At 68.0% G+C, this 57,671-nt stretch carries 44 protein-coding genes and 2 tRNA genes (2 of these 46 running past the window's edge); 29 read left to right on the top strand and 17 right to left on the bottom strand.

All coding sequences use genetic code 11. From position 1 onward, the window contains the following. A protein-coding gene (locus AC1C2S_RS06535; protein ID WP_495351717.1) for a glycoside hydrolase family 172 protein crosses the window boundary here: on the bottom strand, positions 1-58 show its start. 1,085 nt of this gene lie to the left of the window's left edge; the window shows 58 of its 1,143 coding nt (coding positions 1-58); it begins with the start codon at positions 56-58; the stop codon falls past the left edge of the window. A gap of 116 nt (positions 59-174) precedes the next feature. Between AC1C2S_RS06535 and AC1C2S_RS06530 the strand changes: the two genes are divergently transcribed. The 5 genes from AC1C2S_RS06530 to AC1C2S_RS06510 all read left to right on the top strand — a co-directional run bounded on the left by AC1C2S_RS06530 (position 175) and on the right by AC1C2S_RS06510 (position 8,590). Then, positions 175-1,164 (top strand): LacI family DNA-binding transcriptional regulator, encoded by a 990-nt coding sequence (locus AC1C2S_RS06530; protein WP_495351716.1) that lies wholly within the window; start codon positions 175-177, stop codon positions 1,162-1,164. Between the two features lie 528 nt (positions 1,165-1,692). Beyond that, positions 1,693-3,342, top strand: a complete 1,650-nt coding sequence (locus AC1C2S_RS06525; RefSeq protein ID WP_495351715.1) for an FGGY-family carbohydrate kinase — start codon at positions 1,693-1,695, stop codon at positions 3,340-3,342. After that, entirely contained in the window at positions 3,339-5,879 is a 2,541-nt protein-coding gene (locus AC1C2S_RS06520; protein ID WP_495351714.1) for a GH116 family glycosyl hydrolase, read from the top strand. Before AC1C2S_RS06525 ends, AC1C2S_RS06520 begins: the two co-directional genes overlap by 4 nt. Then, on the top strand, positions 5,876-7,510 hold the full coding sequence (locus AC1C2S_RS06515; protein ID WP_495351713.1) for a fucose isomerase: 1,635 nt from the start codon (positions 5,876-5,878) through the stop codon (positions 7,508-7,510). Before AC1C2S_RS06520 ends, AC1C2S_RS06515 begins: the two co-directional genes overlap by 4 nt. A 231-nt stretch (positions 7,511-7,741) precedes the next feature. Beyond that, complete coding sequence (locus tag AC1C2S_RS06510) at positions 7,742-8,590, top strand: alpha/beta hydrolase (protein WP_495351712.1); 849 nt, start codon at positions 7,742-7,744, stop codon at positions 8,588-8,590. Between the two features lie 221 nt (positions 8,591-8,811). Here AC1C2S_RS06510 and AC1C2S_RS06505 read toward each other — a convergent pair whose 3' ends face one another. Further along, positions 8,812-9,456, bottom strand: a complete 645-nt coding sequence (locus tag AC1C2S_RS06505; protein WP_495351711.1) for a histidine phosphatase family protein — start codon at positions 9,454-9,456, stop codon at positions 8,812-8,814. Positions 9,457-9,721: 265 nt separating this feature from the next. Here AC1C2S_RS06505 and lplAB point away from each other — a divergent pair, with 265 nt between their 5' ends. After that, positions 9,722-10,771 (top strand): lipoate-protein ligase LplAB, encoded by a 1,050-nt coding sequence (gene lplAB / locus AC1C2S_RS06500; protein ID WP_495351710.1) that lies wholly within the window; start codon positions 9,722-9,724, stop codon positions 10,769-10,771. A gap of 165 nt (positions 10,772-10,936) precedes the next feature. After that, entirely contained in the window at positions 10,937-11,266 is a 330-nt protein-coding gene (locus AC1C2S_RS06495; RefSeq protein ID WP_495351709.1) for a hypothetical protein, read from the top strand. 130 nt (positions 11,267-11,396) lie between these two features. Here the strand turns inward: AC1C2S_RS06495 and AC1C2S_RS06490 are convergent, their stop codons facing one another. Then, positions 11,397-12,584 carry an MFS transporter gene (locus AC1C2S_RS06490; protein WP_495351708.1) on the bottom strand — a complete coding sequence of 396 codons (1,188 nt, stop codon included), beginning with the start codon at positions 12,582-12,584 and terminating at the stop codon, positions 11,397-11,399. A gap of 55 nt (positions 12,585-12,639) precedes the next feature. Between AC1C2S_RS06490 and AC1C2S_RS06485 the strand changes: the two genes are divergently transcribed. Then, positions 12,640-13,044 (top strand): MerR family DNA-binding transcriptional regulator, encoded by a 405-nt coding sequence (locus AC1C2S_RS06485; protein WP_495351707.1) that lies wholly within the window; start codon positions 12,640-12,642, stop codon positions 13,042-13,044. Between the two features lie 54 nt (positions 13,045-13,098). Further along, a complete protein-coding gene (locus AC1C2S_RS06480; RefSeq protein ID WP_495351706.1) occupies positions 13,099-14,028 on the top strand; it encodes a DNA-methyltransferase in 930 nt (309 codons plus the stop codon). Between the two features lie 423 nt (positions 14,029-14,451). Here AC1C2S_RS06480 and AC1C2S_RS06475 read toward each other — a convergent pair whose 3' ends face one another. The 5 genes from AC1C2S_RS06475 to AC1C2S_RS06455 form a co-directional block, all read right to left on the bottom strand. Further along, a complete protein-coding gene (locus AC1C2S_RS06475) occupies positions 14,452-15,471 on the bottom strand; it encodes a LacI family DNA-binding transcriptional regulator (protein ID WP_495351705.1) in 1,020 nt (339 codons plus the stop codon). A 25-nt stretch (positions 15,472-15,496) separates the two neighbouring features. Next, complete coding sequence (locus AC1C2S_RS06470; protein WP_495351704.1) at positions 15,497-16,969, bottom strand: glycoside hydrolase family 1 protein; 1,473 nt, start codon at positions 16,967-16,969, stop codon at positions 15,497-15,499. Further along, positions 16,966-17,862, bottom strand: coding sequence for a carbohydrate ABC transporter permease (locus tag AC1C2S_RS06465; RefSeq protein WP_495353205.1), 897 nt, complete (start codon positions 17,860-17,862; stop codon positions 16,966-16,968). Before AC1C2S_RS06465 ends, AC1C2S_RS06470 begins: the two co-directional genes overlap by 4 nt. Before the next feature lie 35 nt (positions 17,863-17,897). Further along, entirely contained in the window at positions 17,898-18,941 is a 1,044-nt protein-coding gene (locus AC1C2S_RS06460; RefSeq protein ID WP_495351703.1) for a carbohydrate ABC transporter permease, read from the bottom strand. Between the two features lie 78 nt (positions 18,942-19,019). Continuing rightward, on the bottom strand, positions 19,020-20,321 hold the full coding sequence (locus AC1C2S_RS06455) for an ABC transporter substrate-binding protein (protein ID WP_495351702.1): 1,302 nt from the start codon (positions 20,319-20,321) through the stop codon (positions 19,020-19,022). Positions 20,322-20,632: 311 nt separating this feature from the next. Between AC1C2S_RS06455 and AC1C2S_RS06450 the strand changes: the two genes are divergently transcribed. The 3 genes from AC1C2S_RS06450 to AC1C2S_RS06440 all read left to right on the top strand — a co-directional run bounded on the left by AC1C2S_RS06450 (position 20,633) and on the right by AC1C2S_RS06440 (position 24,318). Beyond that, on the top strand, positions 20,633-21,445 hold the full coding sequence (locus AC1C2S_RS06450; protein WP_495351701.1) for a M15 family metallopeptidase: 813 nt from the start codon (positions 20,633-20,635) through the stop codon (positions 21,443-21,445). Next, positions 21,438-22,841, top strand: coding sequence for an MFS transporter (locus AC1C2S_RS06445; RefSeq protein WP_495351700.1), 1,404 nt, complete (start codon positions 21,438-21,440; stop codon positions 22,839-22,841). Before AC1C2S_RS06450 ends, AC1C2S_RS06445 begins: the two co-directional genes overlap by 8 nt. Positions 22,842-23,268: 427 nt before the next feature. Further along, positions 23,269-24,318 carry an amidase domain-containing protein gene (locus AC1C2S_RS06440; RefSeq protein WP_495351699.1) on the top strand — a complete coding sequence of 350 codons (1,050 nt, stop codon included), beginning with the start codon at positions 23,269-23,271 and terminating at the stop codon, positions 24,316-24,318. Positions 24,319-24,476: 158 nt separating this feature from the next. On the opposite strand, the gene pgm is transcribed toward AC1C2S_RS06440, so the two are convergent. Then, complete coding sequence (gene pgm, locus AC1C2S_RS06435) at positions 24,477-26,117, bottom strand: phosphoglucomutase (alpha-D-glucose-1,6-bisphosphate-dependent) (RefSeq protein WP_495351698.1); 1,641 nt, start codon at positions 26,115-26,117, stop codon at positions 24,477-24,479. A 102-nt stretch (positions 26,118-26,219) separates the two neighbouring features. Continuing rightward, positions 26,220-27,500 carry a DUF445 domain-containing protein gene (locus AC1C2S_RS06430; RefSeq protein WP_495351697.1) on the bottom strand — a complete coding sequence of 427 codons (1,281 nt, stop codon included), beginning with the start codon at positions 27,498-27,500 and terminating at the stop codon, positions 26,220-26,222. Between the two features lie 202 nt (positions 27,501-27,702). Here AC1C2S_RS06430 and pheA point away from each other — a divergent pair, with 202 nt between their 5' ends. From pheA to AC1C2S_RS06415, 3 genes are read left to right on the top strand one after another with little or no spacing between them, the layout of a single operon-like run. Next, positions 27,703-28,653, top strand: coding sequence for a prephenate dehydratase (gene pheA / locus AC1C2S_RS06425; RefSeq protein ID WP_495351696.1), 951 nt, complete (start codon positions 27,703-27,705; stop codon positions 28,651-28,653). 28 nt (positions 28,654-28,681) lie between these two features. Further along, positions 28,682-29,248 (top strand): hypothetical protein, encoded by a 567-nt coding sequence (locus AC1C2S_RS06420; protein WP_495351695.1) that lies wholly within the window; start codon positions 28,682-28,684, stop codon positions 29,246-29,248. Between the two features lie 26 nt (positions 29,249-29,274). Next, entirely contained in the window at positions 29,275-29,520 is a 246-nt protein-coding gene (locus AC1C2S_RS06415) for a hypothetical protein (RefSeq protein WP_495351694.1), read from the top strand. A gap of 9 nt (positions 29,521-29,529) precedes the next feature. Here the strand turns inward: AC1C2S_RS06415 and AC1C2S_RS06410 are convergent, their stop codons facing one another. Beyond that, positions 29,530-30,537, bottom strand: coding sequence for a diacylglycerol/lipid kinase family protein (locus AC1C2S_RS06410; protein WP_495351693.1), 1,008 nt, complete (start codon positions 30,535-30,537; stop codon positions 29,530-29,532). A 92-nt stretch (positions 30,538-30,629) separates the two neighbouring features. Here AC1C2S_RS06410 and serS point away from each other — a divergent pair, with 92 nt between their 5' ends. The 9 genes from serS to AC1C2S_RS06365 all read left to right on the top strand — a co-directional run bounded on the left by serS (position 30,630) and on the right by AC1C2S_RS06365 (position 41,124). Further along, positions 30,630-31,895, top strand: coding sequence for a serine--tRNA ligase (gene serS / locus AC1C2S_RS06405; RefSeq protein ID WP_495351692.1), 1,266 nt, complete (start codon positions 30,630-30,632; stop codon positions 31,893-31,895). Then, the gene (locus AC1C2S_RS06400) at positions 31,892-32,800 is read left to right on the top strand and encodes an HAD family hydrolase (RefSeq protein WP_495351691.1); all 909 of its coding nucleotides are present in this window, start codon (positions 31,892-31,894) and stop codon (positions 32,798-32,800) included. Before serS ends, AC1C2S_RS06400 begins: the two co-directional genes overlap by 4 nt. Before the next feature lie 63 nt (positions 32,801-32,863). Continuing rightward, positions 32,864-34,129: an LCP family protein gene (locus AC1C2S_RS06395; RefSeq protein WP_495351690.1), complete on the top strand. Its 1,266-nt coding sequence runs from the start codon at positions 32,864-32,866 to the stop codon at positions 34,127-34,129. A gap of 126 nt (positions 34,130-34,255) precedes the next feature. Continuing rightward, positions 34,256-34,340, top strand: a tRNA-Ser gene (locus tag AC1C2S_RS06390). Between the two features lie 134 nt (positions 34,341-34,474). After that, a complete protein-coding gene (locus tag AC1C2S_RS06385) occupies positions 34,475-35,668 on the top strand; it encodes an LCP family protein (protein WP_495351689.1) in 1,194 nt (397 codons plus the stop codon). A 194-nt stretch (positions 35,669-35,862) separates the two neighbouring features. After that, positions 35,863-37,125 carry a hypothetical protein gene (locus tag AC1C2S_RS06380; RefSeq protein ID WP_495351688.1) on the top strand — a complete coding sequence of 421 codons (1,263 nt, stop codon included), beginning with the start codon at positions 35,863-35,865 and terminating at the stop codon, positions 37,123-37,125. 141 nt (positions 37,126-37,266) lie between these two features. Continuing rightward, a complete protein-coding gene (locus AC1C2S_RS06375) occupies positions 37,267-37,554 on the top strand; it encodes a hypothetical protein (RefSeq protein ID WP_495351687.1) in 288 nt (95 codons plus the stop codon). 70 nt (positions 37,555-37,624) lie between these two features. Beyond that, positions 37,625-39,562, top strand: coding sequence for a dynamin family protein (locus AC1C2S_RS06370; RefSeq protein ID WP_495351686.1), 1,938 nt, complete (start codon positions 37,625-37,627; stop codon positions 39,560-39,562). Beyond that, entirely contained in the window at positions 39,559-41,124 is a 1,566-nt protein-coding gene (locus tag AC1C2S_RS06365) for a dynamin family protein (protein WP_495351685.1), read from the top strand. Before AC1C2S_RS06370 ends, AC1C2S_RS06365 begins: the two co-directional genes overlap by 4 nt. On the opposite strand, the gene AC1C2S_RS06360 is transcribed toward AC1C2S_RS06365, so the two are convergent. The 4 genes from AC1C2S_RS06360 to AC1C2S_RS06345 form a co-directional block, all read right to left on the bottom strand. Further along, positions 41,011-41,577 (bottom strand): hypothetical protein, encoded by a 567-nt coding sequence (locus tag AC1C2S_RS06360; protein ID WP_495351684.1) that lies wholly within the window; start codon positions 41,575-41,577, stop codon positions 41,011-41,013. The genes AC1C2S_RS06365 and AC1C2S_RS06360 overlap by 114 nt on opposite strands. Before the next feature lie 61 nt (positions 41,578-41,638). Beyond that, complete coding sequence (locus tag AC1C2S_RS06355; RefSeq protein ID WP_495351683.1) at positions 41,639-42,442, bottom strand: IniB N-terminal domain-containing protein; 804 nt, start codon at positions 42,440-42,442, stop codon at positions 41,639-41,641. Between the two features lie 120 nt (positions 42,443-42,562). Next, the gene (locus AC1C2S_RS06350; RefSeq protein ID WP_495351682.1) at positions 42,563-45,157 is read right to left on the bottom strand and encodes a LuxR C-terminal-related transcriptional regulator; all 2,595 of its coding nucleotides are present in this window, start codon (positions 45,155-45,157) and stop codon (positions 42,563-42,565) included. 41 nt (positions 45,158-45,198) lie between these two features. Next, entirely contained in the window at positions 45,199-47,109 is a 1,911-nt protein-coding gene (locus AC1C2S_RS06345; RefSeq protein ID WP_495351681.1) for an Hsp70 family protein, read from the bottom strand. Between the two features lie 260 nt (positions 47,110-47,369). Between AC1C2S_RS06345 and AC1C2S_RS06340 the strand changes: the two genes are divergently transcribed. The 4 genes from AC1C2S_RS06340 (at position 47,370) to AC1C2S_RS06325 (ending at position 55,054) form a co-directional block, all read left to right on the top strand. Next, positions 47,370-47,458: transfer RNA gene (locus AC1C2S_RS06340), tRNA-Ser, on the top strand. Between the two features lie 160 nt (positions 47,459-47,618). Further along, positions 47,619-48,521 carry an arginase family protein gene (locus AC1C2S_RS06335; RefSeq protein WP_495351680.1) on the top strand — a complete coding sequence of 301 codons (903 nt, stop codon included), beginning with the start codon at positions 47,619-47,621 and terminating at the stop codon, positions 48,519-48,521. Positions 48,522-48,840: 319 nt separating this feature from the next. Then, a complete protein-coding gene (locus tag AC1C2S_RS06330; RefSeq protein ID WP_495351679.1) occupies positions 48,841-53,142 on the top strand; it encodes a glycoside hydrolase domain-containing protein in 4,302 nt (1,433 codons plus the stop codon). A 139-nt stretch (positions 53,143-53,281) separates the two neighbouring features. Beyond that, positions 53,282-55,054 carry a class I mannose-6-phosphate isomerase gene (locus tag AC1C2S_RS06325; protein ID WP_495351678.1) on the top strand — a complete coding sequence of 591 codons (1,773 nt, stop codon included), beginning with the start codon at positions 53,282-53,284 and terminating at the stop codon, positions 55,052-55,054. A gap of 15 nt (positions 55,055-55,069) precedes the next feature. Here the strand turns inward: AC1C2S_RS06325 and AC1C2S_RS06320 are convergent, their stop codons facing one another. Beyond that, entirely contained in the window at positions 55,070-55,990 is a 921-nt protein-coding gene (locus tag AC1C2S_RS06320; RefSeq protein ID WP_495351677.1) for an ROK family protein, read from the bottom strand. Positions 55,991-56,230: 240 nt separating this feature from the next. On the opposite strand from AC1C2S_RS06320, the gene AC1C2S_RS06315 reads away from it, so the two are divergent. Beyond that, positions 56,231-57,262, top strand: coding sequence for a LacI family DNA-binding transcriptional regulator (locus AC1C2S_RS06315; RefSeq protein ID WP_495351676.1), 1,032 nt, complete (start codon positions 56,231-56,233; stop codon positions 57,260-57,262). Between the two features lie 15 nt (positions 57,263-57,277). Here AC1C2S_RS06315 and AC1C2S_RS06310 read toward each other — a convergent pair whose 3' ends face one another. Beyond that, on the bottom strand, positions 57,278-57,671 hold the 3' portion of the coding sequence (locus tag AC1C2S_RS06310) for a carbohydrate ABC transporter permease (RefSeq protein ID WP_495351675.1). Its footprint extends 419 nt past the window's final position; the window shows 394 of its 813 coding nt (coding positions 420-813); its start codon lies off the right edge, out of view; the stop codon is at positions 57,278-57,280.

Genomic DNA, 57,671 nt, shown 5'->3' with positions numbered 1-57,671 from the left:
GAGGTCGCATCGCCGCGATCGACGACAGGTCGGGACTCGGTGGTTGCAGGGAGTTCACGGTCGGCCACTTCCTCGTGTCGGCGCAGCGCAGAGATGCGCGCGCTTGGAATCGATTTCAACACTGTAAGGTGGCCTCATCGGCATGTCAACGCGGCCGGCACAGGGACAGGGCGCATGGCGACGATCTACGAGGTGGCGAAGCTCGCCGGCGTGTCACCGGCGACCGTGTCACGGGTGTTCAACGGCGTGGCCGTCTCCGACGAGAAGGTCACTGCTGTCCGCGAGGCGGCGAAGCAGCTCAAGTTCACGCCGAACCGTACGGCGAGAACCCTGCGCAAGCAGGAGTCCGAGGTCATCGCCCTCGTCATCCCCGACATCGAGAACCCCTACTTCACCGAGCTCGCCCGCGGCGTCGAAGACGTCGCGCAGAGTGCCGGCTACTCCGTCGTGCTGTGCAACACCGACGCCCAGCTCGAGAAAGAGGCGACCTACCTCCAGATCGCGATCTCCGAGCACATGGCCGGAGTGATCCTCGCCGCGGCATCCGACCAGACCAATCTCGACGACATCCGTGCCGCCGGCCGGCCGGTCGTCGCCGTCGACCGCGGCACGGGCTACGACATCGACGGCGTGGTCATGGCCAACCGCACGGCCGGTCAGGCCGCGACCGAGCACCTCGTGCAGGCGGGGTATCGGCGCATCGCGTGCATCACCGGACCGCAGCACATCGAGACCGCCTACGAACGAGCCCAGGGCTGGCGGGGCGTCGTGGCGCGCCACTTCCCCGACGCCGACTCCGACGCACTGCTGCGGTACTCGACGTTCCGCGTCGACGGCGGGCGCGAGGTGATGGAAGAGCTGCTCGCGCTGCCCGAGCCGCCCGACGCGATCGTCGCGGCGAACAACCTCCTCGGCGTGGGGGCGATCCAAGTGCTCACCGAGCACGGGCTCACCCCGCCGAAGCTCGGGGTCGCGGTGGTCGGGTCGTTGCCCTTCACGACGCTGTCGCCGAGCGCCGTCACTGTCGTCAAGCTGCCGGCGCGTCACATGGGCGTGACCGCGGCGAAGATGCTGCTCGAGCGCATCTCGGGCGACGACCAGCAGGCCCGCACCGTCGTGCTGCGCGGCGAGCTGCGGCCGGCCCGCGACCGCCCCGTCTCGTAGTCGCTTCGTCCGCGCTGCCGCCGGCGCCTTGTCCGCGCCGCCGCTGCCGCCTTGTCCGCGCCCCTGCCGCTGCCGTGGTGCCCTTCGATGCGCCGCTTTCCTCGCGCCCCCATCTCGCGTCGCCGCCGCGCCTCTGCTCCGGTCCGACGCAGTCTCGCCCGTTCGCTAATTCAGGTTCACGCACGGCGTGTCGCGGTGGATGGGTCTCAGGGAGGCCGCGACACACCTCCGCTCCTGAATTGCTGACGGGGGAGAGGGCGAGACGGGGGAGATGGGGAGACGGGGGAGATGGCGAGGCGGGCGAGATGGCGAGATGGCGAGGCGGGCGAGGCGGGGGGAGACGGGGAGAGACGGGGAGACGGGGGAGGCGGGGGAGATGCGTGAGGTGAATCGCTGCATGGGGGCGAGGAATGGGAGCCCGCCGGGCACCACGGCTCGGTTGATCATGAAATCGATTTCGCATAGAGTGACCGACGAGGCGGTCGACCGACGAGGCGCACGCCGATGGCGATTCGAGGAGGAGTGCCAATGCCAATGCGATGCACGCTCGGTGTCGACATCGGCACCTCGAGCAGCAAGGGCGTCCTCGTCGCCGACGACGGCGCGACGCTCGCGACCGCCACCGTCGCCCACGAGGTGCAGCGCCCCCGCCCGGGCCACGTCGAGATGCACGGCCGCCTCTGGTGGAGCGAGTTCGTCGAGCTCTCGCAGCGACTGCTGGCCGAGGCATCCGATCGCGGGATCGAACTCGAGCTGACGGGCGTCGGCGTCAGCGGCATGGGCCCATGCATCCTTCTCGCCGACGAGCACGACGAGCCGGTGCGCCCGGCGATCCTGTACGGCGTCGACACCCGGGCGGCGTCGCAGATCGAGCGGATGTCGCAAGAACTCGGCATCGACGAGGTCACCCGGGTCGGTGGCTCGACGCTCACCTCGCAGGCCGGCGGCCCGAAGATCCGCTGGATCGCGGAGGAGGAGCCCGAGGCATTCGCACGGGCCCGCCGGCTGTTCATGCCGGCATCCTGGCTCGCGCGCAAGCTCACCGGGGCCTACGTGCTCGACCACCAGTCGGCCAGCCAGGTCTCCCCGCTGTACGACATCGAGGCCGAGGCGTGGCACGAGCCGTGGTGGAGCCGCTTCGCCGAGGGCATCGAGGCGCCGCCGCTGGTGTGGGCCGGCGAGCTCGTCGGCAGGGTGACCCGGGCAGCTGCCGCCGCCACTGGCATCCCCGAGGGCACTCCCGTCATCGCGGGCACCATCGACGCGTGGACCGAAGCCGTGAGCGTCGGGGCCCACGGGGCCGGCGACCTCATGCTCATGTACGGCACGACGATGTTCCTCATCGCGACCGGCGAGGAGACTCTGCGCACCCCGTCGATGTGGACGACGGTCGGCGCCTTCGCGGGCACCCGCAACCTCGCCGGCGGCCTCGCGACCTCGGGCGCGCTCACGGCATGGCTGAAAGACCTCACCGATGCCGACTATCCGACCCTCCTGGCCGAGGCCGCCGATTCCGGCGTCGGCGCGCGGGGGCTCGTGATGCTCCCATACTTCGCGGGCGAGCGCACGCCGATCCTCGACCCCGACGCGCGGGGCGTGATCGCGGGCCTCACGCTCAGCCACACCCGCGGCGACCTCTACCGTGCCGCGCTCGAGGCGACCGCCCTCGGCGTGCGGCACAACGTCGAGACCATGCGCGCCGCCGGCGCCGACATCCGCCGCATCGTCGCTGTCGGCGGCGGCACGCAGGGTTCGCTCTGGCTGCAGATCGTGTCGGATGCCACGGGGCTCGTGCAGGAGGTGCCGCAGACCACGATCGGAGCGAGCTACGGTGCCGCGTTCCTCGCGGCGGTCGCCACCGCGAGTGAGGCCGCGGCCGCCCCGCGCATCGCCGAGTGGAATCCGGTGGCGACGACGATCCGGCCCGACCCGTCGGCCGCAGCGGGCTACGACGCGCTCTTCGAACGCTACCTGCGGCTGTACGCCTCGACGAAAGAACTCGTGCACGAACTCGCCGCGGTGCAGCGCGGCCTACCGCAGCGCGGCCTACCGCAGCGCGGCCTGCCGCAGCGCGAGCACGGCGAGGTCGCGCGCGGCGACGAGGGCAAGCACGACCACGCACACGACCACGCGCACGACTACGCACACGCACACGACCACGAGGAGATCACTCGATGACGCGCCGCGCACGGGGCATCCCGCACACCGCCGAACGCGCCGCTTTCCCCCTCGGCGGCATCGGCACTGGCAACGTCTCGCTCGGCGCCCGCGGCGAGCTGCGCGACTGGGAGCTCGAGAACCTGCCCGACAAGGGGCGGCTGAACCCCAACACCTTCTTCGCGATCCACGCGGTGCCCGAGGGCGGCCCCGCCGTCACCCGCGTGCTCGAGGCGCGCATCACGGGCCGGCACGACTGGGATGCGGGCTACGGTTTCGACCGACTCGCGGGCCTGCCTCGCCTGGCCGGCGCGACGATGCACGGCGAATACCCGATCGTCGACATCGACTTCACCGACGACGTGCTGCCGGTCGACGTCTCGCTCACCGCGTTCACCCCGCTCGTGCCGCTCGACGTCGACGCCTCGGGCATCCCGGCCGCCGTGCTGCGCTACCGCGTGACGAACCCGGGCGACGTGCCGGCCACGGTCACCGTCGCGGGCTCGCTCAGCCACACCGCCGGTCGTGGCGACGGCCCGTTCGGCATGCGCGCCGCGCAGACCGTGCGCTGGCGCGACGACGGCGACGTGCGCGGGCTCGACTTCGGCATCGGGCTGCCGAGCGACGACCCCGGCTTCGGCACGATGAGCCTCACGACGACGGATGCCTCGACCACCGCGAAGCCGCAATGGGTCACGGGGTTCTGGCCCGACGGCCCGCGCCTGTTCTGGAACGACCTCGTCGACGACGGCTTGCTCGAGCCGGAACCGCGGCTGACGCTCGAAGATCGGCCTCGCGGGCTCTTCGCCGACTCGGGCGACGGAACGCCGATGACCGAGGAGGCGCTGTTCGAGAAGCTCCCGCGCCTGCGCACGGGAACGCTCGGCATCGTGCACGAACTGGCCCCGGGCGAGGCGCGCGACTTCGAGTTCGTGCTCGCGTGGAGCTTCCCGAACCGCCGCCGCGGATGGTACGGCCACATCGTCTTCGGCGACGACCACCCCGGTGAGATCGTGGCGAACCACTATGCGACGCTGTGGCCCGACGCGTGGGCAGCGGCATCCCATCTGCACCGCGAGCTCGGCGGGCTCGAGGCATCCACCCGCTCATTCGTCGACGCGCTGTACGGCGGCACGCTCGATCCGGTGATCGCCGATGCGGTGGGCGCCAACATCGCGGCGCTCCGCTCGACGACGTGCTTCGTCGTCGAGCAGCCGAATCCCGAACTCGGCGCGGGCCCGATGTTCGCCGCATGGGAGGGCTCGTTCGACCACGGCGGTTCGTGCGAGGGCACGTGCACGCACGTGTGGTCGTACGCGCAGACCGCCGCGTGGCTGTTCCCGTCGCTCGAGCGCAGCGCGCGACGGGTCGAGTTCCTGCTCGAGACGGATGCCTCCGGCGCGCAGAAGTTCCGCTCCAACCGCGTCTTCGGCGGCCCCGCGTGGTTCATGGGCCCAGCGGTCGACGGGCAGCTCGGCACCTTCCTGCGCCTGCATCGGGAGTGGCGACTCTCGGGCGACGACGACTTCCTGCGCGAGCTCTGGCCCGCAGCCGTGCGCACGATCGAGTACGCGATCCGCGAGTGGGACCGCGACGGCGACGGCCTGCTCGACGGCGAACTGCACAACACCTACGACATCGAGTTCCACGGCGTCGAGCCGCTCGCGAACGGCATGTTCCTCGCAGCCCTGCATGCCGGTGTACGCATGGCCGCTCACCTCGGCGAGACCGGCCTGGCCGCCGACTGGCTCGATCGGGCCGAGCGCTGCGCGGCAGGCATGGAGGAAGTGCTCTGGAACGGCGAGTACTACCGCCAGGCCATCGACGACGTCGATGAGCACCGCTACCAGTACGGCGACGGCGTGCTCTCCGATCAGCTGCTCGGCCAGTTCCACGCTTGGGTGAACGGGCTCGGCGAGCTCCTCCCCAAGGGTCACCTGCGCAGCGCGCTCGGCGCGATCACCCGGCACAACCACCGCACCGACCTCACGGCGCACGAAAGCACGCAGCGCGTCTACGCCTTGAACGACGAGGGCGGGCTGCTGCTCGCATCCTGGCCGCAGGGCGGGCGACCGGAGATACCGTTCGTCTACTCCGACGAGGTGTGGACTGGCATCGAGCACCAGGTCGCGGCTTCCCTCGTCTACGCCGGCCTCGTCGACGAGGCGCTGCTCGTCGAGCACACGCTCCGGGCGCGATACGACGGCAGCGTGCGCAACCCGTGGAACGAGATCGAGTGCGGCAACCACTACGCCCGCTCGCTCGCGTCATGGGCGCTGCTGCTCGCGTTCAGCGGTGCGCAATGGGATGCCCCGGCGCGCACGCTCGCCTTCGACCCGCGTTCCGACGGCCGATACCTCTTCACGACCGGCGGCGCGTGGGGCCGCGTCGAGATCGACGGCGACGAGCTCACGCTGCGCATCGACGGCGGCACGCTCGACATCGAACGCCTCGAGCTGCGCGGGCGCGCGGCATCCGGCCCCCTGCACCTGACCACCGGTGAACACCACACCGCCCGCGCGGCGGCCGACGACCACACACCCCAGGAGACACGATGACGAGCTACACACTGCCCGCGACCGCCGAACGGCCGGTATCGGCACCGAACACCGCGTACCTCATCGCGAGCGGCGACCTTCGCGAGTCGGCGAACACCGCCGGCTGGGCGATCCAGTCCGCGATGGAGGCCGACGTCACGGCTGCGCTCGCCGAGCTCGGCTGGAGCGTGGTGCGGGCCAACGGGGTCGACCCGGTGACCGGGCACGGGTTCATCTCGAGCCAGCGCATGGGACTCGAGGTGTTCAAGGACATCCCGGTCGACGCGCCCCTCATCGTCGCCGAGGCGGTGTGGCAGTACTCGCACCACGTGCTCGCGGGGCTCCGCACGCATCGCGGGCCGATCCTCACCGTCGCGAACTTCGCGGGCGACTGGCCGGGACTCGTGGGGCTGCTCGGGCTGAACGCCGGCCTCACGAAGATGGACAAGCCCTACTCGACGATCTGGTCGGTCGACTTCACCGACGAGTGGTTCGCGGGCGGCCTGCGCGAGTGGGTCGAGACCGGCCGGGTCACACACGATGCCTCGCACGTGCGGCCGCTGCCCGAACTGCCGAACACCCCCGAGGTCGAACTCGGGCGGGCCCTCGGCGACCAGCTGCTCGCCGACAAGGCCATCATCGGCGTGTTCGACGAAGGCTGCATGGGCATGTACAACGCGATCTTCGACGACGAGCTGCTGAACCCGCTCGGCATCTACAAGGAGCGGCTCTCGCAGTCGGCGCTCTACGCCGAGATGCTGACGGTGCCGGATGCCGACGCCGATGCCGCCCGCGACTGGCTCGTCGAGCGCGGCATGACGTTCCGCTTCGGCACCGACGAGGCGACCGAGCTCACCGAAGCGCAGGTGCGCTCGCAGATGAAGATGTACATCGCTGCGCTGCGCATCGCCGACGACTTCGGCCTCGACGCCGTCGGCATCCAGTACCAGCAGGGCCTCAAAGACCTCGTGCCGGCATCGGACCTCGCAGAGGGGCTGCTCAACTCGACCGAGCGGCCGCCGGTGAGCTCGCGCGACGGCTCACGCGTGCTGCACGAGGGGCGCGCCTTCCCGCACTTCAACGAGGCCGACGAGGGCGTCGCCGTCGACGCGCTCATCACCGACCGCGTCTGGCGCGCGATGGGGCTCATTCCCGACAACACCCTGCACGACGTGCGGTGGGGCGAGGAGTACGACGGCGACTTCGTCTGGGTGTACGAGATCTCGGGCTCGGTGCCCGGCTCGCACCTCGGCGGCTGGCAGCACGCCGAGGGCTGGCGGCAGCACCCCGTCTTCTTCCCCGCCGGCGGCGCGACGGTCAATGGGGTCTCGAAGCCCGGCGAGATCGTGCTCTCGCGGGTGTTCATCGCCGACGGCATCCTGCAGGCCGACGTCTTCCGCGGAACCGTCGTCGCCCTGCCCGATGAGGAGACGCAGCGGCGCAAGAACGCGACCAACCCCGAGTGGCCGATCGCGCACGTCGTGCTGCACGATGTGAGCCGCGATCAGTTCATGGCGCGCCACAAGGCGAACCACGCCCAGCTCGTCTACGCACCCGACGCCGAGACGGCCGACAAGGCGCTCGTCGCGAAGGCCGCCATGCTCGATCGGCTGGGGGTCAAGGTCAACCTGATCGGTCGCGTCGACCTCTGAGGTCGGTCGGCCGGCCGGTCGGCCGCATCCGATGCCCTGCGGCGCCTGCCCCACGCCACCCACCGCAATTCCCCACCCCACCTGCAGCAATTCAGGTGCGGAGGTGTGTCGCGCGGTGTTCGGGGCCTGATTCCGGGGCGACACGCACTCCCGACCTGAATTGCTGCAGAGGGCGGATGCCGCGGCGGCCCCGTTCGCTCGTCACAGCTCGCGTGCTGCGACAATGTCGGCATGCCGATGTTCACCGATGCGCACGGAGTCCACATCCACTACGAATCGTGGCGGGTGCCCGACGCGCACGCGGTCGTGCAGCTCGCGCACGGGGTCGGCGAGCACATCGGCCGCTACGGCGAGCTCGTCGAGGCGCTGAACGCGGCAGGCTATTCGGTGTGGGCCGACGACCACCGGGGCCACGGGCAGACCGGGTTCGAACAGCACGGCGGCGACCTCACGCGCATGGGTCGCCTCGGCCCCGGCGGGCTCAGGGCGACGATCGACGCCGTGGAGCAGTTCAGCAGCGTCATCCGCGAAGCCGAAGGGCCTGAGCTGCCCCTCGTGTTCCTCGGCAACTCGTGGGGTTCGCTCATGGCGCAGATCATCGTCAATCGCAGCGCAGAGAAGTACGACGGCGTCGTGCTCATCGGCACGGCCTACCGCACGCTGTTCGACATGAACGGCGGCGACCTCAATGCGCGTTACCGCCATCTCGGGCCGACCCCGGTCGAATGGCTGAGCCGCGACCCCGATGTCGCTGCCGCGTTCATGGCCGACCCGTACACGACCGAGGTGCCGCTTCGAAAGCTGTTCGGTCTCCGCGATGGGGTGCGCCTGCTCGGACGACCCGCGCGCGGCCTGCCGCCGGAACTGCCGCTGCTCATCATGGTCGGATCAGACGACTCGGTCGGTGGCGAGCAGAGCGCCGTGAAGCTCGCGAAGGCGTACGTCACGCGGTCGGGCCTCGTCGATGTCGAGCTCATCGTCTACGAGGGCGCCAGGCACGATATCTTCAACGAGACGAACCGCGAAGAGGTTCGGGCCGACCTCATCCACTGGCTCGACGAGCGATTCGCCGTCGACTGATCGGATGCCGCATTCGCGCATTCGTTGATCGAGTAGCGACGCAGGAGCGTATCGAGATCTGGTGAAGGGTCTCGATGCGCGTCCTTCTTCGTCGGGCGCTACTCGACCAGCGGGGAGGGTGTCGTCGGGCGCTACTCGACCAGCGGGGAGGGTGTCGTCGGGCGCTACTCGACCAGCGGGAGGGCGTCGTCGGGCGCTACTTCTCCCAGCGGGACGCCGCGTCAGATCGCGGCACGCCCGGGCGGCACGTCGAATCCGAGCAGTCTGATGCGCGGATGGCTCGTCAGCTGCGACTCCGTCGCCCACGGGTAGACGATCGTCGTGATGCTGCAGTTGCCGAGCACGGGCAGGAGGTCGCGGTAACCGTCGGGGTCCATGCCCGCGAGCTCGCAGAACAGGAGTCGGATGAGCGTCGCATGCGCGACGATGAGCACCCGGCCCTCGGGAAACTCGGCGACCAGTTCGTCGAGCACCGGGAGCGCGCGCGCGATGCCATCGCGGCCGCGCTCGCCGCCGGGCAGCGGGTTGCTCGCCGGCGCGCGGCAGAAGGCCGCCCATTCCGCCGGGAACTGTTCGGCGAGCTCGTCGGGCGTGAGCCCCTCGGCGTCGCCGAAGTCGATCTCGACGAGACGCTCGTCGAGGCGCAACGCCAGGCCGGTCGTTTCGACGGATGGCGCGGCCGAACGCCGCGCGCGGCTGAGCGGGGATGCCACGATCGCGTCGAGGCTCGCGTCGACCGCCCACGCGCCGAGGGCGGCGGCCTGCCCGAGACCGTGCCGAGTGAGCGGAACATCCGAGTTGCCCGCGTATCGGTGGTCGGCGTGCCAAGTCGTCTCGCCATGCCGTGCCAGGTAGAACGTCGTCATGCGCGGCCCCGTCTCTGCGTCCTTTCGATCGTAGGCCGTCTGTCGATGGTCGTCCGTCTATGGTCGTCCGTCGATGGCCGCTGTTGTTGTCCGCAATTCAGGTGCGGAGGTGTGTCGCATGGTCGAAGACACGGCGTGTCGGGCCGACACGCCGTGCGCGCACCTGAATTGCACACAGCGGGCGGATGCCGCGAGGCGGGCGGATGCCGCGAGGCGGGCGTCGTCCGAGCGGCGACCGCGCCGAGGCATCCGTAGGCTGTACCGCATGCACGGTGAATACAAGGTGCCCGGTGGCAAGCTCGTGGTCGTCGATTTCGACGTGACCGACGGGGTGATCGTGAACCCGCGCGTCGCGGGCGACTTCTTCCTCGAACCCGACGAAGCGCTGGGCGACATCGACGCCGCGCTCGACGGCCTCTCCGCGGCATCCGATGCCAAGCAGATCGCCGCGGCGATCGCTGCCGGCCTTCGGCACGACGCCGTCATGCTCGGCTTCTCGGCCGACGCGATCGCGGTGGCCGTGCGACGGGCGATGACGGATGCCACGAGCTGGGGTGACTACGAATGGGAGATCGTGCACGACGTGGCCGTGCCGCCGCGCACGCATCTCGCGCTCGACGAGGTGCTCGCGACCCGGGTGGGCGAGGGTCGCCGCAAGCCCACCCTGCGCTTCTGGGAGTGGGACGAGTCGGCCGTCGTCATCGGCAGCTTCCAGTCGGTGAAGAACGAGGTCGACCCCGAGGGTGCCGAGAAGTACGGCTTCGACATCGTGCGCCGCATCTCGGGCGGCGGCGCGATGATGATGGAGCGCGGCAACGTCGTCACCTACTCCCTGTACGTGCCGGGAGAGCTCGTGCAGGGCATGAGCTTCGCCGATTCCTACGCCTACCTCGACGACTGGGTGCTGCAGGGGCTGCGCGGCCTCGGCATCGAGGCGACGTACCAGCCGCTCAACGACATCGCGAGCCCGCTCGGCAAGATCGGCGGCGCCGCTCAGAAGCGGCTCGGCTCGGGCGGCGTGCTGCATCACGTCACGATGTCGTACGACATCGACAACGAGAAGATGCTCGAGGTGCTGCGCATCGGGCGCGAGAAGATCAGCGACAAGGGCATCGCGAGCGCTGCGAAACGCGTCGATCCGCTGCGCTCGCAGACCGGCCTCAGTCGCGCGGCCATCATCGAGAGCCTGAAGCAGACGTTCGCGACGCTCTACGGCGCGACGCCCGGCACAGTGTCGGCCGACGAGCTCGCCGAGGCGGAGGCGCTCGTCGAGTCGAAGTTCTCGACGCGGGAGTGGCTCTACCGCGTGCCCTGAGCGAGCGGCGACGGATGCCTCGGGCCGATGCCGGGGCATCCGTGGCCCTGCCCGCCCTTCACCTTCACTCGGCGGACGGCTGAAGGAGGGGACGAGCGGGCGCACGAACGCGCGAGCGGGCGGAGGGCGCGCGGCTGGCCCAGTGTCGCCCGTTAGAATCTCGGGGTGGACTGGTGGATCTGGCTCGGCATCGCCGCGCTCGTCGTCGCCTTCGGGGCGGTCGCCGTGCGACGTGGCTGGATCGACCTCTCCGACAAGACCAAGCGCGGTGGCGGTGGCGGCGGCGTCATGATGATCGGCGACGAAGTGTTCGCGCCGCGCAAGCACGAGGCGCAGGCTGAGCTCGATCGGCAGAGCCGCCTGCCCGCACCTGCGCCGGCGCCGAGTGACGGCGACAAGGGCATCGCCTTCGCCGACGACGGTACGGATGCCTCGCGGCCGGCGCCCGCGCGAGCCGACCGCTTCCGCGGCACCATCAGGCTCGACGTCGAATAGCCCGCCGGTCGGCGCGCCGCCCCGTGCCGTTGGTCGAGTAGGCCCGCCAGAGCCGTATCGAGACCTCGCAGCCACGGGCAGTTACTGGCAGCCCGAGCTGCACCCCGCTCGAGCGCCCGCGCCCGCACGCTCACCGGCCCGCGAGCACGCGGGAGGAGACGACCGCACCGAGGGCGAGCACGCCGAGCCCGGCGGCCGCGAACGCCGCAATGACGAGGCCCGCGCCGTCCTCGAACACCCCGCCGAGCGTGGCGCCGAGGGCGATGCCACCGTTGAAGAACACGACCATGAGTGCGCTCGCCGTGGCGCGCAGCGCGGGGGAGGCGACCCCGAGCATCCGTGCCTGGAGCATGGCGGGCAGCCCGCCGATCGCGAGGCCCCACGCGAGCACGGCGATCACCACGACCGGCGTGCTCTGCGGCGCGAACCCGAGCGCGGCGAGGGCGGCGGCGAACAACGCCGTCATCGCGACGAGGGATACCACCGGCCACCGGTCGGCGGTGAACGCCGCGATGACGAGGCCGATGATCCCCGCGGCGCCGAAGCCCAGGAGCAGCGGGCTGATCGAGACGGCCGGCAGCCCCGCGACATCCGTCAGATAGGGCGAAATGTAGGTGAAGAGCGTGAAGCTCGCCGCCGCGGTGAGGGTGCACGCGATGGCCGCCGCGAGCACCGCGCGGATCGACCGGTCGAGTCGACGCCCGTCCGTCGCTGGTGCGCTGCCCGGTGACGAAGGGAGCCGGCGCTGGATGACGACGGCGACGACTGCGAGCGCCACGGCGAGGCCGACGAAGACGAACCGCCAGTCCGCCACCTGGCCGATGACGGTGCCGAGCGGGATCCCGACGACTGTCGCTCCCGATGCGCCCCCGCTGACGATCGCGACCGTGCGCCCCGACGCGCTCGCGTCGACGAGCGAGGTCGCGTAGACCATCACGACCGACCAGAACGCGCCGTGGGCTACCGCGGCGATGATGCGCGAGCCGAGTGCGAACTCGAAGCTCGGTGCGAGGGCGGTCGCGAGGTTGGCGATCGCCATCACGGCCAGCGCGACGACGATGAGGGTTCGCCGGTCGACCCGAGCGGTCAGGCGCACGACCGGGAGGCTCGCGACGATGATCGTGACCGCCCACAGCGAGACGAGCAGTCCGATCGCCGACGCCGAGACGCCGAAGTCCGCGCTCATCGCCGGCAGCAGCCCGGCGGGGATCATCTCGACGGTGACCGTGGCGAAGACGGCGAACGCGAGCGTGAGAAGCGCGAACCAGGGCGTTCGCTCGATCGTTTCGACCGAACGGAGGGTGGTTGTCTCTGCCATGTTTCGAGGCTAAACTTTGACATCAATGTGAAGGTCAAGCCTTTCGGAGGATCCCGTGAAGATCGGTGAACTCTCGCAGCGCACAGGCGTTCCGACGCGCATGCTGCGGTACTACGAGGAGCAGGGGCTCCTCTCATCCGAGCGGCGCTCCAACGGCTACCGCGACTATCCCGAGGGCGCCGTCGAACAAGTCGAACTGGTGCGCGGCCTCATCTCCTCTGGTCTGCCCACGAGGCTCATCGGCATCATGCTCGGCATGGATGGCGTCGAGGGCGAAGAACTCGCGCGCACGTGTTCGAAGAACCTCGCCGAGAGCCTGGCCGACGAACTCGCGACCCTCGACTCGAAGATCGCGTGCCTCACCCGAAGCCGCGAAACGGTGCGCAGTTTCCTGGCGCGCACCCGGCACGCAGAGGTGCTCGGCGACGCCCGCGTGGTGCTCGGTCAGCTCACGTCCTAGTCGCGCCCGAGCGCAGCGGAATTCCTCGACTCGCGCCGCTGGCAGAATGGGGCGATGCCGACCGACGAGCCGAACCGCATCATCCATGCGGACAACCTCGCGGTGCTCCCCACGCTGGCAGACGGGCGCTTCACCCTCGTCTACCTCGATCCGCCGTTCAACACGGGCCGCGCGCAGACACGCCAGTCGACGAGGCACGTGCGGCTTCCCGATGCGGCGAAGGGCGACGAACCCGCAGCGGATGCCTCGCGGCCCGGGCCCCCTTCGACAAGCTCAGGGCGGACCGCCATCACCGGGTTCGCGGGCAAGCGTTACGAGCGCATCCGCGGCGACCTGCTGCGCTACGACGATCGTTTCGACGACTATTGGGGTTTCCTCGAGCCGCGACTCGTCGAGGCGTGGCGGCTGCTCGCCGACGACGGCACCCTGTACTTGCACCTCGACTATCGCGAGGCGCATTACGCGAAGGTGCTGCTCGATGCGCTCTTCGGCCGCGAGTCGTTTCTCAACGAGCTGATCTGGGCCTACGACTACGGCGCCAAGGCGAAGCGCAAGTGGCCGACGAAGCACGACACGATCCTCGTCTACGTGAAGAACCCGTCGGCCTACTGGTTCGATTCGACGGCCGTCGACCGCGAGCCGTACATGGCGCCCGGGCTCGTGACGCCCGAGAAGGCCGAGCTCGGCAAGTTGCCGACCGACGTCTGGTGGCACACGATCGTCTCGCCGACGGGGCGCGAGAAGACGGGCTACCCGACGCAGAAGCCCGAGGGCATCCTTCGGCGCATCGTGCAGGCCTCGACCCGTGAGGGCGACTGGGTGCTCGACTTCTTCGCCGGCTCCGGCACGACCGGCGCCGTCGCCGCGACGCTCGGCCGCCGCTTCGTGCTCGTCGACGAGAACCCCGAGGCGATCGCCGTCATGAAGGGCCGATTCACGGATGTCGCGAGCGTCGTGTTCGAGCAGGGAGTGCCCGCGCGCTGAGATCGCGGCGTTCGGCGTTCGGCGTTCGGCGTTCGGCGGCGGTGGCGCTCGGCGAAACGCAGGTGCGCGAGACCCACCTCGAAGGCGAACAGGTGGCGGGGCGAACAGGTGGCGGGCGGTGGAGACCAGCCGGTTGCACGACACCCGCCACGACCTTTTCCTCGTCTACCGTAGTTCGCGAGGGTCGTTGACCGGCAAAAGCTCGTCACGGCACGGCACGGCACGGCACGGCTCGTCACGGCTCGTCACGGCTCGTCACGGCACGTCACGGCACGGCACGGCACGGCACGGCACGGCACGGCACGGGACGTCACGGGACGGCACGGCACGGCACGGGACGTCACGGGACGGCACGGGACGGCACGGCGCGGCACGTCACGGCACGGCACGCGGGCGACGCCGAGCGGATGCCGGTGGCTCGCGCTACCCCGACTGCCGCACCACGAGTTCGGTCGGCAGAATCGTCGCCGCCTCGACCTCTTCACCTTGCATGAGCCGCACGAGCTTGAGCGCCATCTCGGCGCCCATCTGCGATGAGGGTTGCCGCACGGTGGTCAGTGCCGGCATCGCCGTGGCGGCGTAGCGGTCGTCGTCGAATCCCACGACCGCGACGTCGGCCGGCACCGACCTTCCGGCTTCGGCGATCGCCGACAGCGCGCCCATCGCCATCTGATCGTTGGCGGCGAAGACCGCGTCGAGTTCGGGTTCCCGCTCGAGCAGGCTCCGCATCGCGGCGGCGCCGGAGGCGGCCGTGAAGTCGCCGTACGCGACGAGGTCGTCGGCGAGCCCCGCCGCGGCGACGACCGAAGTGAAGCCGTGCAGCCGGTCGACCCCGGGCGGCATGTCCTGCGGGCCGGCGATCGTCGCGATGCGGCGCCGCCCGGCGTCGACGAGGTGCTGCGCCGCTGAGGCCGCCCCACGTTCGTTGTCGACGTCGACCGTGTAGCCGCTCGACTCGGCCGGATCGAGCGGGCGCCCGCCGAACACGAGCGGGAGCGACTGCGAGAGGTGCGCGAAGGAGTGGTCGCCCGTGTGGTGCGAGACGACGAGGGCTCCGTCGACGTTACCGCCGAGCAGATACCTGCGGGTCTTGTCGGGGTCGAGCTCGGACTCGATGAGCATGTTCAGCGTGTATTCGGTGCCCGCCAGTGCGAGGGCGACGCCCTGCACGACCGACGCGAAGAACGGGTCGTCGAACACTCGGGCAGCCGATTCGGGCACGATGAGGGCGATGGCCTGCGTGCGCCGGCTCGCGAGCGAACGCGCAGCGCGGTTCGGCACGTAGTTCAGTGCGGCGATGGCCACCTGCACGGCCTCGGCGACATCGGGGCTCACCTTCGGCGATCCGTTGACGACTCGCGAGACCGTCGCGCGTGAGACTCCCGCGCGAGCTGCGACCATCTCGAGGGTCGGCGCCTGGCCGGGCGGAATGCTTCCCGTCATCGTGGCCCCCTTCCCGTGTGCCGGTTCACCCCACGATAGTCGTCGTCGCCGAAGCGGCCTTCGCCGTCGCGATCAGTGCGGCGAACGCCCGTGCGCTGTCTTTCGGCGTGCGCTCGAAGGTGTCGTAGTCGACTCGCACGATGCCGAACCGCTTCTCGTAGCCCCATGCCCATTCGAAGTTGTCGAGCAGCGACCACACGAAGTAGCCGCGCACGTCGGCGCCCTGCTCGATCGCCTCGCCGATCGCGTCGACGTGGTCGAGCACGTAGGCCGTGCGCTCGATGTCGTGCACGGCACCGTCGACCTCTACGACATCGTCGTAGGCCGCACCGTTCTCGGTCACGTAGAGCGGCGGCAGGTTCGGGTACTCCGCCCCCAGGCGCACGAGCAGCCGGGTGAGCCCCTCGGGGTTCACCTCCCAGTCCATCGCAGTGCGCGGCAGACCCCGCGACGGCGTCGAGACGTACTCGCTGCCGGGGAACGGCGAGCGTCCGGGCCGGTCGGTGGGGCGCAGCGACGGCGTGGCGTCGGCGGGCTGCGGATGCCCAGACACGTTGTCGTCGTGATAGTGGTTCACGCCGAGGAAGTCGATCGGCTGGGCGATCTGCTCAAGGTCACCGGGCAGCACCCGCGAGGCCAGCCCGTACTCGCGCACGTCGTCGAGCAGGTCGGCAGGATATGCCCCGAGCAGCATGGGCTCCAGATACATCCGGTTCCAGAGGGCGTCGATGCGCCGGGCGGCCTCGAGATCGACGGGGTCGGTCGGGTCGTTCGGCACCGCGTTCGTGAGGTTCAGCGTGATGCCGAGCCGGATGTCGCGCCCCGAACCGGATCCGGAAGACGCTGCCGCGAGGCTCCGGAGCCTCTCGACGGCCAAACCGTGCGCGAGGTGCTGGTGGTGCACCGCCGCGAGCCCCGCCTCCGGGTCGTTCAGGCCGGGGGCGTGCTCGCCGCCGACGTAGCCGATGAGCGAGGAGCAGAGCGGCTCGTTGAAGGTCGTCCAGTGCGTGACCCGGTCGCCGAGGGCCTCGTAGACGGCTTCGGCATACTCCGCGAACCGGTACGCGGTGTCGCGATTTGCCCAGCCGCCCCGTTCCTGCAGCGCTTGCGGCAGATCCCAGTGGTACAGGGTGAGCCAGGGCAGGATGCCGGCGCCGAGCAGTTCGTCGACGAGGCGCGAGTAGAAGTCGAGGCCCTCGCGGTTGACCGTGCGGCCGCCGGGTACGACTCGCGCCCACGAGACCGAGAACCGGTAGGAGTCGAGGCCGAGGGAGCGCATGAGTGCGACATCCTCGGGCATGCGGTGGTAGTGGTCCACTGCGCGGTCGGGGGTGTCGCCGCCGGCGATCGCCCCGGGAACGCGCGCGAACGCATCCCAGATCGAATCCTCTTTGCCGCCGTCGCGCGCGGCGCCCTCGATCTGCGCCGCGGCGGTCGCCGAGCCCCAGACGAAGCCCGCCGGCCAGTTTCGACGGAATGACGTGTGCTGCTCGTTCAACCCTTCACCGCTCCTTGCATGATTCCCGAGATGAGTTGCCTGCCCGCGATGATGAACAGCACGAGCAGGGGGATGGTCGCCAGCACCGCGCCCGTGAGCACGATCGAGTAGTCGACGTAGTATCCCGACTGCAGCTGGCTGAGTGCCGTCTGCAGGGTGGGGTTCGTCGGGCTCAGCACGATGAGCGGCCAGAGGTAGTCGGTCCACGCCATCATGAAGGTGAAGAGGCCGAGGATCGCCATCGCCGGCCGGGCGGCGGGCAGTGCGACGTTGATGAAGGTGCGGATCTGGTTGGCCCCATCGACGCGGGCCGCTTCGATGAGTTCGTCGGGGATCACATCGACGAGGTACTGGCGCATGAAGAACACGCCGAACGCGGTCACGAGCATCGGCACGATGACGGCGCCGATGGTGCCGGTCCAGCCGAGTTCGCGCATCACCATGAACAGCGGGATGATGCCGAGCTGGGTCGGGATGGCCATGGTGGCGATGACGAACACCATGAGCCCGTCGCGTCCCTTGAAGCGGAGCTTCGCGAAGGCGTATCCCGCGAGCGTCGAGAACGTCACCACCGAGATCGTGATGATCGCCGAGATGAGGATCGAGTTGCCGAGCGCGAGCCAGAACGGAATGGCGTCGAGCACCTTCGCCGCGTTGGTGAGGAAGTTGCCGCCGGGGATGAGGGGGAGGGTCTCGCCGCGCGTGGCGTTCGTGCTGCTGCCGACGACGACCGACCACCAGAGGGGGTAGGCGCCGCCGATGATGAACGCGGCGAGCAGCCCGTAGATGAGGAAGCCGGGGCGGCTGCCGATGCCCGCGGTGCCGACGGAGCGGCGGCGATTTCGCCCGGCGGATGCCGCGGGGCGGCGTTCCTCGCTCGCGAGATCGACCATGACAGCGGGGATGGGCTCGGGTGTGGCGGTGGTGCTCATGCCTCTCCTCCTCGGGAGGCGCGTTCGCGTGCACGGCGAACACGACGGGTGGGCTTGTCGCCCCCGGCGGCGATGCGGCGGGAGATCAGGAAGTTGATGAGGCCGACCCCGACGATGAGCAGGAACAGCAGCCACGCGACGGCGGCGGCCTCGCCGAAGTCGCGCCGGAAGAAGGCGAGCTCCCACATGAACAGCACCGTGGTTTGGAACTGGCGGTCGCTGCCGCCGATGCCGCCCGCGGTCGAGACGTCGAAGAGACGCGGCTCGGCGAAGATCTGCAGGCCGCCGATCGTGGCGGTGATGATGACGAAGATGAGGGTCGGGCGGATCGAGGGGATCGTGATGGAGAAGAAGCGGCGCACTGCACCGGCGCCGTCGATCGCGGCGGACTCGTAGAGGTCGCGCGGCACCGATTGCATCGCGGCCAACAGGATGAGGGCGTTGTAGCCGGTCCAGCGGAAGTTCACCATCGTGGCGATCGCGATGTGGCTGAGGAAGGTGTCGTGCTTCCACTGCTGGTCGGGGATGCCGAAGACGTTCAGCAGGTTGTTCACGAGTCCGTCGGCTTCGTTGAACGCGCTCGAGAAGATGATCGCCACGGCGACGGGGGTCACGATGTAGGGCAGCAGCACGCTCATGCGCCAGAACGTCGCTGCACGCAGGCCCTGGTCGAGCAGGTAGGCGACGATGAGCGCCACGGTCAGCTGCGGGATCGACGACAGCAGGAAGATGCTGATCGTGTTGCCGATGGAGTTCCAGAACATGCTGTCGCCGAGGATCTCGACGAAGTTGTCGAGGCCGACGAACGGCCCTTGGCCCTTCAGCAGATCCCATTCGTACATCGACACGACGAGGGTGTAGATGAGCGGGAAGAGGCCGACGAGCGCGAAGAGGATGAAGAAGGGCGAGACGTAGAAGTAGGGGCTCGCCTTGACGTCGAAGCGCGAGATGCGCTGACGGAAGGTCAGGGGTTCGGATGCCGCGTCGCGCCGTTGCGGCGTTGAGGTCCCGCTCGCGGGGGGCCGAATGGTGGTAGTCATGCGAAGTCCAGTCGTGGGAGATGACAGGGAAGGAGAGCCCTCGGGGGCGCCCGAGGGCTCTCCTTCCCTCAGTTGGGACTACTCGCCGACGAGCTCGTGGAGCAGCTCGATGGCCTGATCCCAGGCACCGGCGGCATCGACTTCACCGCGGTCGAGCGACGACAGCGGCGGGCCGAAGACGTTCTCCTGGATGACCGAGTCGTCGGGGCCCTTGAACTGGGCCACGACGCCTTCGGCGCGAGTTGCGAGGATCGCTCCGGTGGGGGCGCCGTTGAAGAACTCGTTCGGCGTCGCCTCTTCGGCGAGGGTCTCCTGTGCGCCGATCGTGCTCGGGAAGTTGCCGGCGGCGGCCGACTGCTTCACCTGCTGCTCGGGCTGGGTGAGCCAGTCGGCGAGCTTCGCGGCTGCCTCCTTGTGCTCGGAGGACTCGGGGATCGAGAGGAACGCGCCGCCCCAGTTGGCTGCGCCACCGGGGAAGACGTCAGCGAAGTCCCAGCCGGTTGAGGCGTCGCCGCCACCGGTCTCGACCTGGCCCTCGACGACACCGAGCATCCAGCCCGGGCAGACGAACGTCGCGAAAGTGCCGTCGACGAACGACTTGCCGCCGTTCCAGTCCCACGCGGTCTGTGCGGCCGAGAGGCCGTCGCCGACTGCGCCGGTGAGCAGGTCGAAGTTCGCCTTGAGATCGGCGTTGTCTTCGACGTTCAGTTCGCCGTCGGACGTGTAGTAACCCTCGGGCAGCTGGTTCACCATGGAGTTCCAGACGAACCCGGAGTGGTCGAACCACGCCTTGCCGGTAGCCTCCTGGTACTGCTTGCCCACAGCGAAGTAGTTCGCCCAGTCGCCGTTGAGCAACTCGGCGACGCTCTCGCGGTCGCTCGGCAGGCCGGCCGCCTCGAGCGCAGGGCCGTTGTAGCAGATGCCGGTCGGGCCGATGTCGGTGCCGTAGCCGATGACGCGGCCCTCGGGGTCGGTCGCCTGCTCGTACTTCCAGTCGACCCAGTCGCCCTTGCGGTCGTCGATGCCGTAGTCGGTGAGGTCGACGAACTGGTCGGAGACCTCCATGATGGCGCCGAGCCAGCCTTCCTCGATCGCCACGACGTCGGAGAGACCCGAGCCGGCGGCGAGCTTGGTGAAGGCGTCGGTTCGGGCGTTGCCGCCGGTGTCGATGTTCGTCGCCTCGATCGTGACGCCGGGGTTCGCCTCTTCGTACTCGGTGTAGAGGTCGTCGTATCCGAACGTGCCGAACGTGGTGACGGTCAGTGTGATGTCGCCGTCGCTCTCTTCGCCGCCGCCTGTGGAGCAGGCGGTGGCGAGGAGGGCGATGGTCGCAGCGCCGGCTACGGCCGCGGCGACCTTCGTGTGGCGTGAGAGCTTCACGGTCACTCCTTTGTGTGTGCGTGGACTGGAATGTGTCACAGCGTGAGAGCGCTCTCTTCGGGAACGTGAGAGCGCTCTCACGATTCGAAGTGCGACTCTATGCAGTGCAACCGTGTGCTGTCAAGAGAGCGCTCTCACGTGGCTCATTCGTTACCGAGCCGTGACCCGGGCCGGGACGCGATCCGTGACCCGGGCCGGGTCACGAGCCGTGACCCGAGCCGTCACGCGAACCCGTGGCCGGAGATGACCGGCGCGGGTGCTTCGAGCGGCCGTTCACGGGCCGTCCAGCGACCCCGGCGTAGACTCGTCCGGTGCCAGCAAGCGAACGCCGAACGTCGTCCGATCAGGTGACGCAGAACCGGCGCATGGTGATCGCGGTCTCGATCAGCCTCGCCCTCATCGCGGTCGCCGTGGTCGTCATCGGTGCCGTCTCAGGCGGCTCGACGGGCAGTGCGACGGCGGGCGGCGCACCCGGTTCGCAGACGCCCGAAGGGCCGCGCCCCGCACCAGGCGAGGCCCCGCCACCCGCGATCGTCGACACCTTCGATCGCACGGCGCACTCCCTCGACGACCCGAACAGCATCTGGGTCGTCGTCAACAAGCTGCGTCCGATGAACCCGCAGGACTTCGAGCCCGACGATCTCGTCGAGGTGCCCGTTCCGCACACCTGGGAGCCGATGCTTCGCCAGGAGGCATCCGATGCGGTCGTCGCGATGTTCCAGGCCGCGTCCGATGAGGCCGACCTCTCGCTCGCCTCGAACAGCGCCTTCCGCTCCTACTCTTCGCAGGAGTCGATCTACGACGGCGACGACCTGCTCACCGCCCGGCCCGGGTTCAGCGAGCACCAGACCGGGCTCGTCATGGACATCGGCGCCGAGAGCGGCGACTGCTCGCTCGCGGCGTGCTTCGGCGACACCGCAGAGGGCATCTGGCTGCGCGACAACGCATGGCGGTTCGGATTCATCATGCGATACCCCGCCGACAAGACGCCAGTGGCCGGATACGAGTTCGAGCCCTGGCACTTCCGCTACGTCGGGGTGCCGCTCGCCACCGAGATGCACGAGACCGGCTACACGACGCTCGAGGAGTTCTTCGGCCTCCCGGCTGCACCCGAATATGAGTGAGCGGCGTTCCCCGAGCGCATCGAAGAGGCCGCGGCGCGGCCTCTCCCTCACCGTACTGATCATCAACCAGCTGCTCGCGGGCGTGGGGGTGGCTTCGGGCATCGCGGTCGCCGCGCTCCTCGTCGAGCAGATGACGGGCGCCGTCGCGCTCGCGGGTCTCGCGCAGTCGGCGAGCGTGCTTGGGGCGGCGCTGGCCGCCATCCCGCTCGCCAAGCTCGCGGTGCGCTCAGGTCGCCATGTCGCGCTCGCGACGGGATACGCTCTCGCGCTGGTCGGTGCGGTGCTCGTCATCGCGGCCGCGGCGAGCGGCTGGGTGCCGCTCATCTTCCTCGGCCTTGCGGCGTTCGGCGCGGGAGCCGCCGCGGGCCTGCAGGCCCGCTTCGCCGCCACCGAGGTCGCGGCCGCCGGCTTCGAGGCGCGCTCGATGTCGCTCGTGCTGTGGGCCACGACGCTGGGGTCGGTCGCGGGCCCCCTCCTCTCCGCCACCGGCGCCGAGGTCGGTCTCGAGCTCGGCCTGCCTCCGCTCGTAGGCCCGTTCCTGTTCTCGGGCGCCGCGTTCGCCCTCTCGACGTTGCTCGTCGCGACGATGCTCCGCCTGCCCAAGCCCGGCACGATGGCAGCGGATGCCTCCGATGCCTCGGATGCCTCGGATGCCTCGGATGCGTCTCATGCGTCGGATGCGTCTCTGCTCCCCGAGCTCGCCGAAGGAGCTTCCCTCGTGCCGCCCGGCCTCCCTTCGACCGGCTCAGGAAGCTCGACAGGCTCAGGGAGCACCCGCGACCCAGCTCGTCCCGTCGGCGCGTGGCTCGCGTTCCGCACCGCGATCCGCAGCCCGCGTGGCCTCTTCGCGATCCTCGCGATCGTCTGCTCGCATACCGTGATGGTCGGCGTGATGGTGATGACGCCGGTGCACATGACGGCGCACGGCTTGTCGCTGTCGCTCGTCGGCGTCGTGATCAGCATCCACATCCTCGGCATGTACGGCGCGAGCCCGCTCGTCGGATGGCTCGTCGACCGCATCGGCGCCGCTCGCGTGATCGTCACCGGCGCCGGCATCCTCGCGGTCGCCGCACTCATCGGCATCCTGGCGCCGGCCGATGACATGCTGCTCATCCCGCTTGCCCTCGGGCTGCTCGGCCTCGGCTGGTCGTGCGGGCTCATCGGCGGCTCCACACTGCTGACCACATCAGTCGATCCGGCGATCCGGGTGCCGTTGCAGGGCGCGACGGATGCCGCGATGAACTTCGCGGCCGCGGCATCCGCAGCCCTGTCGGGTCTTGTGCTCGGAGCGGCGGGGTTCGCGGGCGTGAACGTCGTCGCGTTGCTCGTGCTGGTGCCGCTCGCCGTCGTCGGTGTGCGTGCGATGGCCGCGAATCGTCGGGTCGCAGCACCCTAAGCGCGACTCGGCGCCGAGATCGCGCTCTCACGGGGTTCCCAGAGTATGAGAGGGTTCCTCACAAATTCGCGTGATGGGGTGTGATGTCCCCCTTAATGCCGACCCGGAATCCCCACCTGTGATCTTCAGCTTCCTCACGCCTGCCTCCACGCCCACTGATCCGTCCGCTCGACGACGCTCGACGTTCCGCGAACCCGTTGTCGGCGACCCTGCTGTCGCTGCCGCTGCCGCTGCCGCTGCCGCTGTCGGGGAGCCGGGTGAGGGGTCGCGCGTTGAATCAGCCCAGGGGTCCGACGCGACGTCGCGTGATGACTCGGCCGGGCGGCCGGGCGAGGGCTCGCGCGATGAGTCCGGCGCGGACTCGGGCGATTCCTCCGATGGTGTCGAGGGACGTCGTGCGCGTCGTGCGCGTCACCGTGCCGAGCGCGTGCGCAACCGCCGCCCGTCGAGCGGAGCGCCGCGCCGGATCCTGGCGTTCGGCTGCGCGAGCGCGATCCTGAGCGTCAGCGCGTTCGGGGCCGTTGCCGCGGCCGACGCCGACGCCGACGCAACCCGCGCGAGTTCGAGCGACCTCGCGGAGCCGACGCTCGCGGCAGCTGCTGCGGCCGATGTGATCACCTCGTCGATCGAGATCTCGGCTCGACCCGCCGTCACGAGCGGGCTCTCGACCGCCGCCGCACCGTTCACCGGTGGCACCCAGGTGACCGTGACGGGGGAGGAGCTCGACCAGGTGGGCCAGGTCGTCGTGGGCGGCGCCGCCGCACCCATCGTCGCCGTCGCCCCGGAGCAGCTCACCTTCCAGGTGCCGGCCGTGGCCGACACCGCCCTCGGTGGTGTCCCGGTGGCATTCACGGATGTCGCGGGGGAGCCTGTCGCCGTCGTGGCGCCGTGGACCGCGACGGTCGCCGGCGCCGCAGTCCCGGTCTCACTCGCAGCCCAGCTGACCGAGATCGACGAAGCGGCCGCGCACGCCGCGTCGCAGTCGCTCACCCTGACCTACACCTCGAACCCCGCGATCGATACGCAGCTGGGCTACGTGCTCACCTACTGGAGCGGTTACAACACGGCCGAGTACACCGTCTTGAGCGGTGTCGATTGCGCGAACTTCACGAGCCAGTCGCTCGTCGCCCGCGGTTGGGCGATGGATGCCGGCTGGTACTACGACCGAGCGACCGGTGCGATGTCGCCCAGCTGGGCGAGCTCGACCGCGATGCGCGACTGGCTGTCCACCCGTCCGGACCTGGCCACGCCGCTCGACGACTCGCAGCGGAGCCTCGTGAAGGTCGGCGACATCGCCCAGTTCGACTGGGACGGTTCGGGCGACCGCGACCACACCGCCGTCGTCACCCGCGTCGACCGGAGTGCCACCGGCACGACCGTCTGGGTCGGCGGCCACACCAAGGACGCCGACTACTGGAACGTCGACGAGGCCCTCGCCTCGGGCGGCGGCGCCGTCACCTACTTCTCGCTGAAGTAACCCGTCGCGCCTGACCGGTGCAGCAATTCAGGAGCGGAGGCGTGTCGCGCCGTCTTGCTCCGGCGCGTCGGGGCAACACGCCGGGTGCCGTCCTGAATTGCTGAATGGTCAGGTGGCCGACCGCCTGTGCGCGGTCCGTTGCGGCGTGCCGGTTCCTGCTACTCGACCGGCGAAGCGCCGAGCGCGGCGTCGACGATCGCCTTGGCCTCGGCCTGCACGAGCCGCAGATGCTCCGGCCCCTTGAACGACTCGGCGTAGATCTTGTAGACGTCTTCGGTGCCGCTCGGCCGCGCCGCGAACCAGGCGTCTGCCGTCTCGACCTTGACACCGCCGATCGCCGCGTCGTTGCCCGGCGCGTGCGAGAGCTTCGCCGTGATCGGCTCGCCCGCGAGTTCGGTGGCGGTGATCGCGTCGCCGTCGAGCTTGCCGAGGGCGGCTTTCTGGGCAGCGGATGCCGCGGCATCCGTTCGCTCGTAGGCGGGGTCGCCGAAGCGCTCGACGAGCTCCGAGTACAAGGCCGACGGCGACTTGCCCGTGACCGCGCGGATCTCGGAGGCGAGCAGGCACAGCAGGATTCCGTCTTTGTCGGTCGTCCAGACAGTGCCATCGAATCGCAGGAACGAGGCGCCCGCGCTCTCTTCACCGCCGAAGCCGACCGAGCCGTCGATGAGGCCCGGGACGAACCACTTGAAGCCGACCGGCACCTCCCAGAGGCGACGACCGAGCGAGTCGGCGACGCGGTCGATCATCGAGCTCGAGACGAGGGTCTTGCCGATCGCGGCATCCGCTCGCCAGTTCGGCCGGTGCCCGAAGAGGTACTCGATCGCGACGGCGAGGTAGTGGTTGGGGTTCATGAGGCCGCCGTCGGGCGTGACGATGCCGTGCCGGTCGGCGTCGGCGTCGTTGCCCGTGAGGATGTCGAAGTCGCCCGCGTGCTCGAGCACGGAGGCCATGGCGCTCGGCGACGACGGGTCCATGCGGATCTTGCCGTCCCAGTCGAGCGTCATGAACGACCAGGCGGGGTCGACGCGCTCGTTGACGACGGTCAGGTCGAGGTCGTAGGCGTCGCGGATCGCACCCCAATACGAGACGGATGCCCCGCCGAGCGGGTCGGCGCCGATCTTGATCTCCGCGGCACGGATCGCGTCGAAGTCGATGATGTTCGCGAGGTCGGCGACGTACTCGCCGCGGAAGTCGTAGGTCTCGACGCCGCTCGGTTCGGCCTGCTTGACGTCCTTCAGCCCGCTCGCGATGAGTTCGTTGGCCCGGTCGGCGATCCATTTCGTGGCATCCGAGTCGGCTGGCCCGCCGTGCGGCGGGTTGTACTTGAAGCCGCCGTCGTGCGGCGGGTTGTGCGAGGGCGTGATGACGATGCCGTCGGCCTGGCCTTCGGCGCGCTTGGCGGGGTCGTTGTTCCACTTCAGGATCGCGTGCGAGAGCGCGGGCGTCGGCACGTAGTCGTCGAACTCGTCGGCGAGCACGCGCACTTCGTTGGCGACGAGCACGTCGAGCGCCGTCGTCTGCGCGGGGGCGCTGAGCGCGTGCGTGTCCGCGCCGATGAAGAGCGGCCCCGTGATGCCCTGCCCGGCGCGGTACTCGACGATCGCCTGGGTGATCGCGAGGATGTGGTCTTCATTGAAGCTCGACGTGAGCGCCGACCCGCGGTGGCCCGAGGTGCCGAATGCGACGCGCTGCGCGGGCTCCGAGGCATCCGGATGCCGTTCGTAATACGCCCTGACGAGCGCCTCCACGTCGATGAGGTCGGATGCGGTCGCCGGGGTGCCTGCTCGCTCGTGCATTCCATCAGTCTGGCACCGTCCCACACCGTTCCGGGGGTGGTATTGCGCCACCTGCACCGTGAATTCGCCGTCGGGATGTCGCGAAACGACCCCCGGAGCGCATCAGAACGGGAGGGCGTGCACCGCCGTCGCGATCGTGAAGATGGCGAGTCCGGCGAGCGCGCCGACGACGGTGCCGTTGATGCGGATGAACTGCAGGTCGCGGCCCACCTGCAGCTCGAGTTTCTCGGTCGTCTCGCGGGGATCCCAGCGCTCGACGGTCTCGGTGATGACGCCCGCGATCTCGTGCCGGTAGTTGCGCACGACGTAGGCCGCGGCATCCGTCACCCAGGTGTCGACCTTCGCGGCGAGCCCCTCGTCGGCGACGAGGCGGGCGCCGACCTCGACGACCGCCGACGTCAGGCCGGCCCGCAACTCGCTCGTCGGGTCGGCGAGCGAGGCGTCGAGCGTCGCCTTCACCGAGGCCCACGCCTCGCCGGCGAACTCGCGCACGCGCGGGCTCTCGAGCAGCTCGGCCTTCAGCGTCTCGACGCGCGCGATCATGGCCGGGTCGTGCTGCATGGCGTCGGCGAGCTCGGCGAGGTAGCGGTCGATCGCCATGCGCAGCGGATGCCCCGGATCCGCGCGCACGGCCCGCACGAACCCGAGCACTTCGCGGTAAGCGCGGTCGTCGACGACGCGGTCGACGAAACCGGGCAGCCACCGCGGCAGCCGGTCGGAGATCATGCTGCCGAATGCTTCGGGGTGCGCATCGAGCCACGCCTCGGCCTTCTCGAGCACGACGTCCACTGCGGCGCGCTGCTGGTGGTCGGCGACGAGTCGGGCGCCGACCCGACCGATCGCGGGCGCCCATTCGGGCTCGAAGAAGTGGCGCCGGGCGAGCCGCTCGATCACGTCTTCAACGTCGTCGTCACCGAGCAGGGTGAGCATGCCACGCGCGGCGACGGATGCCTCGGCGGTCAGCCGCTCGGCGTTGGCGGGCATCGCGAGCCAGCCGCCGAGCCGGCGGGCGATGCCGATCGAGCGGAGCTTGCCGAGCACGACCTCGTCGGAGAGGAATTCGTGCTCGACGAATGCGCCGAGGCTCGCGCCGATCTCGTCCTTGCGGTTCGGGATGATCGCCGTGTGCGGGATCGGGATGCCGAGCGGATGCCGGAACAGCGCCGTCACCGCGAACCAGTCGGCGATCGCGCCGACCATCGCGCCCTCGGCGGCCGCTCGCACGTAGCCAAGCCACGGCACCTGTTCCTGCAGCGCGAACGAGACCGCGAACACGACGGCGGCGACGAGCAGCAGGCTCGTCGCGACGCGCTTCATTCGCCGGAGCGCCACGAGCCGTTCGGCATCGGTGGGCACGGCCCGGCGTTCATCGATCTTGGTCATCGGCCCCTCCTCGCGCTGCGGGGTGTCGCACGGTGTCGACGCTATCCCGTGTGCAGCTTTGCCGCCGTGCCGACTCGACCGTGCCGCCCGTGCCGAACTCCGGATGCAGCGCGCGGCGCGCCGCGCTGGCAGGCCGGACACCGGCGTGTCGCTGTGGGAACTCCGGAGTTTCGCACGCGCCGACAGTCGTAGGCTGGCCTGCATGACGGATGCCGCGCCCCCACCGCCCGAGGAGACGTACTCCTACCTGGGGCCGGCCGGCACCTTCACCGAGGCGGCGCTGAAGCAGGTGCCCGAGGCATCCGGAAAGCACTGGCGGGCCGTGAACAACGTCGGCGAGGCGCTCGCGGATGTCACGAGCGGCCGCTCGATCGCCGCGATGATCGCGATCGAGAACTCGATCGACGGCGGGGTCTCGGCCACGCAGGACGCGCTGGCGACCGTGCCCGGACTCCGCATCCTCGGCGAGTACCTCGTGCCCGTGAACTTCGTGCTCGTCGCGCGGCCGGGCACCGCGCTCGCCGAGGTGCGGGTCGTCAACGCCCACCCCGTCGCCTACGCGCAGTCGCGCGGCTGGCTCGAACGCGAGCTGCCCGACCACGGGCACATCCCGGCGTCGAGCAACGTCGCCGCCGCGGCATCCCTCTTCGAAGGCAGCCATGCCGACGCGGCCGTGGCGCCGCCCGGCATCACCGAGCACCTCGACGTCGACGTGCTCGCCCGCGAGATCGGCGACCCCAACGCCGTCACCCGCTTCGTGCTCGTCAGCCGCTCCCGGATGCTGCCCGAACCGACGGGCGCCGACAAGACGAGCATCATCGTCGAACTGCCCGACGACGAGCCCGGCGCCCTGCTCGCGATGCTCGAGCAGTTCTCGACGCGGGGTGTGAACCTGTCGCTCATCCAGTCGCGGCCCATCGGCGATGCCCTCGGCCGCTACCGATTCGTCGTCGACTTCGACGGGCACGTCGCCGACGAGCGGGTCGCCGACGCCTTGCTCGGCCTGCGTCGCACGAGCCCGAAGGTGATCTTCCTCGGCTCGTATCCGCGGGCCGACCAGCAGGAGGTCGCCTACCACTCGAAGTACGATGACGGTATCTTCATCGAGGCCCGCGACTGGCTGCGCGGCCTGCTGAGCGGCGAGCCCGACTGATCGGGCGGCCTTGACCCGAGGAGGTCACGTGAGCGACGGCGCCACGACCGGTATCGACCCGCAGTTCGATCCGCGCTTCCAGCGCGGGTATTCAGGACATGGGGCGAGCGAGACGGATGACCCGCCGACGCGCCTCCCGTCGGTGTCGCGCGTGCCCGATCCACCGAGGGCGGTGCCGGTCGTTGCCCCACGACCATCGGCCGGACCTGCCGAGTCTCGACTCGTCTCGGCCGCCGCCGAGGCGGAGGACGGCCATGACGAACGGTTGGCGGACTGGCTCGACAACGGTGAACCGTTGGCAGAGTCACGCACCGACTTCTACTTCTTGACCGCATGGGCGGTCTCGGCCGTGGTCGTCGTCTTCGGGGTCGTGCTCTTCTGGGCCGGCATCTCGGGCGAGAGCTTCTACGGTCCGACGGACGAATCGGATCGGCTGCTGCAGACCGCCGCGTGGCTCATCGCGCCCGCCCTCGTGCAGGCCGGGCTCCTCTGTCTCGTTGCGATGCTCGTCTGGAGTGGGATCCGGCACGCCCGAGCTCGTCGCGCGCAGGAAGAGCGCGACGCCGTCATGTACGACGTCGAGGTGGAGGTGTGATCCGGAGGCTTCTGACGAACCCGGCCGTGATCGCCTTGATCGTGCTCGCTGTGCTGAGCATGCTCCTTGTCCAGTGGGGGCTCGGGGTGACAGTGAGCGATCAGGGGATGGCCTGGACGGGCGAGCCATCCGACGAGCAGCTCTGGCAGTTGCGGCTCCAACGCATCGCCGGAACCGTTCCACCGCTCGCCGTGGTCGTCGGCGTCTCGTCAGTGCTCGGCGTTCTCGCGATCGCCTCGGTGAGTCGCCGCAGGGGGAGCTCCTCGGCCTGAGCCGGGCTTTCAGCGCGGCACGCGCACGATCAGCGCAGCCGGGTCGACCTTGAACCGCGCAGAGACCACGAGCCCGAACTCGTCGCCGTCGATCTCGAACTCCTCGGGCGCGCCCTCGATCTCGAGATCGACCGATCGGCCGCGCAGGTAGACGATCTCGTTGCGCTTGCTGCCGCCGGTGAGGTCGAGGATCTGCCGGCCCAGCGCTGTCTTGCGCAGCACCCGGTTCTCCCACGTGACCTTGCGCCAGATGAGCAGCCATCCGAAGAGATTGCGGGGCGCCAGCACGACCACGTCGAGGCGGCCGTCGTCGATCTCGGCGTCGGGGATCAGCTCGATGTTGCCGGGCAGATAGCCGAGGTTCGCCACGAGGATGCTCGCGACCTTCGAGCGGTGCTGCCGACCGGCGTCGACCTGGTGCACGACGCGATACGGCTTCGATGCGGGCAGGGCTCGCAGGCCCGCGTCGACGTACGCCAGCCAGCCGACCCGCTTCTTCAGGTCGGCGTTGGTGCCCGCGATCATGGCCGCGTCGATGCCGATTCCGCTCATCACGAGTGACACGTGCGTTTCGTCGGTGCCGTCGGCGCGGGTGACGTCGGCGACGATCACGTCGACCGCGCGGTCCATGCCCGAGAACGCGAGCACGACGGCGTCGGCCTGGTCGTTCACGGGGATGTCGAGGTTGCGGGCGAACAGGTTGCCGGTGCCGATCGGTACGAGTCCGAGCGGTACGCCGCTGCCGCGCAGCGAAGCTGCGACCGAACGCACGGTGCCGTCGCCGCCGGCCGCGATCACGAGATCGACACGGGCCTCGAGCGCCTCACGCGCCATGCCCTTGCCCGGATCGTCTTCGGCCGTCTCGATCCAGAGTGAGGGCGCGAAGTTCTGGCGTTGCTCGGCGGCCTCGACAGCGGCCCGCAGTGCGGCGACGCCCTGCTTGGTTGGATTGAAGATCACGGCCGCGCGCAGGCGCTGGCCCGCGGCATCCGTCACCCCCTGCTCGACTGCCGTCACGCAGCCCACGGTATTGCATCGAGGCCTGAAACAGCCGTGAACGCGCTCGGGTGCCGATCGGGACGTCGGATGCCCCGGCTAGACTTGCTCGGGTGATCGACCCCGTGCTGCTTCGCGAGAACCCTGACCTGATCAAGCGTTCGCAAGAGCTCCGTGGTGAGTCCGTGGCGCTCGTCGACACGGCCGTCGAAGCTGATGCCGCGAGGCGCACCGCGATCACGGTGTTCGAGGCGCTCCGCGCCGAGCAGAACGCCTTCGGCAAGCAGGTCGCTCAGGCGCCGAAAGCGGCCAAGGCCGCCCTCGTCGCCGAAGCGCAAGAGCTCGCGGCCCGTGTGAAGACCGCGAATCAGGCTGCGAGCGACGCCGAGTCCGAGTTCACGCTCGCCGTTCAGCGACTCGGCAACGTCGTCATCGACGGCGTGCCGGCCGGCGGCGAAGACGACTTCGTCGTGCTGCGCGAGGTCGGCGAGATCCCCGCGTTCGACTTCGAGCCGCGCGACCACCTCGAGATCGGCGAGCTGCTCGACGCCATCGACATGCAGCGCGGCGCGAAGGTCTCGGGCGCGCGCTTCCACTACCTCAAGGGCATCGGTGCCCGTCTCGAGCTCGCGCTCATGAACATGGGCCTCGACCGGGCGCTCGCGGCCGGATTCACGCCGCTCATCACCCCGACCCTCGTGCGGCCCGAGATCATGAACGGCACGGGGTTCCTCGGTGCGCACTCCGACGAGGTCTACTACCTACCCGAGCAGGAGCTCTACCTGACGGGCACGAGCGAGGTCGCGCTCGCCGGGTACCACTCCGACGAGATCATCGACGTGTCGAAGGGGCCGATCCGCTACGCCGGCTGGTCGACCTGCTATCGCAGCGAGGCCGGCAGCCACGGCAAAGACACCCGCGGCATCATCCGGGTGCACCAGTTCAACAAGCTCGAGATGTTCACCTACATCGACCCGGCCGACGCCGAGGCTGAGCACGGGCGCCTGCTCGGTTGGCAGGAGGGCATGCTGCAAGACCTCGGCCTGACGTACCGCGTGATCGACACCGCGGCTGGCGACCTCGGCTCGAGCGCTGCCCGCAAGTACGACGTCGAAGCGTGGGTGCCCACGCAGAACGCCTACCGCGAGCTCACCTCGACCTCGAACTGCACGACGTTCCAGGCGCGCCGCCTCGACATCCGCCACCGCACCGAGAGCGGCAAGACGGCTCCCGTCGCAACGCTCAACGGCACGCTCGCGACGACCCGCTGGCTCGTCGCGATCCTCGAGACCCACCAGCAGGCTGACGGCTCGGTCGTGGTGCCCGAGGCCCTTCGCGGGTACCTCGGCGGCCTCGAGGTGCTCGAGCCGGTCGCATGAACAGCGAGAATCCCGCTGGTCGAGTAGCGAGCGCAGCGAGCGTATCGAGACCCCATGGCGAGGATCTCGAGACACGTCCTCCTTCGTCGGGCGCTCCTCGATCAACGGATGACCCCTGGTTCGTCGCGCTCGATGTCGACGGCACGATCATGCATGAAGACGGCTCGATCGATCCGGTCGTCGCCGAGGCGGTTGCCGCAGCCCGCGACCGCGGCCATGTCGTGACGCTCGCGACCGGGCGTTCGTGGGCGACGACCGCTCCGGTGCTCGAGCGGCTCGAGCTCACCCCCGAGTACGTCGTGTGCGCCAACGGTGCCATCACGATGCAGCGCGACGATGCGGCATCCGATGGCTATGTTCGCCGTCACGTCGAGACGTTCGATCCGACGCCCGTGCTCGAACGTATCCGCTCGTTCCTGCCGGCCGGCAAGTTCATGGTCGAACTGCCCGACGGCTATCGCCTCTACACCGAGGGCATGAGCGAGTGGAACGTCGACAACGCCCGTGAGGTGCTCTTCGAAGAGCTGCTCGACCAGCGCGCCACGCGTGTCGTCGTGACGAGCCTCGAGCACGGGCTCGACGAGTTCTTCGGCATCGTCGACCAGATGGGCCTGCATCACGTGAGCTACGCCATCGGCTGGACCGCGTGGCTCGACATCGCCCCCGACGGGGTCAACAAGGCGACCGCGCTCGAACGGGTGCGCGGCTGGCTCGACCTTCCGAACGACCGCGTGCTCGCTGCGGGCGACGGGCGCAACGACCTCGAGATGTTCGCCTGGGCGGGGGCGGCCGGCAGGGCCGTCGCGATGGGCCAGGCGCCCGAAGAGGTGCGCGCGGCCGCGGGCGAAGTCGGCGGCACGATCGACGATGCAGGACTCGCGGCGGTGCTCGACTCGCTGCCGTGATCGCGCCGATCGCGGTGCTCGCAGAGGTCGCCAGCATAGAATCGGCGAAATCGAAGGGGTGCGATGAGCGGTTCGGTCGAGCGAGAGGTCGCCGTCGAGCAGACGGCGGTGCCGAGGCACGGGCGGATGCCGCGGCGCGGTGCCATCTCGACGTACCTGAAGCTCGCGGCATCCGTCGTCGCCGTGCTCGCTGTCACCGCCACCTCGGTCGTCGCATATGCCGCACTCGACCTGTTCGGATCGGTGCAGCAGGGCGCCGAGCTCGAGAGCGAACACCTGCTCGACGGGGTGCCCGACATCGGTGCGATGGACGGCGGCCTCAACTTCCTGCTCCTCGGCAGCGACAAGCGCCCCGAGAGCGGCGCCTTCGGCGATCCTGAGGAGGAGTCGGCCGAGCTCAACGACGTGACGATGCTGCTCCACATCGCGCAAGACCACTCGCACGTCGAGGTCGTGAGCTTTCCGCGCGACATGATCGTGCCGGTGCCGGAGTGCACCGATCCCGAAGACCCTGAGGGCGACGAGCTGTCGGCGATGTCGGGCGTGAAGATCAACACCGTGCTCGAACACGGCGGCATCGGCTGCGTCGGGCAGACGATCGAGCAGCTCACGGGCGTGCAGATCCCCGTCGGCGGCATCGTGCAGTTCGACGGAGTCGCAGCGCTCGCGACGGCGGTCGGCGGCGTCGAGGTCTGCGTCGCCGACCGCATCGACGACGACTACTCGGGGTTGCACCTCGACGCTGGCAAGCACACGATCTCGGGCTACGACGCGCTTGCCTTCCTGCGCTCGCGGCACGGCGTCGGCGACGGCAGCGATCTCGGGCGCATTTCGAATCAACAGACCTTCATGGCCTCGCTCATGCGTACCGTGCAGGCCGACGGCACGCTCAGCGATCCGACGAAGCTCTATTCGATCGCGAAGGCCGTCACCTCGAACATGAGCCTCTCGCCGGCGCTGCAAGACCCGGTGAAGCTCATCTCGATTGCGAAGGCCCTGCAAGACGTCGACCTGTCGAAGGTCGCGTTCCTGCAGTATCCGACGGTGTACACCGAGGATCGTGCGGGCGTCGAGCCCGCTGAGTCGGCCGAGCTGGTGAACGCCGACCTCCAGGCCGACGTGCCGGTGGTCATCGATCCGAACGCCACCGACGGCACCGAGTTCGGCACGGTGCCCGACGAGACTGCGCCCGCGCCCGAACCCGCACCCGAGGCATCGGCCGCGCCCGAGGCATCCGCCCCGACTGAGACCCCCGGGGCTGTGCTGCCCGATGACGTCACGGGACAGACCGCCGCCGAGGTGCGGTGCTCGAGCGCCAACGAAGGCTGAGGCGAGTACGAACGAGCCGCTTCAGCACCTTTTCAGGGTGGCCTGCGAGGCTTTCGGGAACTCGCTTCGGCTAGAATCGGGGCCTGCCCGCACGAATCGCACCTCAGGGTGCGAAACTGCAGGCTTGGAGGGCTGTCCGAGCGGCCGATGGAGCTGGTCTTGAAAACCAGTGGGCAGCAATGCCTCGTGGGTTCGAATCCCACGCCCTCCGCGCGAGATGACCACGACGAAAGGATGATGGTGGCAGAAGAGTTGCGAAGCAGTGCACGCCGTGCTGCGACCTCGAATCCCGTCGTGCGGCATGGCCGTCTCAAGCGGCGCAGTGTGTGGAAGACCGTCGGTAAAGTGACCGCGTCCGTGGCCGCCGTCGCCCTCGTCTCGGGCACGGCCGTCGCCGCGTACGCCGCCTTCGATCTCGCGAAGAGCGTGCAACCCACCATCACGCTCGGCAACGAAGACGTGCTCGAGGGCGTGCCCGATGTGGGTGCCATGGAAGGCGGCGTCAACATTCTCGTCGTCGGCAGCGACAGCCGCGAGGGTCAGGGCGTGGCGTTCGGCGATCCCGACGAAGAGACCGCCGTGCTCAACGACGTCACGATGATGCTGCACATCTCGCAAGACCACTCCAACGCCTCGGTCGTGAGCTTCCCGCGCGACATGCTCGTCGACGTGCCCGAGTGCGATGACCCCGATGACCCTGAAGACCCGTTCTCCGAGCAGTACGGCATGAAGATGAACACCGTGCTCTCGCATGGCGGTCTCGGTTGCGTCGTCAAGACGATCGAGGCCGAACTGGGCGTCACGATCCCCTTCGCCGGTGTCGTGCAGTTCATGGGCGTAGCCGGTCTCTCCGAAGCCGTGGGCGGCGTCGACGTCTGCGTTGCCGAGCCCATCGAAGACGAGTACACCGGCACGTTCCTCGAGGCGGGCACGCACAACCTCTCGGGGGTGGCCGCGCTGCAGTTCCTCCGTACGCGTCACGGTGTCGGTGACGGCAGCGACCTCGCCCGCATCTCGAATCAGCAGGTGTTCCTCTCCTCCCTCGTGCGCACCGTTCAATCGAACGGCACGCTCAGCGACCCGGTGAAGCTCTACTCCATCGCGAAGGCCGCGCTGGCCAACATGCAACTCTCCGACGGGCTCATGGACCCGACCCGCATGATCTCGATCGCGAAGGCGCTGAGCGCCACTGATCTCAGCAAGATCGCGTTCATCCAGTACCCGACCGCGTACGTCGAGGGCGGCGGTGCCGTCGAGCCCACGAGCTCGGCCGAATATGTGAGAACGTCGCTCCAGAACGACCTCCCCGTGACCTTCGACGCGGCTGCGCAGGAGTCGGCATTCGCTTCGGCCGGCGATCCCAGTGCAATCGTGCCCGCCGACGAGGCTCCCGTCGAAGATGCGCCCGCCGACGACGCTACCGCCGAGACGCCGGCCGACCCTGCCGCACCGACGGTGGAAGCCCTGCCGAGCGACGTCGCCGGCCAGACCGCGGCCGAGACGCGGTGCTCCGCCGGCCGCACGCTCGACGACCAGTAGGCGGTTTCCGCGATCAGCTTCTGCACCTGAGCTGATCCCCCAGCGGCCCCCTGATCAAGCGCCGGAGCCCCCTACAGCACCTCGCGAACCCTCGGGTAAGCCCCCGATGCCGACCACCGCACCTCGCTCGTAGCGTGAGACGGGTAATCGACAACAGGGCGTGAAATCGTCCGGGGAAGCGAAGGAACACACTCATGGCTTTCGATGACAACAGCGTCTGGACTCGAGTCCGAGACTCGTTCAACGTCAACGTGGCGGTGCCGATCAGCGACAACACTGTCGACTCGCTCAACGACAACACCGTCGACTCGCTGAACGACAACGACTTCAACTCGCACAACGACAACTCGGATAACTCCGACAACTCGGATAACTCCGACAACTCGGATAACTCCGACAACTCGGATAACTCCGACAACTCGGATAACTCCGACAACTCGGATAACTCCGACAACTCGGACAACTCCGACAACTCGGACAACTCCGACAACTCGGACAACTCCGACAACTCGGACAACTCCGACAACTCGGACAACTCCGACAACTCGGATAACTCGACCAACGACTCGTACAACGACAACTCGGACAACTCCGACAACTCGGTGCACGACTCGAACAACGACAACTCGATCCACGACTCGGGCAACACGACGCTGAACGACCACTCGATCAACGCGGGTGTGCGGGAGTACAACGTCGGGTTCGGCGACCTCACGATCGTCGGAAGCCTCGGCGCCGACGGTGAAGCCGGCGGGTCGAGCCTGCTCGCTGATGGCGGCGGCACGAGCGTCAACATCGACAACCGTTCGACGGTGCTCGACCAGTCGGTCAACCAGAACATCGCTGCCGCGGCTGGCAGCGGTGGCGATTCCGGTGCGCTCGGCTCAGGCGGCGGTTCCGGCAGTGGAGGTTCCGGTGCTTCCGGCAGCGGTGGCTCGGGTGGTAGTGCCACCTCGGGTGCGGCCGGCGGTGGCGGCGATGCCGCCGTGGGTGCCGGCGGTGACGGTGGTGCCGGCGGTGACGCCACTGGCGGCAACGGTGCCAGCGGAACAGGCGGCGCCGGTGGGTCCGGTACCGGCGGCGGCGCCGGCGATACCGGCTCTTCCGGTGGCGACGCCAGCGGCGGCAACGTGTCGCAGTACTTCAACAACGAAGCTGTCGTCAACTCCGGTGACTACGGCGTCGCTGCGGGAGGCGATGTCGACATCGACAACTCGTCGTTCGACGTCTCGGTCGGAGACATCTCGATCGGCAACACCATCGATTCGTACAACGAGGACTACAGCTGGGACGTCGATGTGAGCGACTCGTTCAACGACAACTCGACCAACCTCGACGTGGATGTGGACGACTCGTTCAACGACGACTACTCGACCGATGTCGACGTCGACGTTGACAACGCCAACATCCTCAGCCCCGACGCCGTTGCCGTGCAGATCGACGACATCACCCTGTAGGGGCGCTGCAGTTCTGCCCGGTCGCCCCCTGGGGCGGCCGGGCACACCCCCACCCGGTCGCTGACGGCCGCGGTCACTGCTGACATCCCCTGGTTTGCAGTGCAGACAGAAGTTCCCCCACAAGTTCCGAAGGTGTCCGAAATGTCCAGTGACGAGGCCGCGAGCGAGCAGGGTGCCCTGCCGTACGACGACTCGTCGGCACAGGCGGCAGATCCGATGGTCGAGCCCGACGACGGGTTCGACGCCGGTGCATGGGAGACCGATCTCGCAGACGCCCTCTCCGACCCGAGCGCGGCGAACCTCTTCACCGCGGAGATCGAGCACGTCGACGCATCCGATTGGGATGTCGACACCGCGCTCATCTGGGGCGATGTCATCGACGATGTCGTCGACGACGCTGGGAGTATCGGGCCCGATTTCCCACTCTGAATCGGGCGCGTGACGGGGCGGGGTGCACTCCGCCCCGTTCTCTGTCACGATGGAGAGAACGAGGGAATTCGTGCCGGAAGCAGTCAACACTGAGGAGTCTGCAGTGGTCGAGCGCGAGCAAACGGCGACGCCCGAAGATCCGCCGGTGGCGGCGCACCTGCAACGCGCACCGGAGCTCGAGGGCGAGGCTTCGGCCATGATGGACGTCGTCCGCAACGTCGGGCAGCTCGCCGCTTCCTCCGGTCGTGCAGACCTGGCCAGACGAATCCAACAGACACAGGAACGGCTCGCCGATCCCGACATCCGAGTCATCGTGGTCGGCGAGTTCAAGCAGGGGAAGAGCAAGCTCATCAACGCCCTGGTGAACGCGCCGGCATGCCCCGTCGACGACGACGTCGCGACGAGCGTGCCGACGTCGGTGGGGTATGCCGAGGTGCCCTCGGCATGGGTGCTCAAGCAGCACACGGATCCCGCCACTGGCGCGGCTGGCGTCGATCGCCGTCAGATACCGCTCGAGGAGATCTCCGAATTCGTGTCGGAGCACGGCAATCCGCGTAACGAGCGTCGCATCGTGTCGGCCGAGGTGCTGCTACCGCGCGAGATCCTCAAGGGCGGGCTGAAGCTCGTCGACTCGCCCGGCGTGGGCGGCATGGAGTCGTCCAACGCGCTGGCGACGCTGTCGGCACTGTCGACGGCGCACGCCGTGCTGCTGGTGTCGGATGCCTCGCAGGAGTACACCGAACCCGAGGTGCAGTTCCTCAAGCACGCGATGCGCATCTCGCCGAACGTCGCCGCAGTGCTCGCCAAGACCGACCTCTACCCATCGTGGCGTGAGATCGAGCAGATCGACCGAGGCCACCTCCGCGACGCCGGCGACGTGCCGATATTCTCCGTCTCCAGCGATCTTCGCCTGCTCGCTGCCGAACTCCGCGACAGCGCGCTGAACGACGAGTCGGGCTTTCCGGCGCTCGTCGCACATCTGCGCCGAGAGGTGCTCGGCCGCGCCGAGGTGATTCACGAACGCAGCGCCGTGCACGATCTCGTGTCAGTGGTCGAGCAGCTCACGATGTCACTTCGTTCCGAGCTGAATGCGATCCTGCACCCCGAGGACACGCCGCGCATGATCGCTCAGTTGGAGGCGGCGAAGGCGCGCGCCGACGAGTTTCGCGGGCGGTCGTCGCGCTGGCAGGTGACGCTCACCGATGGTGTCGCCGATCTCATCGCCGACATGGAGCACGACCTGCGCGATCGGCTGCGCAAAGTGCAGCGCGAGGCCGAGGACGCGATCGAGGAGGGCGATCCCGGACCGATCTGGGATCAGATCACCGAATGGCTCGACCAGCGGGTGACCAGCGCGGTGTCCGAGACCTTCGTGTGGACCGATGAACGCTCGCGCTGGCTGTCGGAGGAAGTGGCCGAGATGTTCAGCGAGGGGGAGTCCGCACTCCCGGCGATCGACGTCGGCGACACGCAAGGAGTGCTCGACCCGGTCGAGGGCATCTCCGAGCTCGACCCGGGTCGTCTCGGCGCAGGAGAGCGGATCTACATCGGCGTGCGCGGATCGTACGGCGGCGTGCTCATGGTCGGCCTCGCCACAGGATTGATCGGACTTTCGCTGATCAATCCGTTGTCACTGCTCGCCGGAGTGCTCGTCGGCCGGCGCGCCTACCGTGAAGACATGAGCGCACGATTGATCCGCAGGAAGCACGAAGCCAAAGGCCATGTGCGCCGCTACATCGACGAAGTCACCTTCCAGGTCGGCAAGCAGCTCAAAGACCGGCTGCGCCTGGTGCAGCGCGCCGCTCGCGACCATTTCGGGGCGATGGCCGAAGAACTGCACCGCTCGTTGTCGGAGGCACTCGTCACGGCGAAGCAAACGGCGACCACCTATACGTCCAGGCGCGACCAGCGGGTGGTCCAACTGAAGGCGCAGATCGGCCAACTCGAGCGGCTTCGCGCTGAGATCCCCGAGCTTCCGCCGATGCGCACCGAGGCTGTACAACGGTGACGGCACAGGTGAGGGAGGACGCAGCGGGCTTGCTGCGTACCGCCCGCGCCGTCTACGACGATGATCCTGCGGCGCAGAACACGCTCGCCGAACTCGACCGGCGCTTGCGCGAACCCTTGCGGTTGGCCATCGCCGGCATGGTGAAGGCGGGCAAGTCGACGTTGCTGAATGCCCTGCTCGGCGAGCAGATCGCGCCGACTGACGCCGGTGAGTGCACACGGGTCGTCACCTGGTATCGGTACTCGGCGACTCCGACCGTCACGCTTCACCCGAAGGAGGGCGAACCCCGGCGGCTGCCGGTGCGTCGAGATCACGGGCGCCTGGTGCTCGACCTCGGTGGCGCTCCCGTCGAGGAGGTGGGTTGGATCGACATCGGCTGGCCGCTGATCGCTCTGAAGTCGATGATCCTGATCGACACGCCGGGTATCGCGTCGTTGTCGGAAGGCGTCTCAGCGCGAGCGACGTTGTTCCTCACCCCGGAGGAAGCCCCGTCGTCGGCGGATGCCGTCGTGTATCTCATGCGGCACCTGCACGCCTCGGACATCAAGTTCCTCGAGGCCTTCCGTGACACCGCGGCCGGGGCGGCGCAGAGCATCTGTGCGGTCGGGGTGCTCTCGCGCTCAGACGAGATCGGCTCCGGCCGCATCGATTCCCTGCTGTCGGCGGGAAAGGTGGCACGACGTTACGAGCTCGATGGTGAGCTGGCCTCACTGGTGCTGGCTGTCATCCCGGTGGCCGGGCTCGTCGCCGAGGGGGCTCGCACGCTCCGCGAGCACGAGTACACGGCCTTCCAAGAACTTGCGGGGCTCGAACGGGTCGACCGTGAGCGCCTGCTCGTGTCGGCCGACCGATTCACCGGTGAATCCGACATCACCGACGTGAGCGCGGCCGAGCGCCGGAACCTGCTCGGCCGATTCGGGCTGTTCGGGGTGCGGCTGGCCACCGCACTCATCCGCGGCGGAGTCGAAAGCTCGTCCGATCTGTCGGGGCAACTGGTGCAGCAGAGCGGACTGATCGAGCTCCAGCGGTTCGTGCGAGATCAGTTCCGCACTCGTGCGTCGACGCTCAAGGTGCGCGGCGTGCTGCTCGGGCTCGACCAGCTCATCCGCGAGAATCCGCGCGAGGGTACAGAAGTGATCCGCGGCGGTATCGAGCGCATCACGGCCGGCGCGCACGCGCTGCGCGAACTCTCGTTGCTGGCCAGCGCGAGGTCGGAAGGGCTTCCGCTGATCGCACAGGATGCCGCGGACGCCCAGACGATCATCGGTGCCAAAGGCACCCCGGCCCACGTGCGTCTCGGTGTGGCGGAGAACACGGACAGCGACTCACTCCGCGACCGCGTCGGAACCGTCCTCGTGCACTGGCGTCGGTTGTGCGAGTCTCCGCTCACGGACCGAGCGGCGGTGAGCGTGTGCCGGGTGGTGATCCGCAGTCTCGAAGAGATCGCGTCAGAGCTGCGGCCCGCGGCGGATGTCGTGCTGCCGGGCGGACCACGCGATGGCACCCGGGAGCACACTGAAGAGCAGCGCGAGCACCACGAGCCCGCATTGGGCGGCAAGTAGGAGCCGCACTGGTTCACCGCGTTCGCCGATCGCCACCAGTTCCGTCGACAGCAGCAGGAGGAGGACCTGCACCACCAACGTCGCGAGCTGCCACCAGCGCACCTTGGGACGCCTGCTCATGAACGACACCAGAAGCGTGATCTGCGTCAGCAGTGCTGCCACCATCACCCCGAACACGACCCAGAACACGACGTCGGCGGCGGTCTGGTACGTCTGCTCGGCGCGCCCGTCGGTGACGCCGCGAACGACGTCCGCGATCAGGGGAAGCTGGGTCTGACGGATGACGAAGAAGTAGACGACCGTGAACCCGCCGACGGCGAAACTGAGGATCCAGAGCACCTGGCTCGCGCGCACGGAGAACGGCGGGGTCAGCTTCACGAGCACCGGGGCCGCGTTGGGATTCGCGACGGGAGGGCGTTCCGGCGCGTCTCGCTTGTGACTTGCGGTCGTCATAGCCGCATTCATCGCCGGCGTTCCGGCGGGTGGATTCGTCTGCTCGGTCACGTAGCCCAGGTCACGGCTCCTCGGCCGGATCTTCAGGATACGGGTCGGGGTCAGGCGCGGTGAGGGGCTCGTTCGCGTCGTACGAGTCCGCCGCGGTGAGGTCCGCCATCAGCGCATCGGGCTGCGCTTCCGGTTCGACCGCTGCGGGTTGCTCGGGGGCCGCGGCCGTGGCATCCGCCGACGATGCATCGGTTGCTGTGTCGACGACAGGGGCGTCGTCGGTTCCAGTGACCGTATCGGCCGGGGTGTCGCTCGGCGCACCCGTCGAGGTCGTGTTGTTCGAGCCGGTGGTGTTGCCCACCGCGATGTCGCCCGCCGTGACCGTGGAGTCGGAGTTGTCGATGTCGGCATCGTTGCCCGCGGCGACAGCATCGTCGCCCGAGGCGACGACGGCATCTTGATCGAAGATCTGCGTCACGTCGCCCTGGGCCCAGATGTTCTGATTCGTCGACTGGTCCACGATCGTCGTTCGGTTGTCGATCGTAGTGAACTGATTGATGATGCGCGAGATCTCGTTGACCACCTCGTTGGTTTCGCTGAACGGTTGCGGCGACCCTGGATCAGGTTGCTGCGACCCCGGATCTTCCGTCGAGCGGGGATGCGGCGACGCCTGCGCTCTCGAGGTCACCGACGGGTCATCGATGATCACCGGTGCGACCGCCTTCACGTCTGCCCCGCACGCGCCCTGGAGGCCGTGATTGGCCAGGGTCTCCCGCGGGGCCGAGTTGAACTCGTCGACCGCGGCCGGGTCGCGAAGCAGACTCAGGATGAACGCGATCAGCGCGTCGGCGATGGTCGTCACGGGTGTGTTCATGTATCGACTCCTCAGCGGTCCAACGGCAACATGCACGCATGTTCGAAGCTGGTCTGTCCTAATGTATGCCGCTCATGCCGGGCATGGCATCGGGGGTATCCCCGAAATCGCACGGGGGTATCAGGGGGGTGCGTCAGTTCGCCCGTCTCCTGCTGCCGCGACGTCCTGGGCGGCCTCCGATCCTTCGATCAGTACTCGCAGCTTGGCGATCACTTCGGAACGCGACGACGCACGGAGCCGGCGCCGGATGTGAGCGATATGGTGCTCCGCGGTGCGAGGCGAGATGAAGATGGTCTCGCCGATCTCGGCGTAGGTCTTACCCTGCAGGACGAGCCTGGCCACCTCGAGTTCGCGATCGCTCAGCATCTCCGTCGGCGACTCAGACGACATGGGCGCGGGGGAAGACTCGGTTCCGGATGCCGCGGGGCGGCGTGCGGCATCGTTGGGGTGCAGGTCGCGCGCGCACGACAGCAGGCGGGCGGCGACCTTGCGGTCGGCGGTGCGTGCGGCGCCATGCCCCGCCAGGCGAGCCGCGTCCCAGGCGAGTCCCGCTGCGGCGAGGCCACGGGCGGAACTCTCGACGGCGTCTGCGTGCACCGTGCCGGCGAGCACCGAGGTCCACACTCTCCCGGCCTTCGCCATGACTGCGGCGACACGGTTGGTCGGGGCGGCCGACACGAGCGCGTGCGCGTGCGGGGCGAGATCCTCGGGCCGGTTCAGCAGGATTCCCTGCTGGATGCCCGCCCAGCGCAGATGCGCCGACCATTGCGCGGGAGCGCCGAGCCCGTCGATGATCTCGAGGCCACGGGCGAGGTGAGGCTCGAGGTGTTCGGAGTCTCCCACCTTCGCCGCCGAGCAGACGAGTTCGGCGAAGGGATGCAGCAGGTACAGGTCGATCTCGGTGCGCAGGATGCTCGGTCGGGCCTGTCGCCAGGCTGCCTCGAGGCCCGCCGCATCCTCGTAGCGGCGCGCGATCGCAACCTGCACCGCATGGGCGAGCAGCGCGTCGCGTGGCGACGTGGTCGGTGCACACTCGAGAGCACGGGCGAGCGACTCTCGCGCCTCGGCGGACCAGGCTCGCTGCACCGCGACCCATGCGCGCCACAGCAGCAGGCGCGGCCGCGCCCACTGCCCGCCGTGGCCACCGGCGATCGCGTCTTCGATCACGGAGTGCGCGGTGGCGAGGTCGCCGAGGTTGATCGCGACCGTCGTCGCGATGACGGCCGGCAACTCGGGGATCGCTGCGGACGTGCGTGACGATGTGTACATCTCCGAGGCGCGCACCAGATCGACGAGCATGGTCGGGGCGGCGCCCTCGGGGGCGATGGATGCGGCGAGCCCGCGACGGAGCAGCTGCATCGAGACGCCGAGTGCGGACGGCGCACCGCTGCGCGCCGTGGTGATCTCGTGGGTGATCTCGGTCGCGTCGTCGAGCGCACCGACGCCGTACGCGGCGATCATCGCTCGTACGGTCGAGTCAGGGTTGTCGGGGGGCGTCGCGCGGTACACGGCGGAACTCTGTTCCATCATCCCGCGGCTGGCCCAGGTCGCGGCCGCGACGTCGGCCATTCGATCGCCGTCCGTGCCGTGCACGCCGGACGGCGCCGCATCGATCAGCGCACTGGCGGCATCCAGATCGGTCACTGCCCAAGCCGCCTGTGCTCGGCGCGCAACGAGGTCCGCCGGGTCGACGCCCGAGTTGATCGCGGCGCAATAGAGCTCGGCCGCCCGGTGCGGGTGATCCTCGAGCATCCCATCGCCGTGCTGCACCAGCGCGGCGCCGACCTGCGGATCGCCGACGAGACCGACCCATTCATCGTCGCCGGGGTCTCCCGACTCGGCGGAGCGCGCGATGACCTCCGCCAGGCTGCTGCTCATGTCGATGAGGCGCCGTGCGGGGATCGTCACCCTGACGGTGGCACGCACCACCGGCACCGGCTGACCGTTGCGCATCAACAGGCCCTCGGCGTACCCCTTCATGATGTTCTCATCGCTGTGTTCGGGCGTTCCGAGAACCGATCGTCCGTGCCCGCCCACGATCGAGAGCAGCTCGATCGTGCGTCGGAGATCGGAGTCGAGGGTGTCGAGCCGGTGCGCGATCCGCTCCTCGAGTACGCGGGCGAGCTCGCCGTGGGTCTCGTCGTCGAGGCAGTCGCGCTCGTCGTGTGCAGTCAGGGCCTCGGACACGAGCCACGACACGCCGCCGGTGGTCACGAGAATGTGGTCGAGGCAGCGGCTCGGGATCAGCTGGTCGCGGCTGTCCAAATAGGCGAGCACGTCCGACCGCGAGACATGACCGAGCACGATCGCCGGTCGTGTCCGCTCGAGCCGTCGCGCGATCGTGGTGAGGGTATTCGACTGCGGCCATGGGCGGCTGGCCACCACGAGCGCGGCATCGGGATCGTCCGAACGGATTCGCACGCGTTCCAGTTGCTCGGCGTTCATCAGATGCAGGTCATCGACCAGGAGTACATGCGAACGCGGGACGCGCGCGACATCCAGGTCGCCGGCGGCCACCAGGCTTGCATCGCGATGCTCCTCGGCGAGCATCCGGTGCAGATGACGCAGCACGGTCGACTTGCCTGAGCCGGCATTGCCGACGACCATCGCCCGGGCGGATCCGGCCCAGGGGGCGACGATCGCATCCACCGCAGGTCGCATCTGGCGCTCCCAGACGAACGGCGGACCGGTCTGCGGAAGCACGGTGCTCGACACTTGCAGGACTGTCATGGCGTGGGTGGTTCGTCGATGCCGGATCAGGCGGGTTCGGTCGTCGTCGGTGAGGGCGGGGCGGGGTCGGTGGTGGGCGGGTCCGGCGCGGGGTCAGTGGTGGGGTCTGCCGGGGGAGGGTCGGTCGCAGGCTCTGGAGTGGGGTCTGCCGGGGGAAGGTCCGGGGGAGGTTCTGTGGTGGGATCGGTCGTGGGTTCTGTGGTGGGCTCAGTCGTGGGCGGGTCTGTTGGGTCGACGGTCGGCTGGATCGGGTCACCGGTGGGCGGCCCAGTGACGACGGGCTGGTCGGCTGCCCGCACCGGAGGCGGCGAGAGCGCCGGCGGCGTCGTGCGCGGTACTGCCGGACGTCGAACCGGAGACGGCTCGTTGATCGGGCTGAGGCGTGTATTCGGTCCCGAGACGTCGTCGGTGTCGTCGGGCCGCTCGAACAACCCCGAATCGATGATCGGACCGGCCGGGGGGAACGCTTTCGCGAACGGGGCGATCGCCTTCGTCGCCGGGTCGATCAACGGCGACGGCATCGTTTCGGGCGAGTCCGACGTGCCGACAGTGTTGCCGGAAGCGGCATTGTCGTAGGCGGTCATCCGCGAACCCGCGGCCATCGCGCCGCCGAAGACGATCGCTCCTGAGATCAGTGCGACGGCGCCCGCCATCAGCCACGTCGATCCGTGCCTCGCGACGCGGTTCGTCGTGGGGCGCACGAGAGAGAATGCGCTGGCGACGCGCGCGAGCACGAGCCCGCTGCCTGTGGTCACCTCGACCTCGGCGTCGGTGTCGGTGTCGGTGTCTTCGACGGTGGGATCGAGTGTCGCCAGCGCGGTCGAAGCGGCGACAGCTTCGCGTTGGTTCAACCGGGCGAGCACCGTGCGCGCCGCACCCAGGGCGATGGAGGCCTTGGGATCCGCATCGACCGCCAGCGGTCGGTCGAATCGCTCGGAGAGGCGCTGGGCGACGAGTGGGATCCGTGACGATCCTCCGATGAGGAGGATCGCCTCGAGCTGATCGGCGGTGAGGTCGGCGGAGTCGATCGCGTTCTCCAGCACGCCGAGTGTCGTGCCGAGCGCTCCGTCGATCATGTGCTCGAACTCGGACCGTGTCAGGCGCACGCTCGATCGGCTCGGCGGTATGAGCACCGGGATCGTGGCATCCGAATCGAAGGAGAGCGCCTCTTTCGCGTCGATGGACTCCCGGCGCAATTGGGAGAGGGCGATGCGGGTGTCGGGATCATCGATCGACAAGGCGGAGACATCCAGGCCGGATGCTGCGATGACGTGCTGGAGGACACTATCGTCGAAGTTCGCTCCGCCCAGATCGTCCAAGCCCGCGGGATCGCCGGCCAGCGTGAATTCCGAGTCCGCGCCTCTGCGCAGCACCACGGAGTCGAAGGTGCCGCCGCCCAAGTCGTACACCGCGATGGACTGGCCGGGTTCGAGCGGCCGCGTGGCCTCGTAGTGGCGCGCAGCGGCTTCTGGCTCGGTGATCAGGGAGACGTCGTCGATGCCGAGACGGCCGAGCGCTGTTCGGATCAGGCCGAGGCGGTGCGCCCCCCATGCTGTGGGATGCGTGAGGGAAATCGCATCGGGGCGCGAGCCCATGCGTTCCGTGACGGCGTCGACGACCGACGCGAAGGTCTTCGCATACAGCACTTCGGGTGCGAAGGTCTGCTCGCCGACCACGAGGGGCACTTCGTCGCCGATGCTGCGCTTGAACTCGCGCACGAGTCGCTCAGGCTGCGCGACACCCCTGCGCTCGGCGGCATCGCCGAACAGCAGGTCGCCATCGTCTGAAACGAAGACGACGGTCGCGACGCAGTCGCCCTTTCGCCCCAGGGTGAAGGGCGTGGCGCTGATGCTTCCATCTCGCTCGACTCGGGAAGTTGCCGCTGCTACGCGACTCGTGCCGATGTCGACCGCGAGGACGTACGGGTTGTCCTCCATGTTTCACAAACCACGATTCCGAGTTTGGCTTGAGATTCCGAGTTTGGCTTGAACAGCGTCACTCTAGGCCGATGCCGTTGAGTCCGCGAGGGGACGACGGGCTTCTGGTATACCCCAGTTCGGTGGACACGCCGGCCATCGATGGTCAGGCATGGGCGAGCACTGCGAGCCGTAGCGATGTCGAGGAAGGGTGCTGGAATCGTCGTTCGGACGGTCGCCGGGTTATGATGACAGTCGCGTGTGCGCACCAGCATCCGCGAGGAGACGTCGCATAGTCCGGCCGAGTGCACCACCCTGCTAAGGTGGAGTCCCCGTAAGGGGACCAGGGGTTCAAATCCCCTCGTCTCCGCTCTCTCTTGGGCCGATCAGCGCTCGTGGTTGAGAACTGCCAGCCGATCGCCCGTTGCCTTTCTGAAGCCGCGCATCTTTCCGCGCTCTGGCGTTTCTCTGAACGATGCATACGAGTCGCCCCATGCTCGCCGGTTCTTCGCTTCTGCAAGGATTGTGCTGTGATTTCGTTGCTTTCTGCTCCGACGAACCTCGGGTTGCGTCCGCCGCGGCGCGGGAGCGTGCCGGGTGCGTCGAAGGCGCCTGAGGCGTTTCGTGAGGCTGGCTTGTTTCGTCGATTCGCCGAGCTCGGGGCAGTCGAGGGAGGCGTAGTCCTTCCTGGCATGTATGTCGACGATGACTCGACTCGTTTGCCGGGTCGCGTGCGCAACGAGACCGCACTGATCGATCACGCGCGGCGCCTGGCCGACCGCGTGACCGAGACGCTCGACGCGGGCGCATCACCGCTCGTCATCGGAGGGGACTGCAGCCTGCTGCTCGGGGCCGGCCTCGCCCTGTCTCGACGTGGTGCGGGGGCAGGGCTCGTGCACGTCGACGGTCACACCGACTTCCGCCACCCAGGCAACAATGCCGCTTGTGCCAGTGTTGCCGGCGAAGATCTGGCCGCCGCCATCGGCTTGCATTGGCCGGCGATCGCCGACATCGATGGCCAGGGTCCGTATTTCCAGCCTGCGAAGGCTGCACATATCGGATGCCGAGATGACGACGAAGAGGCCGATGAGGTGCGGCGCACGATCGGGCTCGTTCTGCCCGCATCCGAAGCGATGGTCGTCGGCACGGGGGAGGCGGCGGCTGCCGCTCGCGCCGTCGCCGGCACGAGCGGATACTGGCTCCAGGTCGATGTCGACGTCCTCGATCCGTCGATCATGCCGGCCGTCGACAGCCCTGACCCGGGCGGCTTCGATGCGGAACAGTTGCTCGACCTTCTGGCAGCGCTCGCACCGAACGCGATCGGCGCATCCGTCACCGTTTTCGATCCCGACCTCGACCCCGAAGGGGAGTATGCACGGGTTCTGACCGACATCCTCGTCGCTGGATTCCACCGGCTCGGTTCCGAGCTCTGAGCGTTCGCAGAAGCAATGATCGGCTGAGCATTCGCGTGCCGAGGACTACCGGTTCGGAGAGATCGCACTGCGGTGCGCCGTTCCGTGATCGACGACGCGAGTATGGTGCTGAACCGCTCCCGAATGGTAGCGTTACCAATCACGGGTCGTCTCGGATGCGCACTCCGACAGGTGAACTTCGATCCTGCTCCTTTGCGGCCATCAGAACCTGACCTCAGGCCGCAGCAGTGGCACCTGAAACCGCCGATGGTTTCTCCTCACCGCCCAGTTCACGAATGACCAGGGATTCCCTTCCCGAAGATCACAGAGAGCGATGATCATGAGCTACATCAAGAAGATTGCGGCGATGTCGGTGGTATCGGGGGTGCTGGCCAGCGCTCTGGTGGTGCTGGGTGTCGGTGCGACCGCCGTGCCCGCAGTGGCCGCTGAGGATGCGAGCGAGGACTTCGTGAGTCTGGTCGATCCGTGGATCGAATCTGATCGCGGGAGGTACTTCTTCTTCCAGTCCGCCAGCAATCCATTCGGGTTCGTGAAGTTGCGCCCCGACACCTTCACCGCCGACGGGCGAAGCTCGGGTTACCGCCCCAGCGAAGATCAGGTGAAGGGATTCAGCCACATTCACGACTGGCAGATCTCCGGTGTGCAGGTGATGCCGACGACAGGCGAAGGCGTGCCCAAGACCGAAGGCGACACCGGCTGGCAGTCCCACGTCGAGCACGATGAGACCGAAGTGGTCGAGCCCGGGTATCACAAGCTGCGGCTCGACCGGTACGGCGTGACGGCCGAGCTCACGGCGACCGACCGGGTGGGCCTGCACCGCTACACCTACGAGCAAGCCGGCCCGAGCGAGATCATCGTCAACCTCGGCGGCCGCCTCGGCGAAGCCACGATGGCCGACGCCCAAGTGACCAAGGTCAGTGACACGGAGATCGAGGGCTTCGTCAATCAGAGAGGAGATCGGGGCCCGGTCAACAAGCTCTTCTTCAACATCTCCTTCGACAAGCCATTCGATTCTCTGCACGGATGGAAAGACGGAAACCTCACCGACGATGGTGCCCCGTTGGACACCAACGCGGGCAAGAACAGCGGGGTGTACGCCCGTTACGACAACCTCGCCGCAGGTGAGACAGTGCAGATGAAGGTCGGTTTGTCGTTCACCAGCACGGATGGCGCCCGCAAGAACGTTCAGGCCGAGGCATCCGGATGGGACTTCGACGCAGTCAAGCAGGCTTCACAGGAGCGCTGGAACGAGATGCTCGGTCGTGTCGACGTCGACGGCGGCACTCACGAACAGCAGGTGAAGTTCTACACGGACCTGTTCCACGTTCTCGCCGGACGAAGCGCCATCAGCGACGTCGACGGCGCCTACCTCGACAACACCTTCGGCGTGAACAGGGTCAAGCAGATCCCCCTCGACGAGGATGGCAAGCCGCAGTTCGCCATGTACAACTACGACGCCCTGTGGCTGACGCAATGGAACCTGAACTCGATCTTGGGAATGGCCTATCCCGAGGTCTACAGCAGTTTCGTCAAGTCGCAGCTTCAGATGTATCAAGACGGAGGGCTCCTTCCCCGAGGTCCGGCTGCCGGAAGTGAGACCGCTGTGATGACCGGCTCGCCCGTGTCGTCCTTCATCACGGGGGCGTACAACAAGGGCATCCGAGACTTCGACGCCGACCTTGCGTTCGACGCGATGCTGGACTCGCAGTCCCTTGGCGGCCAATACGAGCCCGGCGCGTTCGAGCCCGATGGCTTCGGCGGATGCGGCGGGGCCAAGCAGTACATCGAGAACGGATACGTTCCCGAAGACCTGTGTGTCGACAAGCACAACGGTGGGGCAGGTCTGACCCTGGAGTACTCGTTCCAGGACTGGGGCCTCGCAGGCATGGCCGAGGCGCTGGACAAGACCGGATTCAACGTGGCACAGCTGGCCTCGGCGGAAGCCTCGTCGCAAGCCGACGATTCGAAGCAGGCCGCTGCGCGTGCGATCGACGGCCGTCCCCTTCGCTCCACTCCGGCTGAGTGGTCGTCGGCCGGCGAATCCGACCCGTGGATCACGGTCACCTTCGACGAGTCGCGAACGATCCATCAGATCGTGATCAAAGACCGGGTCGATCCCGCAGTGAATGTGAATTCCGGGGTGCTGACCTTCAGTGACGGATCCACCGAGACCGTCGAGAACATCGGCACGACCGGGCAGAGCAAGATCGTGGACTTCAGCCCACGCACGGTCGACTGGGTGAAGTTCGAGACGACCGGCGGAGAGGGCACCAACGTCGGACTCAACGACATCGAGATCTGGGACGACACCGACCTCGGGACGTATCTGATGGATCGGTCGGACAACTGGCGCAACCTCTACGATTCCGGAACCGACTTCATCCGGCCCAAATCGGCGAATGGCAACTGGCTCGCCGACTTCGATCCGCTTTCCGCAACGGACTTCGTCGAGGCCAACTCATGGCAGGCGACCTGGTTCACCTCTCACGACGTGATGGGACTCGCCAATCTGATGGGCGGTACGAAGGCGTATGCAGACAAGTTGAACTACGCCTTCGAACAATCGGTCGATGGCGGCTTCATCGGCGGATACGGCGAAAGCCACGTCAATTACGGCAACCAGCCCGCCCTCCAGAATGGACATCTCTTCAACTACGTCGGCTACCCGTGGCTGACGCAGTACTGGGTGCGACAAGTGCAGAAGCAGGTGTACGCACCCGTCACCACGACCGACGGTTACGGTCATCACGATGAGGATCAAGGCCAGATGGGTGCGATGAGCGCCCTCATGGCGATGGGCTTGTTCGAGGTCACGGGTGGTGGCCAGAGCGACCCCGTCTACGACATCACCTCGCCGATCTTCGACGAGATCACGATCGCCTTGAACCCCGACTACTACTCCGGAGGGCAGTTCCGGATCATCACGCACGACAACTCGGCCGAGAACATGTACATCCAGAAGGCTGAACTCGACGGCTCGACGTCGAACAATTCCTGGTTCCACCATTCGGAGTTCGCCGACGGCGGCACTCTGGAGCTGTGGATGGGGGACACCCCGAACACGCAGTGGGGTGTCGACGACCTTCCGCCGTCGGAATCCGAAGAGGCGGAGCAGATCCCGACGACCGGTGTCACCATCGATGCTCCCGACTCGATCGAGGTGCCGTACAGCACGATCGCGTTGACCGCTGCGGTGGCTCCCGAAGATGCCTCCTACAACCGAGTCGACTGGACCGTGACGAATCCAGACGGTTCCCCCACCGACACGGCAACGGTCGATGGTTTCGACGGCACATTGACCGTCAACGATACAGAGGGCGACATCGTGGTGACCGCGACCGCCGCGGATGGCAGCGGCGCGTCGGCCAGCAAGACGGTGACCGTCGACCTCGACGTCGACCTGTTGCGGGGAAACGCTGCGCGTTGGCCCAACGTCACCGCGACAGCATCCACGGAATACTCGAGCAAATTTCCGGCTCGCAAGGTCTTCGACGGAGTGATCGGCCCAGGCGACGGCGGCGACTGGGCATCGCGCGGCGAACGCAATCCGTGGGTCCAACTCGATTGGGCGACGCCGATCACCGCAGATCGAATCGTGCTCTTCGACCGACCCGCGCTGCTCGATGACGCCAACGGCGGAACGCTGACGTTCAGCGACGGCAGTTCGGTGCCCGTCAGCGGACTCGCTCCGAATGGGAGCCCGTTGAGCGTGAGCTTCGACGCCCGAACATTCCAATGGGTCAGATTCCAAGTCGAAGGGGGAACCGGGTTGAACCCCGGGCTGGCCGAACTCGAGGTCTACGCGGTCCCCGGCGTCCCCGAAGCACCGCGCGAGGTGACTGCGGCATTCGAGGGAAACGAGGCCGCCGTGGCATGGCAGCCTCCGGCCTTCGATGGCGGAGCTCCCTTGACCGGATACGTCATCACCACGTACCGCGACGGCGCCCCGGTTGAGACACGAAACGTCGAAGATGGGGAGAATCAGGCGACCGTCGACGAGCTCGAGGGCGGACACTCGTACGAATTCTCCGTGGCTGCGTCGAACCTGCGCGGTTCAGGACCGGAATCCGAGAAGACCGTTGCGGGAACGCCACCGAAGCTGGTCACGCCGGCCCCGGTCTCCTACGTCGATCCCTACGGCACGAACGGCGACCAGTACACGATTCCCGCCTCTGAAGGCGTGGAGTACTTGATCGACGACGCCCTCGTGGCGGCAGGCGCCTATCCCGGTTCAGGATCGATCACGGTCGTCGCTCGAGCTGTCGCCGGCTACATACTGGCCGAAGATGCGACCGCGGAGTGGTCCTTCACGTTCACGGCGGAAAAGGTCGACTCGCAGAGTTCCGGTGCGCTCAACAAGCTCATCTCCGTCGGAGGCGCGGGAATCGTCTACACCATGAACGTCGAGGCGGGGCAGGTCGTTCCAACCGGACCGGTATCCATCTACGACGGAACTCGCAAGATCGCGACCGCGACGCTCACCCCAAGCGACGACGGGCGCGTCCGCATCCCGCTTCCCAAGCTGAGTCGAGGTCTGCACCTGTTGACCGGCCGGTACGGCGGCGACGACAATGTCGAGCAGTCGGGTGCCCGGCCGAGCGTTGTGTTCGTCCTGTTCTAGCCGAAGCGCACTACCGGAAGGGGCCTGCTGCGAAGCGGGCCCCTTCCGTCGTCGGCGCAGGTACCGATGTCCGATTCGAAGACTCGAGCCGCAACTGGTAACGTTATCAATCAGTTCGTCAGCGAGAAGGATGTCACAAATGGTTTCTCCATACCCCCGCGGTTCGTACGACAAGCAGCCAACGGTCACGGTCCCTGGCGCGCATGAGGTCTGGCAAGGGGCCGCCGCGTGGAGGCACATCGCGGATGTCGCGGCAGCCGGCGCGAACAGGCCGCCGGTCATCGTTGTGGATACCTACCCGGGGGTCTCCCTGCCGGAGCTGATTGCGAGCATTCGTGCGAGCCTGCCCGAGTTCGATGTCGTCGATGTCGAAGAGGCGGCCGCGAAGCCGATCACTGAGATCGATGAGATCCTCAAGTGGAATCTCACCGACGATCGTGTCTTCGGAGTCATGAGTCACATGGAACTCAGCGACCTCTACGACCGACCGCGCCTCGACAAGCTCGCAGAAGAGCTCGCCGCCTCGGAGCGCGCGACCGTACTGGTGGGTTGGGGAGCCGCACTTGTGCCGATCCACGACGCGACGATCGTTCTGGCAGACATGGCGCGCTGGGAGATTCAGCAACGACAGCGCAGAGGTGCGCCCAATTGGCGCTGCTCGAATTTCGACGAAGACAACCTGCGCAAAGTGAAACGCGGCTTCTTCGTGGAGTGGCGCCTGGCCGACCGCCACAAGCGCTCTCTGTTCGAGCAGATGCATTTCGTGCTCGACACGAACGCCTCCACGGCCGAGGGCAAGCTCATCACCGCAGGGGCTTTTCACGCGGGCATGCAGGCCGCGGTCGACGCCCCATTCCGGGTCGTGCCATTCTTCGACCCGGGCGTGTGGGGCGGCAAATGGATGCAAGACGTCCTCGACCTGCCCGAAGCAGAGAACTACGCCTGGTGCTTCGACTGCGTGCCCGAGGAGAACAGCATTCTTCTGCGGATCGGCGATGACATCATCGAACTGCCCTCGATCGACGTGGTGCTCACGCATTCTCGCGAGCTCTTGGGCGAGCGCACCTTCGCGCGGTTCGGCGCGGAATTCCCGATCCGCTTCGACTTCTTGGACACGATGGAAGGCGGCAACCTTTCATTGCAGGTGCACCCGCTCACCGATTACATCCAGAACACGTTCGGAATGGCGTACACGCAAGACGAAAGCTACTACCTGCTCGACGCGGCTGAAGATGCCAAGGTCTACCTCGGGCTGAAGACGGGTACGGATCCGGCGGCCATGGTCGCTTCACTCGAGGCGGCCACCCTCCCGGGTGTCGACTTCCCAGTCGACGAGTTCATCAACGCCTTCCCCGCGAAGAAGCACGATCACTTCCTCATTCCCGCCGGCACGGTGCACTGCTCGGGCGCCGACACGATGGTGCTGGAAATCTCGGCCACGCCATTCATCTTCACCTTCAAGATGTGGGACTGGGGTCGCAACGGTCTCGACGGCGTGCCGAGGCCCATCCATCTCGACCATGCCGCTCGCAATATTCAGTGGGACCGTGATACCGAATGGACCCGCGAGAATCTCGTCGACCAAGTCGAGACGGTGGCGACCGGTGATGGCTGGGTCGAAGAGCGCACTGGGCTCCACGAACTCGAGTTCATCGAAGTGCGGCGACACTGGTTCACCGGCAGCGTCGAGCACGACACTCGCGGCACGGTCAACGTGATCAACCTCGTCGAGGGCGCCGAGGCCGTCGTCGAGAGTCCGAGTGGTGCGTTCGAGCCCTTCGTGGTGCACTATGCCGAGACGTTCATCGTTCCTGCCAGCGTCGGCCCGTACCGCATCAGCCCACACGGCGATGCGATCGGCACGAAGCTCGCCACGGTCAAGGCATCGGTGCGCGGCACGGAGCGCGAATAGGGTGAGCACGGCACCTCAGTCGCCGAGGTGCCGTGCTCCCCAGAACGCAGCCCCGATGATCGGTGCGTCATCCGGATGCTCCGCCGGCAACAGGGGCAGCGCGCTCGACGAGAAGCCGGCGCGGTCGAGGCCGGTGCGAATCGCCGGTTCGACGAGATCCCAGGAGCGCGACATCGACCCGCCGATCACGAGCGCATCCGCACCGAAAGCTGACACGACGCCGGCAAGCGCAGAGCCCAGTCCGCTGAACGCGTCTGTCAGTACTCTCGCGGCTACGGCATCGCCTTGTCGGGCCGAGGCTGCTATCTCGTGCACGTCGGGGGCGGTTTCAGCATCCATTCCGGATGCCGCGACGAAGGCGGCGCGGATCGCTCGACGCGACACGGTGTCCTCGAGCGGTCTGCCTTCGAATTCAAGCAGATGCACACTGCCGTCGGGCGGCACGGAAGGTCCGTCGTTCATCGGTTCGCCGCTGACGAGAAAGGCGGAACCCACACCGGTGCCGAGCGTGACGCACATGAGCCGCTCGTGCCCGCGGCCGGCGCCTGCCGCATACTCGCCGATGCCGTAGGCATCCGCATCATTCAGGAAGTGCACGGAGCTGGGCGTCGGTTCGATCAGCGTCATCAACGCGGCACGAACGTCCACTCCGCGGAGGCTGTCGAACTTCTCGACGTCCTCGAACAGTCCGATGCCTCGGCGATAGTCGAAAGGTCCCGGAATGGCCACCGACCATCGAGTCGCTGCAGTGGCCGGCAGTGTCTGTGCGGCTCGACGGAGGTCCGTCAAGAGCTCCTCGACGGTTCCCTGAGCGCGGATCGCAGCGCGCGACTCCGATCCGGGTCGGACGCCCCACGGGTGAGGGTCCACGAGCGCAGCGGTCACATGCGTGCCCCCGATCTCGAGCACCGGCAGTCCTGGGCCGCGTTGGGTCATCGCTCGCGCTCCTTCTCTCGAACGGGAGGCAGGGGGTCGGCGCGTGAATGCCGGAGATCGGAACGCATGAGTCCACCTTTCCACAAGCATCCACGATGTCTGATAACGATACCAAATCACGGAAGATCCCACGGTCGAGCCGAAGATGGTTGTGTGGGCATCACGACGACGCGCATGCCGAATTGCTAACGTTATCATCGAGCAAAGGGTGCCTCCTTCGGCCAACTGGTGAGGATCGCAATGAGCAATATCGAGAGCGGCGTATCGGGCATGCCCACGGTCAAAGAGGTCGCTGAGCTTGCCGGGGTGAGCCCGATGACGGTGTCCCGCACGCTGTCTGGCGGAAAGAATGTTCGCGCCGAAATGCAAGAGAAGGTTCTCGCCGCGGTCGCCGAACTCGGCTACCACCGAAACGAGAACGCCAGAAGCATCCGCCCTGGCCACTCTTCAGGCTTGATCGGGGTGGCCATCACGAACCTCGGCAATCCCTACTATGGTCAGTTCGCGCTCGGGGTCGAGCAAGTCGCCTCCCAGCACGGGCGACGCATACTTCTCGGGAACACCGGGGAGGACGTGTCGCGCGAGCAACAGCTCGTGTCCGACTTCGTCGGCAGGCAGGTCGAGGGTCTGATCGTCGTTCCCACTGGCGGTGCGTCCGCGCACCTCAGCGCCCATCGCCTCGGCAACCTCCCCCTCGTTCTGGCTTCGCGAACAGTGGAGGGCGTGGCCGCTGACACCGTGCTGCTCGACGACGTGCAAGGAGCGTATGAGAGCACGCGCCGCTTGATCGATGCGGGTCACACCCGCATCGCCTTCCTCGGCAATCTCGTGTCGGTCTCTTCCGCTGGACGTCGCTTCGAGGGCTTCTGCCGGGCGCTCTCCGAGGCGGGGCTCGTGCCCGAGGCGGAGCTCGTCTTCCGTGGTCAGCAAGACGCCGCGGCCGCACGCCGTGCAATGGAAGCCCTACTGGGCTTGCCGGTGCCTCCGACAGCGGTCTTCAGTGCGAACAACCGCAACACGATCGGTGCGCTTCAAGCCATCGGCACCCGCCAGAACAATCCTGATGCGCCGAAACCGCCGACGCTGGTCGGGTTCGACGACGTCGAGCTGGCCGACATGATGCACGTGCCGCTCATCATGGTCTCGCACGATCCCAAGCAACTCGGTGCGGAGGCCGCCCGCATGCTCTTCGAGCGTCTCGACGGGACTGTTTCGGAGAGTTCGCCTCGTCTGGTCGAGCTGCCGGTCGAGGTCGGCGAACTTCACTCGTAGCGCGTACGTACCCGCCTAGCCTGTCGCCTTCAGGCTGGAGACGAAGAAGCGCTGACAGGTGAGGAAGAGCACGACGGTCGGCAGGGAAGCGACGATTGCCGCGGCGAGAACCACCGGCGGGCCCAGGCTCGAGAAACCTGCACTGATTTCGGCCAGTGCTGCCATGACCGGACGACGATCGGGACTCGTGGTGAGCGTGATGCCGAAGAGCAAGTCATTCCACACCCAGGTGAATTGGAAGATGAACGCGGCGAACAGCGACGACTTGATGAGCGGCAGGTGGATTCTGAAGAACAGCCTGCTCCAGCCCGCGCCATCCAGCTGTGCCGCCTCGGTGATCTCGGGAGGCAACGTTGTGAGGAAGTTGCGCACGATGAAGAACGCGAAGGGCACGCAGATCGCGGCGTAG

The organism is Agromyces sp. Y782 (assembly GCF_059445405.1).
This window is presented reverse-complemented; position numbering and strand designations above follow the sequence as displayed.

Bases quoted from the DNA above. Each gene is read 5' to 3' on its own strand.
- AC1C2S_RS06530 (WP_495351716.1), top strand. From the start codon at position 175: ATGGCGACGATCTACGAGGTGGCGAAGCTCGCCGGCGTGTCACCGGCG.
- AC1C2S_RS06525 (WP_495351715.1), top strand. From the start codon at position 1,693: ATGCCAATGCGATGCACGCTCGGTGTCGACATCGGCACCTCGAGCAGC.
- AC1C2S_RS06520 (WP_495351714.1), top strand. From the start codon at position 3,339: ATGACGCGCCGCGCACGGGGCATCCCGCACACCGCCGAACGCGCCGCT.
- AC1C2S_RS06515 (WP_495351713.1), top strand. From the start codon at position 5,876: ATGACGAGCTACACACTGCCCGCGACCGCCGAACGGCCGGTATCGGCA.
- AC1C2S_RS06510 (WP_495351712.1), top strand. From the start codon at position 7,742: ATGCCGATGTTCACCGATGCGCACGGAGTCCACATCCACTACGAATCG.
- AC1C2S_RS06505 (WP_495351711.1), bottom strand. From the start codon at position 9,456: ATGACGACGTTCTACCTGGCACGGCATGGCGAGACGACTTGGCACGCC.
- lplAB (WP_495351710.1), top strand. From the start codon at position 9,722: ATGCACGGTGAATACAAGGTGCCCGGTGGCAAGCTCGTGGTCGTCGAT.
- AC1C2S_RS06490 (WP_495351708.1), bottom strand. From the start codon at position 12,584: ATGGCAGAGACAACCACCCTCCGTTCGGTCGAAACGATCGAGCGAACG.
- AC1C2S_RS06480 (WP_495351706.1), top strand. From the start codon at position 13,099: ATGCCGACCGACGAGCCGAACCGCATCATCCATGCGGACAACCTCGCG.
- AC1C2S_RS06475 (WP_495351705.1), bottom strand. From the start codon at position 15,471: ATGACGGGAAGCATTCCGCCCGGCCAGGCGCCGACCCTCGAGATGGTC.
- AC1C2S_RS06465 (WP_495353205.1), bottom strand. From the start codon at position 17,862: ATGGTCGATCTCGCGAGCGAGGAACGCCGCCCCGCGGCATCCGCCGGG.
- AC1C2S_RS06460 (WP_495351703.1), bottom strand. From the start codon at position 18,941: ATGACTACCACCATTCGGCCCCCCGCGAGCGGGACCTCAACGCCGCAA.
- AC1C2S_RS06445 (WP_495351700.1), top strand. From the start codon at position 21,438: ATGAGTGAGCGGCGTTCCCCGAGCGCATCGAAGAGGCCGCGGCGCGGC.
- pgm (WP_495351698.1), bottom strand. From the start codon at position 26,117: ATGCACGAGCGAGCAGGCACCCCGGCGACCGCATCCGACCTCATCGAC.
- AC1C2S_RS06430 (WP_495351697.1), bottom strand. From the start codon at position 27,500: ATGACCAAGATCGATGAACGCCGGGCCGTGCCCACCGATGCCGAACGG.
- pheA (WP_495351696.1), top strand. From the start codon at position 27,703: ATGACGGATGCCGCGCCCCCACCGCCCGAGGAGACGTACTCCTACCTG.
- AC1C2S_RS06400 (WP_495351691.1), top strand. From the start codon at position 31,892: ATGAACAGCGAGAATCCCGCTGGTCGAGTAGCGAGCGCAGCGAGCGTA.
- AC1C2S_RS06395 (WP_495351690.1), top strand. From the start codon at position 32,864: ATGAGCGGTTCGGTCGAGCGAGAGGTCGCCGTCGAGCAGACGGCGGTG.
- AC1C2S_RS06380 (WP_495351688.1), top strand. From the start codon at position 35,863: ATGGCTTTCGATGACAACAGCGTCTGGACTCGAGTCCGAGACTCGTTC.
- AC1C2S_RS06375 (WP_495351687.1), top strand. From the start codon at position 37,267: ATGTCCAGTGACGAGGCCGCGAGCGAGCAGGGTGCCCTGCCGTACGAC.
- AC1C2S_RS06360 (WP_495351684.1), bottom strand. From the start codon at position 41,577: ATGACGACCGCAAGTCACAAGCGAGACGCGCCGGAACGCCCTCCCGTC.
- AC1C2S_RS06355 (WP_495351683.1), bottom strand. From the start codon at position 42,442: ATGAACACACCCGTGACGACCATCGCCGACGCGCTGATCGCGTTCATC.
- AC1C2S_RS06345 (WP_495351681.1), bottom strand. From the start codon at position 47,109: ATGGAGGACAACCCGTACGTCCTCGCGGTCGACATCGGCACGAGTCGC.
- AC1C2S_RS06330 (WP_495351679.1), top strand. From the start codon at position 48,841: ATGAGCTACATCAAGAAGATTGCGGCGATGTCGGTGGTATCGGGGGTG.
- AC1C2S_RS06325 (WP_495351678.1), top strand. From the start codon at position 53,282: ATGGTTTCTCCATACCCCCGCGGTTCGTACGACAAGCAGCCAACGGTC.
- AC1C2S_RS06320 (WP_495351677.1), bottom strand. From the start codon at position 55,990: ATGACCCAACGCGGCCCAGGACTGCCGGTGCTCGAGATCGGGGGCACG.
- AC1C2S_RS06315 (WP_495351676.1), top strand. From the start codon at position 56,231: ATGAGCAATATCGAGAGCGGCGTATCGGGCATGCCCACGGTCAAAGAG.